General features: G+C 38.9%; 42 protein-coding genes. 9 read left to right on the top strand and 33 right to left on the bottom strand.

Translation table 11 applies throughout. The features are described 5' to 3' along the window. From H6A61_RS09300 to H6A61_RS09290, 3 genes are all read right to left on the bottom strand, one after another. The coding region (locus H6A61_RS09300) for a PD-(D/E)XK nuclease family protein (RefSeq protein ID WP_204393086.1) at positions 1-649 on the bottom strand (649 nt) is incomplete at its 3' end. A gap of 85 nt (positions 650-734) precedes the next feature. Next, complete coding sequence (locus H6A61_RS09295; RefSeq protein ID WP_204393084.1) at positions 735-1,640, bottom strand: helix-turn-helix transcriptional regulator; 906 nt, start codon at positions 1,638-1,640, stop codon at positions 735-737. 71 nt (positions 1,641-1,711) lie between these two features. Then, complete coding sequence (locus tag H6A61_RS09290; protein WP_204393082.1) at positions 1,712-3,808, bottom strand: ATP-binding protein; 2,097 nt, start codon at positions 3,806-3,808, stop codon at positions 1,712-1,714. Between the two features lie 186 nt (positions 3,809-3,994). Between H6A61_RS09290 and H6A61_RS09285 the strand changes: the two genes are divergently transcribed. The 4 genes from H6A61_RS09285 (at position 3,995) to H6A61_RS09270 (ending at position 6,648) form a co-directional block, all read left to right on the top strand. Next, entirely contained in the window at positions 3,995-5,062 is a 1,068-nt protein-coding gene (locus tag H6A61_RS09285) for a hypothetical protein (protein ID WP_204393080.1), read from the top strand. A 263-nt stretch (positions 5,063-5,325) separates the two neighbouring features. After that, entirely contained in the window at positions 5,326-6,105 is a 780-nt protein-coding gene (locus tag H6A61_RS09280; RefSeq protein WP_204393078.1) for a hypothetical protein, read from the top strand. After that, positions 6,098-6,304: a hypothetical protein gene (locus H6A61_RS09275; protein ID WP_204393076.1), complete on the top strand. Its 207-nt coding sequence runs from the start codon at positions 6,098-6,100 to the stop codon at positions 6,302-6,304. The genes H6A61_RS09280 and H6A61_RS09275 overlap by 8 nt, the downstream gene beginning before the upstream one ends. A gap of 206 nt (positions 6,305-6,510) precedes the next feature. Continuing rightward, positions 6,511-6,648 carry a hypothetical protein gene (locus tag H6A61_RS09270; RefSeq protein ID WP_204393074.1) on the top strand — a complete coding sequence of 46 codons (138 nt, stop codon included), beginning with the start codon at positions 6,511-6,513 and terminating at the stop codon, positions 6,646-6,648. A 78-nt stretch (positions 6,649-6,726) separates the two neighbouring features. Here the strand turns inward: H6A61_RS09270 and H6A61_RS09265 are convergent, their stop codons facing one another. The 12 genes from H6A61_RS09265 to H6A61_RS09210 form a co-directional block, all read right to left on the bottom strand. Next, positions 6,727-7,212, bottom strand: a complete 486-nt coding sequence (locus H6A61_RS09265) for a ferritin (RefSeq protein WP_154044794.1) — start codon at positions 7,210-7,212, stop codon at positions 6,727-6,729. 32 nt (positions 7,213-7,244) lie between these two features. After that, positions 7,245-9,449 carry a sodium-translocating pyrophosphatase gene (locus H6A61_RS09260; RefSeq protein WP_204393072.1) on the bottom strand — a complete coding sequence of 735 codons (2,205 nt, stop codon included), beginning with the start codon at positions 9,447-9,449 and terminating at the stop codon, positions 7,245-7,247. 637 nt (positions 9,450-10,086) lie between these two features. Next, on the bottom strand, positions 10,087-10,560 hold the full coding sequence (locus H6A61_RS09255) for a DUF456 domain-containing protein (RefSeq protein WP_204393069.1): 474 nt from the start codon (positions 10,558-10,560) through the stop codon (positions 10,087-10,089). A 205-nt stretch (positions 10,561-10,765) separates the two neighbouring features. Next, positions 10,766-11,800 (bottom strand): UDP-glucose 4-epimerase GalE, encoded by a 1,035-nt coding sequence (gene galE / locus H6A61_RS09250; RefSeq protein ID WP_154044791.1) that lies wholly within the window; start codon positions 11,798-11,800, stop codon positions 10,766-10,768. Positions 11,801-11,963: 163 nt separating this feature from the next. Continuing rightward, positions 11,964-12,563, bottom strand: coding sequence for an electron transport complex subunit RsxA (rsxA, locus tag H6A61_RS09245; protein ID WP_154044790.1), 600 nt, complete (start codon positions 12,561-12,563; stop codon positions 11,964-11,966). 19 nt (positions 12,564-12,582) lie between these two features. Beyond that, entirely contained in the window at positions 12,583-13,167 is a 585-nt protein-coding gene (rsxE, locus tag H6A61_RS09240; RefSeq protein WP_154044789.1) for an electron transport complex subunit RsxE, read from the bottom strand. A gap of 19 nt (positions 13,168-13,186) precedes the next feature. Further along, on the bottom strand, positions 13,187-13,828 hold the full coding sequence (locus tag H6A61_RS09235) for an RnfABCDGE type electron transport complex subunit G (RefSeq protein WP_154044788.1): 642 nt from the start codon (positions 13,826-13,828) through the stop codon (positions 13,187-13,189). Next, positions 13,825-14,814 (bottom strand): RnfABCDGE type electron transport complex subunit D, encoded by a 990-nt coding sequence (locus tag H6A61_RS09230; RefSeq protein WP_154044787.1) that lies wholly within the window; start codon positions 14,812-14,814, stop codon positions 13,825-13,827. The genes H6A61_RS09235 and H6A61_RS09230 overlap by 4 nt, the downstream gene beginning before the upstream one ends. Positions 14,815-14,838: 24 nt before the next feature. After that, positions 14,839-16,176 (bottom strand): electron transport complex subunit RsxC, encoded by a 1,338-nt coding sequence (gene rsxC, locus H6A61_RS09225; RefSeq protein ID WP_204393067.1) that lies wholly within the window; start codon positions 16,174-16,176, stop codon positions 14,839-14,841. Between the two features lie 36 nt (positions 16,177-16,212). Then, entirely contained in the window at positions 16,213-17,178 is a 966-nt protein-coding gene (locus tag H6A61_RS09220; protein ID WP_204393065.1) for a Fe-S cluster domain-containing protein, read from the bottom strand. 17 nt (positions 17,179-17,195) lie between these two features. Further along, a complete protein-coding gene (locus H6A61_RS09215) occupies positions 17,196-17,624 on the bottom strand; it encodes a SoxR reducing system RseC family protein (protein ID WP_204393063.1) in 429 nt (142 codons plus the stop codon). A 290-nt stretch (positions 17,625-17,914) separates the two neighbouring features. Further along, positions 17,915-18,994 carry a phosphotransferase enzyme family protein gene (locus H6A61_RS09210; protein WP_154044783.1) on the bottom strand — a complete coding sequence of 360 codons (1,080 nt, stop codon included), beginning with the start codon at positions 18,992-18,994 and terminating at the stop codon, positions 17,915-17,917. Positions 18,995-19,199: 205 nt separating this feature from the next. On the opposite strand from H6A61_RS09210, the gene H6A61_RS09205 reads away from it, so the two are divergent. From H6A61_RS09205 to H6A61_RS09195, 3 genes are all read left to right on the top strand, one after another. After that, entirely contained in the window at positions 19,200-19,808 is a 609-nt protein-coding gene (locus tag H6A61_RS09205) for a tetratricopeptide repeat protein (RefSeq protein ID WP_204393061.1), read from the top strand. Between the two features lie 156 nt (positions 19,809-19,964). Beyond that, positions 19,965-21,626, top strand: a complete 1,662-nt coding sequence (locus H6A61_RS09200) for a putative transporter (protein WP_204393059.1) — start codon at positions 19,965-19,967, stop codon at positions 21,624-21,626. Between the two features lie 32 nt (positions 21,627-21,658). Continuing rightward, complete coding sequence (locus H6A61_RS09195; protein WP_204393057.1) at positions 21,659-23,650, top strand: fructose-1,6-bisphosphatase; 1,992 nt, start codon at positions 21,659-21,661, stop codon at positions 23,648-23,650. Between the two features lie 96 nt (positions 23,651-23,746). Here the strand turns inward: H6A61_RS09195 and panD are convergent, their stop codons facing one another. Next, complete coding sequence (gene panD, locus H6A61_RS09190; protein ID WP_154044779.1) at positions 23,747-24,097, bottom strand: aspartate 1-decarboxylase; 351 nt, start codon at positions 24,095-24,097, stop codon at positions 23,747-23,749. 14 nt (positions 24,098-24,111) lie between these two features. Further along, positions 24,112-24,957 carry a pantoate--beta-alanine ligase gene (gene panC, locus H6A61_RS09185; RefSeq protein ID WP_204393055.1) on the bottom strand — a complete coding sequence of 282 codons (846 nt, stop codon included), beginning with the start codon at positions 24,955-24,957 and terminating at the stop codon, positions 24,112-24,114. 287 nt (positions 24,958-25,244) lie between these two features. On the opposite strand from panC, the gene H6A61_RS09180 reads away from it, so the two are divergent. After that, positions 25,245-26,066 carry a glycogen/starch synthase gene (locus H6A61_RS09180; RefSeq protein WP_154044777.1) on the top strand — a complete coding sequence of 274 codons (822 nt, stop codon included), beginning with the start codon at positions 25,245-25,247 and terminating at the stop codon, positions 26,064-26,066. 71 nt (positions 26,067-26,137) lie between these two features. Then, complete coding sequence (locus tag H6A61_RS09175) at positions 26,138-27,511, top strand: DUF4270 domain-containing protein (RefSeq protein ID WP_204393053.1); 1,374 nt, start codon at positions 26,138-26,140, stop codon at positions 27,509-27,511. A 189-nt stretch (positions 27,512-27,700) separates the two neighbouring features. Here H6A61_RS09175 and H6A61_RS09170 read toward each other — a convergent pair whose 3' ends face one another. The 16 genes from H6A61_RS09170 to H6A61_RS09095 all read right to left on the bottom strand — a co-directional run bounded on the left by H6A61_RS09170 (position 27,701) and on the right by H6A61_RS09095 (position 46,984). After that, complete coding sequence (locus H6A61_RS09170) at positions 27,701-29,098, bottom strand: glycoside hydrolase family 57 protein (RefSeq protein ID WP_204393051.1); 1,398 nt, start codon at positions 29,096-29,098, stop codon at positions 27,701-27,703. Between the two features lie 20 nt (positions 29,099-29,118). Further along, positions 29,119-30,387 (bottom strand): glycosyltransferase family 4 protein, encoded by a 1,269-nt coding sequence (locus H6A61_RS09165; protein ID WP_204393049.1) that lies wholly within the window; start codon positions 30,385-30,387, stop codon positions 29,119-29,121. Between the two features lie 15 nt (positions 30,388-30,402). Continuing rightward, positions 30,403-32,346 (bottom strand): glycogen debranching enzyme N-terminal domain-containing protein, encoded by a 1,944-nt coding sequence (locus H6A61_RS09160; protein WP_154044773.1) that lies wholly within the window; start codon positions 32,344-32,346, stop codon positions 30,403-30,405. 244 nt (positions 32,347-32,590) lie between these two features. Continuing rightward, entirely contained in the window at positions 32,591-33,865 is a 1,275-nt protein-coding gene (serS, locus tag H6A61_RS09155; RefSeq protein WP_204393047.1) for a serine--tRNA ligase, read from the bottom strand. An 89-nt stretch (positions 33,866-33,954) separates the two neighbouring features. Continuing rightward, positions 33,955-35,043, bottom strand: a complete 1,089-nt coding sequence (locus H6A61_RS09150) for an OprO/OprP family phosphate-selective porin (RefSeq protein ID WP_239469171.1) — start codon at positions 35,041-35,043, stop codon at positions 33,955-33,957. A gap of 185 nt (positions 35,044-35,228) precedes the next feature. Continuing rightward, positions 35,229-36,161 (bottom strand): diacylglycerol/lipid kinase family protein, encoded by a 933-nt coding sequence (locus tag H6A61_RS09145; protein ID WP_204393043.1) that lies wholly within the window; start codon positions 36,159-36,161, stop codon positions 35,229-35,231. Positions 36,162-36,210: 49 nt separating this feature from the next. Continuing rightward, a complete protein-coding gene (gene miaA / locus H6A61_RS09140) occupies positions 36,211-37,137 on the bottom strand; it encodes a tRNA (adenosine(37)-N6)-dimethylallyltransferase MiaA (protein ID WP_204393041.1) in 927 nt (308 codons plus the stop codon). 177 nt (positions 37,138-37,314) lie between these two features. After that, a complete protein-coding gene (gene gap / locus H6A61_RS09135; RefSeq protein ID WP_154044768.1) occupies positions 37,315-38,325 on the bottom strand; it encodes a type I glyceraldehyde-3-phosphate dehydrogenase in 1,011 nt (336 codons plus the stop codon). Positions 38,326-38,591: 266 nt separating this feature from the next. Then, positions 38,592-39,359, bottom strand: coding sequence for a TerB family tellurite resistance protein (locus H6A61_RS09130; protein ID WP_154044767.1), 768 nt, complete (start codon positions 39,357-39,359; stop codon positions 38,592-38,594). A gap of 121 nt (positions 39,360-39,480) precedes the next feature. Next, positions 39,481-39,945, bottom strand: coding sequence for a V-type ATP synthase subunit K (locus H6A61_RS09125; RefSeq protein ID WP_154044766.1), 465 nt, complete (start codon positions 39,943-39,945; stop codon positions 39,481-39,483). A gap of 53 nt (positions 39,946-39,998) precedes the next feature. Then, positions 39,999-41,798 carry a V-type ATP synthase subunit I gene (locus tag H6A61_RS09120; RefSeq protein ID WP_204393039.1) on the bottom strand — a complete coding sequence of 600 codons (1,800 nt, stop codon included), beginning with the start codon at positions 41,796-41,798 and terminating at the stop codon, positions 39,999-40,001. Beyond that, positions 41,795-42,400, bottom strand: a complete 606-nt coding sequence (locus tag H6A61_RS09115; protein ID WP_154044764.1) for a V-type ATP synthase subunit D — start codon at positions 42,398-42,400, stop codon at positions 41,795-41,797. Before H6A61_RS09115 ends, H6A61_RS09120 begins: the two co-directional genes overlap by 4 nt. A 24-nt stretch (positions 42,401-42,424) precedes the next feature. Beyond that, entirely contained in the window at positions 42,425-43,744 is a 1,320-nt protein-coding gene (locus H6A61_RS09110; protein ID WP_154044763.1) for a V-type ATP synthase subunit B, read from the bottom strand. 27 nt (positions 43,745-43,771) lie between these two features. Next, positions 43,772-45,529 (bottom strand): V-type ATP synthase subunit A, encoded by a 1,758-nt coding sequence (locus tag H6A61_RS09105; protein WP_204393037.1) that lies wholly within the window; start codon positions 45,527-45,529, stop codon positions 43,772-43,774. Between the two features lie 15 nt (positions 45,530-45,544). Beyond that, positions 45,545-46,384, bottom strand: coding sequence for a DUF2764 family protein (locus H6A61_RS09100; RefSeq protein ID WP_204393035.1), 840 nt, complete (start codon positions 46,382-46,384; stop codon positions 45,545-45,547). A 9-nt stretch (positions 46,385-46,393) separates the two neighbouring features. Next, positions 46,394-46,984 (bottom strand): hypothetical protein, encoded by a 591-nt coding sequence (locus tag H6A61_RS09095; RefSeq protein ID WP_204393033.1) that lies wholly within the window; start codon positions 46,982-46,984, stop codon positions 46,394-46,396. Between the last annotated feature and the right edge of the window lie 302 nt (positions 46,985-47,286).

Raw genomic sequence — 47,286 nt, 5'->3', positions numbered from 1 at the left:
GAATTATAGTTTCTCTTACTTTAGGTTTATCATAAGCTATAGCAGCACAATGCTCAAGCCATTTCAAAATGTCTTTATTATATGATATTAACGTATAGTCAAAAGTCGCATTTTCCCCGACTGAAGAAACAGAAGGGCTACTACCATAAAGACTCAAATATAATATTTTAAAATTATCTGTAGAACAGTATTTGTCTTTAGCAAAATTATAATATCTGAGCAACTGATTGGACTGATCACTAGCATAAATTTTATTCTCAATAATTAGCGACGGTACACCAGATGCTTGTGGCATATCAATCAGAATATCTATACGCCCACCTTCAGTTCCATCATCATTGATACGACCTATGTAATATTCCGTTGTAGTAACAGCTTTATTAAGCACATTAGCAGCATCATTTATTTCAATCTTTAAAACCTCTTCTATAAAAACCTTTAGAAAAGCTTCACCACATCCATGGCTTCCTTCTGGATTCAGTAATTCAGCAAGCATAGCAGAATGCAACTTAACTTCTTCACTCCAGAGTCCTAGGACGTTGAATACATTAAAATTCTCACCTCGCCTACTGACTTCTGTTTGCTTTATTATTTGCTTTTTTTGTATTTCACCTATCTTTTTCAGTAGGGTTTGCATGTTTTGTTCCATAATATATAAATTAAAAAAAGACTATTTTATATTAAGCATAAAATCTATTGCTATAAAATTTATATCTGATTTTCTTTTCATTTAATCATTTTCTGTAATACGATAATATATTTTCCGCAATCTGACACATTCCATCTTTAAGCCACTGGGGCTCGATTATTTCTATCTGGTCTGTCTGTTGTAGAAGCATTTGAACAAACTCATAATTGGGACGTACATTGAACTCAAACGTAATAGACTCATCATCTGATGTTATTTCCCGTTGGGACTCATGTATGGGCAATGTACATAAATATTTTCTCGCCCATCCGTATGCTTTAATAACCACACGCTCTATATCATATTCTGTATCGGTTATTATACCCACGCATCCCTCAAAATATTTATCTATATCAAAGGTTTCAGGAAGCTTGAATTCTGTATCCGTGATGACTACACTCTGTATTCTATCAAGTGCATAAGTCCTCATATCCTCTGAATAGACAGACCATCCTATCAAATACCAGCGACGGTTATAAACTTTAAGATGATATGGTTCGACGAGGAATGTTGTTGGATGTGACCTGCCAAAACCATGGTGAGTTATCTCGATTACAGAGTTCTGTCGCATAGCCTGAAGTATAGGCTGTAGGAATTTATTTCCTGACGGGATTTTCTCGAAGGAAATACGTTTTTCAAGTTTCTTGTCTGCCTGAAGTTGGTTCAGTGTGGCATAAGAATCTATCAGCCAGGAGCGAAAAGCGTCTCCTTCCAATAAATCGGCATCTTCTATATAATATCCATATCCGCGTTTGGTATCACAAGAGATGATTATATCAAAAATTGTCTGCACAGCATCTTTATGATTCATAAATGTTTTCCATGGAAGAGGTTTACCGTCTCCAAGACCACAGTTTTCCCATTTTTCGCTTATTTCCTTGAATGTGATATATGGATGACATCTGATTAAGTCCACAAGCCACACATATCGGCCAAATTTATTTGCTGCCATAGTTATTAGTTTTATATATTTTCAAAATTAGATATTAGAGATGAAACTAACAAATCTATTATTAGATTATATCATTGTCTGCCAAAACCAATCTTTCTGTAGGATTGGTTTATTTTTTCTTCACTACACAATCTCAATATACTTTCAAAAGATGGAACTCTATCGTCAATAATCTCCATCATAGTGGATTTACGCACTACATTATCAATTTCTCCTCCACTGAAATCATATAGAGATGCAAGTTTCATGGCTTCATCCTGATTTAGAGCAGGCATTTTATCAAGCCATATATTACATTTTACATCTGCCGAAGGTTTGCCGAACTGTATTTTGAAAAGAAATCTTCGTTCGAAAGCTTTGTCAAGATTATCTGCCAGATTGGTAGTAGCTATCAGAATACCATCAAGTTTCTCCATTTCCTCAAGGATAATGTTCTGAATCGTGTTCTCTGTCTGGTCAACACTGTTTCCTCCAGATATATCACGGCGTTTGGAGAATATTGCATCCGCCTCGTTGAAAAGCAATATAGGTTTGACTTTGGAACGCTTACATGCCTTTCTATAACGGTTGAAAATATCTTTTACTATTTTCTCACTTTCGCCATACCACATGCTTTTTGAAGCACTGATGTCAACATGTATGATATCGCGACCTGTTTTTCTTGCCCATTGCATTACTGACTCTGTCTTTCCTGTTCCTGGAGCTCCATATAACAGTACAGCAATACCTTTTGGCAATCCTTTTGCTTCAAGCTTGTCAACCAATGATTTATAATTACTCTCAGACAGTACCTCACAAACCATCGAGAGTTGTTCACTTTCTTTATTTGAAAAGAACAGTCTCTTTTCCTTTATAGCAGATGCTGAAATAAAATCTTTGTTGTCAGATTTCATTATGTAAAACTCTGCATCTTCCTCAAAATAAAGCTGTTTGGCCTTGTCTGTAAGTTCAAGAACTGTGTATTCTCCGAAAAGACTGCTCTTAGCAACCATCTCTACAAGTTCAAGTCGCTGGAGTTTATGCTGTTCTTCTTTGAAAAGTTTAATGTTTTCATTTCTTTCTTTTATCGGATAAAGTCTGACAAGTTCACTATTAATACTAATCACATCATTATTTACACAGGCATTACAAATCATATAGAATAATGCACGATAGTCTTCTTCCGGAACCAACTCTTTTATGTTTCTAATACATGTAAGGCTTGAATTATAATCTTCCAGTGTTTCAATCTTTGCAGACAATTTAGTGAGTACTCGTTTATTTTCTATATTATGTTCATTACTATAAATATAATCTTTAACAGTACGTACAAAAGAATATCTGTTTAGCTCCGAAAACTGTTTTCCAAATACTCTATAGTCATCTCCAAAAAAAAGATGTTTTCCGGTGTCTGTCAGAATTATATCGTCATAATCACCTAATATTTCTACCAAATCAGCCTGTATAAGGGGGTGCGTACCTTCAAGAAATAGTTTACGCTCGCGAAATTGATACCCAAACACTTCATACATTTCCGACAGAATATTGCTTAAAGACGAACGCCCATATCCGTCGTGATTAAAAAAATCATAACATATCTCATAAAACATTGTGCGAGACTGAATATCGGGAATAATAGTTCTTAAATCTTTTACTATCTGCATCTCACGATTATCATCTTCAAGTGACTCTACAAACTGAAACAATAGCTCTGCAGTGACATCTCCGTCATGAATCTGAGAATTCACCAATTTGCAGAAATCATACTTGTCGAACTCTTTATCAAGTAGATGTATCTTCCTGTATTCCGGTCTGTTATTCTCCAGTATGCAGTTTATAAAATAATTAGTAACCATATAGTTATGACGTACTATACGGCATTCGTTAAGGTTGGTCTGTAATATATACCCTTTCTTCTGCAATGATTTTAGTGATGGCAAATACTCCATTATATCCAACTGTGTACAGTTGAAATAAGATGCAAGATCCTCAATACCAGAATTTTTACCGCTACAACTGCGGTCGAACATTGCTGTAAAAATTATCGCTTCATTTCTATTGTCCAAACCTATGTTTTCTTTCAATAACTCAAGCAATAATACCATTTCCTTTCCTTCCAATCCTTTAAGCTTACTGTCATGCAGTTTTGAAGCTGCTGCCTTAATCAATTGAATCAAAGTTTTTTCCATATCATTCTGTTTTATGCCACAAAATTGCATAGGAAGATATGCCAAATCCGGGCATAGCTTAATAAAAAAGTCAAATCCATCTATAAAAATCAGATTTTACTTTTATCATAAACATCCATATTATGAACATTGTATTACTTTTGTATCAATAGCAAGCAATAATACTTAAAAGAAAGAATGCAAAGCATGGGTAAATATTTTTTTAGGCCGAGAATCGGGGAAGACTATGACAAAGGGATACACGGACTGAGAACTCTCATCTTGGGCTCGCACTTCTACTGCCCGTATAATGATTGTCCCCATTTGAAAGAAGAATGTGCTTCAAGTAAATATATATTAGGAATGGATATGAAATGTCCTTACTACACAGACAAGGAGGATAAGGATTATTACTGTCTGTCGAACAGTGATACAATAGAAATAGACTCATATCTTGAGGGTTTCCCCTATCCGGCATTCAGTGCATTTACATATATAATGCTTAAAAAACGTGACCACCTTACTGAAGAAGAGAAAAATAATTTCTGGAGCAAAGTGGCATTTACAAATTATATACAGCACTACTGGCCCAATGGGAAATCACCTGAATATTCAGACAATAAAGAACTGTACGATACGGATTACGAGGCATTCATGCAGGTGGTAGAGGAGCTGAAACCTCATATTATCATGGTATGGAACAAAGCTATTAAGGACTGCCTGGTTTCTCACGGCGACTTGAATTATTTCGGAATGATAGACATGCCGGTGATTTCGGTATATATATTCTCCAGCAATGATGATGAAACAAAACTTACAACCGCCCAGACAAAGAGACTTAAACACAGATATAAGATTATACCTGAAAATATAACAGTAGAATGGATAAAGTCATTATTCGTGCGTTACTTTAATAATCAGGAAGCACAAGATTCTTTCAAATTGAAAACAAAGAATGAACGTCTGGCAGGTATAGGAATGGCAGACACAAGAAAAATAAAGAATATAGCAACTTTATTCAAGCAACTGTCCACCCAAAAGATACTCATACGCAGAGAAAACAATATAGATTTCGGAAACAATATAACAAATGCGCATAAGGAAGTGTTTATGAAGTATATAAAACTGACCTTTGATGTTCCACTTTATACCAATGAATGCCTGTCTGATATGTTCAGGTACAATTTTAGTCATAGTCAGATAAAAAATGAATTCGAAGATAACATAACGAAAAAGATGAAAGCAATTTTCAGGATGGTAGCTACCAGAAGATAAGTGAGTGATAAAGAATATCGAAACATGATGACATTATAGCGAAAAACACGAAGAAAAGCTTTAGTAAAAAATTAGTAAAAAATCCGTCTGAAACGCCACTAATTCATTAAATATCAATCTATTACAAAGAAAGAGGTCAGAAATAAAATCAAGATAAAAGGAAAAGCTGGTAGAAATTGTAGCCATAATATACTTTTGCATTGCAGACCTCAAAAGAAAATCAGCAAACAAAAAGAATTATCAAACCTTAATAATGAATTAAAATGGAAACCGGTATCAAGAAAACTGAACAAAAGATTCTGGACGAATGGCGTAAATATGCCGAAAGCATAAATAATGCTCATGAGTTTTCGGAAAACGGACTGTTGTACAGGGGAAATATCTTCTTCGAGTATGACACGTGGCACCGCAAAGAGGGAAAGGAAGAGGAGTTATGGCTGAATGCCAGACGCAAACTGCTAATAATAACCAAAGAGCTGAATGATACTGAGGCATGGAACATAAGGGAAGAAACAGGACGGCAGAACTGCGCTGCTTTTTCCTATCATAGGGGTGTGCCTTTCATTAAAAACCTCAGAATGTGGAGTTACGGACTACTTAATTCTACTTCGGACTATTATCCTGAGTTTGACGAAGCAAGAGATATGAATGTATCGGGACCTTTCTTCGAGAATGCTCCGATAGCACATATAAACTGCAAGAAACAGTGCGGTGGTGCCCAAATAAGTCAGAAAACTTTATCGGAATATATAAACAGGTATTCCATCTTTCTAAAAAGTCAAATAGCTCTCTACGATGCTGATGTTATCCTTTGTTGCGGAAACGCAAACGGACAGAACCTGATATTTGATTTTGTAAAATCACAGTATCTGGACGACCTGCAACTTGTGGATGATACTGGTAACTGGATTTACTACTCTCCTTCCACCGGAAAAATAGTGATAGACAGCTATCATCCGAGTGCGAGAATAGGATATAAGGAAGTGTATGAAGACATGATGTCAGGATTTAGGACAACACTTAAATATATAGAAAATGCTTAGAGGGACTACAAGATTCGTATGCGATAAATGCGGAAACAAATTCATTGAAAAAGATATGGAATTTATGGCAACTACGCTGTCTATTCCAATGAAATGTCCGAAATGCGGCTCGTTTCATACCATGCCATCTGGACTTTTGAGCATAATACAAAAACCTATATACAGAAAAATCTGGGAAAATATGGATAAAAACAAGTAAAAAACGATGTATAACAATTTAAAAATCTCATTATCATGATTATCACTAAAGAAAGACTTTCTGAGGCTATCAAACCCTGATCTACTATATGGGATCAGTGTTGCACTGGCGGAATTATCAAAAGGCTATAATGTGAAATTCGATTACAAAACTGTAATCTTAGAGAAAAAATAACTTTATTACTATCAACTTTAAAAATTATATATATGAATAAGTTTTCAAAACGAGGAACATTGAAGGATGTAGATCCTGAAGACGTTGTAATAACAGTAAAAACTGTAGTTAAAATAGTGCGTGATTTATTGAAAAAAGACAAGGACAAAAACCAGAATGACAAGAAATAGACAGGGACAATAAAAAAGTGCTGCAACTTTGTCACTCTGACAAAATTGCAGCACTGAAATTATCTGCGTAGTCTCAAATTATTTGCGCTGTCCCAGTTTATCATCCAGATATAGAATACCTGAGTGATCGCCGCAACGTTTCAATTTATCAACTATACCCTGAGCTGTTGCTTCTTCTTCAACCTGCTCGCGAACATATCCCCACAAGAAATCCTGTGAAGCTTTGTCTTTCACTTCGGAAGCGATGTTTACAAGATCGTCAATGAGTTGTGAAACATGGCATTCGTGTTTGTAAACATGTTCGAATACTTCAAGTGGACTACCCCATCCCTGAGGAACAACGTCTATTTTGTCAACTTTAGCCTCACCACCACGCTTCATAAGGTAATCAGCCAAATTATATGCATGATCAAGTTCTTCCTGTGACTGTTTTCTCATCCATGAAGCAAATCCGTCGTAACCTTCTTTCTGGAGATAGAAAGACATTGAAAGATAAAGATTAGCTGACCACATTTCGGCAGTAATCTGCGCATTGATTGCGTTCTGTAGTTTTTCTGAAATCATAGTTTATAAATTTAATATATATGTTGATTATCCTATAACAAACTCCATGCCACTGTCAGCCCTGCCATGACTATGGCAACCATACTCATAAGTTTTATCAGAATATTCAGACTCGGTCCGGATGTATCTTTGAAAGGGTCGCCTACTGTATCTCCTACAACCGTGGCACGATGTACCTCACTTCCCTTTCCACCGAAATTACCTTCTTCCACATATTTCTTCGCATTGTCCCATGCTCCTCCTGCATTTGCCATGAATACCGCAAGCACGAAGCCTGATGACAATCCTCCGATAAGAAGACCTATCACTCCTGATACTCCGAATAAGAGTCCGGTAACTATTGGTGCTACTATTGCCAATACTGAAGGGAATACCATCTCACGCTGAGCTCCCTTGGTAGAAATCTGTACGCAGCGCGCATAATCAGGCTCTGCCTTACCTTCGAGTATCCCCTTTATCTCGCGGAACTGACGGCGCACTTCTTCTACCATATGGGCTGCTGCACGGCCTACGGCATTCATAGTGAGACCGCAGAACAGGAATGCCATCATACTGCCTATAAACATTCCGGAAAGTACCTTAGGATTCATGAGGGTTACATCATAGTATATCATGAAATCAGTGAAGCTGGCATCATGTATAGCTACACTTATTCCGTTTGGCAGCTCAAGAACTGTATTACCTATTCTCTCAAGACCTATTCTAATTTCTTCTATAAAAGATGCAAGAAGAGCCAGTCCAGTAAGTGCTGCTGAACCTATTGCAAAGCCTTTTCCTGTGGCTGCTGTAGTATTGCCCAAAGAATCAAGTGCATCTGTACGCTTGCGGACTTCTGCTCCAAGACCGCTCATCTCGGCATTACCTCCGGCATTGTCGGCTATAGGTCCGTATGCATCAGTGGCAAGTGTTATTCCAAGGGTTGAAAGCATTCCTACTGCGGCTATACCTATACCGTACAAGCCCATGCCAATGTTGGAAAGATCGAATCCTGAAGCAAGCCAATAGGACAATATAATACCGGCCACAACTGCTATAACAGGTATAGTAGTGGAAACCATTCCAAGACCTATACCTGAGATAATGACTGTGGCAGGGCCTGTCTTTCCACTTTCGGAAAGTTTCTGGGTTGGCTTATAAGACTGTGATGTGTAATACTCGGTGGAACGTCCGATGATTATACCTACTATCAGACCTACTACTACTGCAAACGATATGTTTACCCAATTTTTCATGTCGAGCATCCATAAGATAAAGAATGTGGCAATCACTATGAGTATTGAACTGAGGTTTGTACCCACAGAAAGAGAGTTGAGCAGATCCTTCATTCCGGCATCTTCGCGTGTACGGACTGCAAAAATTCCTATTATAGATAGTATGATGCCTACGGCTGCGATAAGCATAGGTGCAATTACTGCCTTAAACTGCATTTCAGTATCACCAGTACCGATAAAAGCTGCAGCACCAAGAGCAGCTGTAGCAAGGATTGAACCGCAGTATGATTCGTACAGATCGGCACCCATACCTGCCACGTCGCCTACATTGTCGCCCACATTATCAGCTATGGTAGCCGGGTTACGCGGATCGTCTTCCGGTATTCCCACTTCAACCTTACCCACAAGGTCGGCTCCCACATCGGCAGCCTTTGTGTATATACCTCCTCCAACTCTGGCAAACAGAGCTTGCGTAGAGGCTCCCATACCGAATGTAAGCATTGTAGTGGTAATCACACAGAGTTTAGCCGTAGGATTTGCAGAATCGGCATCTATAACTCTGTCAAGGAGGATATACCAGAAAGAAATGTCAAAGAGACCAAGGCCGACAACCACAAGCCCCATAACAGCACCGCTACGGAAAGCTACCCTAAGACCTCTGTTCAGAGAAGTACGCGCGGCATTGGCAGTACGTGCAGAAGCGTATGTGGCTGTTTTCATACCCAGATAGCCTGATAATCCAGAGAAGAAACCTCCTGTAAGAAAAGCCACGGGAACCCAGTGGTTCTGGAGATTGAAACCGTATGCCATAATGGAGAATAATATCACCAGGGCGATGAAAACTATAGTAACAACCTTATACTGCTGTTTCAGATATGACATTGCTCCCTGACGAACATGTAATGCAATTTTCTGCATCTGAGGTGTTCCTTCGCTTTCTTTCATCATCTGCCGGTAGAAATACCAGGCAAGTACCAAAGCCAGAATTGAGGCTACAGGCACTATCCAAAATAATCCTGTTTCCATAAGAATATGATTTTAAGTTTAATCGCTTTTCCCCAAATATAGTGAAAGGTGAGAACATAGACAAACGAAAAAACATGTTTTTTCAGATTTGGCTATGCCGAACCGCATCCTATATTATATAAATATAACTATTTATTTTAAAAAACGGAAATATACGGACATAAAAAAGGCGCCATCCAGTTGTCTGTGAATGCCGCCGGCCATCTAAAGAACCCCCCAATTAAGGGTTCTTTTCATCTTTTGTTTTTCAAGTCTTACGTTATCCCTTTTCTTACTTTTTACCTAAAACTAATCCTAAAACCTATTAAAACCTAACCCTAAATCCTGAAAACTAAAAATCTCTCTCTTAACCTTAATCCAAAAAACTAATTCCTTGAAAAACCTCTTTACCTTTAAACTAATAACTTTAACCTAATACCTTAAATAATTACCTTAAGTCTAATCTAATACCTTAATATTTTGTGTAACTTATAGTTTTATAAGTCTTACTGGTTTCACAACCACAATGCAAAGGTAAGGGTAAAATTGATAAAAACAATGTTGAAGAACATGTTTTTAACAAAAATGCCGTTTTTCTTGATTTATATCATTTATTGGATATAAAAACATTGTGTGCGATAACGGGAAACATATCATTTCAAATAAGCGCTCGTATCATAAGAACTATAAAATACATACATAATGCCAGCTTTAAAACTGTGCCTAAAAGAAATCCTACTAGTGCACCGGTGCCTGAACGCAATGCTGATTTCATATCGGCATCACCCATAAGTTCGCCTGCCACTGCTCCTAGAAAAGGTCCTAAAAGCAATCCCCAGGGAAGAAAAAACAATCCTACCACAGAACCAATAAAAGCGCCCCAACTCCCCCATTTGGTCCCTCCGCTGTATTTGCTTCCCAAGACAGGAATAAAATAATCGATAATCTGTGCTACTACAACCAGAAGCAACAGTACAAGAATCTGTGTAGTGCTAAACTGAACCTTATCAGTGAAATGAAGCAACAGAAAACCTATATATGAAAGCGGTGGACCGGGAAGAGCCGGAAGAATACAACCCAGAAGACCGACAATCATAAACAATACCGAAAAAACGATCAATACTATATCCATATCTGCCAGTTTATTAAATTGAATACTGAAAAAAAAGCTGCCCTCCGACTCACGTCGAAGAACAGCCACAACACAAACACAAAATAAAACACGACAAAACTACTATATCTGTGGTTTGCACAGACTTGTGTGAATATATTCGCATACATTCACACAATTCAGATAGTTTTATTTATAATTAGTTTTATTATTCTATTTGATTTAATTACATGATTCCTTTTTCACGCAAATGTACCTGCCAATTCCATGCAGAGCGTAGTGTGTCTTCGATAGAAGTTTCAGCTTTCCAGCCAAGTTCATTATTAGCATAAGAAGGATCTGCCCATACCTTAACGATATCACCTGCACGGCGAGGAGCAATCTGATAATTAAGTTTCACTCCTGTAGATGATTCAAATGCATTGATAAGCTCAAGAACTGACAAGCCACGACCTGTACCTACATTGAATACTTCTGAAGGCTGTTTCTGCTTACCTTCAAGGATACGGTTCATTGCTATTACGTGAGCCTTAGCAAGGTCAACTACATAAATGTAGTCACGGATACAAGAGCCGTCAGGAGTATCGTAGTCATCACCGAATACGCTCAATTTTTCACGGATACCCATAGCTGTCTGAGTGAGGAACGGTACAAGATTCTGTGGAACACCGTTAGGCAATTCACCGATAAGTGCAGATGGATGCGCACCAATAGGGTTGAAATAACGAAGTTTGATAGCCTTGATAGGAGAACCTGAAGCAATTGTATCGTCGATGATTTCTTCGTTGATCTGCTTTGTATTTCCGTAAGGAGATTCTGCCTTCTTGATTGGAGCTGCTTCTGTTACAGGCAATACATCAGGCTGTCCATATACTGTACATGATGATGAGAAGATAATTCCTTTTACACCATGCTTAGGCATCAGCTCAAGTATATTTATCAAAGAAACAAGATTGTTACGATAATAAAGCAAAGGTTTCTGTACAGATTCGCCTACAGCCTTGCTTGCTGCGAAGTGAATAATACCTTCTATACCAGGATATTTTGTGAAAACAGCATCCATACCTTCATAGTCAAGGCAATCTACTTTTTCGAAAGCTGGACGAATGCCTGTAATCTGTTCGATGCTGTCAACTACATCAGCTCTTGAGTTTGAAAGATTATCTACGATGATTACTTCATAACCGTTGTTCTGCAATTCAACAACTGTGTGAGAACCGATGTAGCCTGTACCACCGGCAACCAGAATTCTTTTTTTCATAATTAAAGGTTTTTATATTTTTCTGTATAATAAAGTTTTAGACTTATTTCGAGCAAATATAATAAATAATATTCAGAATGCTATCAAATTAATGGAAAATATATAAAAAAATCCGGTATCTGGGGAGATACCGGATTTTCAAAGATACAATATTGTTTCCGTATTATATTCCAAACAATGCTGCAAGACCTTTATCAACACCTGAGAAGCCCATAAATGCCATAGCCAGCAAACCTGCTGTAACAAGGGCTATAGACATTCCCTGCATACCTTTCGGTATGTTTACGAGGCTGAGTTGCTCACGGATTCCTGCAAAGACTATAAGAGCAAGTGCAAAACCTAATGCTGTAGAAAAAGCATAAACAACACCTGTAAGCAGATCGAAGTCGTTCTGGATTACGAGGATTGTAACACCAAGGATACAGCAGTTGGTTGTGATAAGCGGAAGGAATACTCCCAATGCCTGATAGAGCGATGGAGAAACCTTCTTGAGGATAATCTCAACCATCTGTACCAATGCAGCGATGACAAGGATGAAAGCTATAGTCTGAAGATATCCCAGTCCGAAAGCATCGAGGACAAACTTCTGGATGACGTAAGTAACAATAGTCGCAAGAACCAACACGAATGCTACTGCCGCACCCATACCCATAGCTGTTTCAACTTTCTTTGATACTCCCAGGAAAGGGCAGATACCAAGGAACTGTGACAACACGATGTTGTTCACAAATATAGCTGTAATAAATATCAATATATATTCCATATCAAAATTCTTTTAAGGGTTATGCTTTCTTCAAGCGGTTTACAATAGCAATCAGATAGCCCAATACGATGAAGGCACCCGGTGCAAGAACGAATATCAGCATACCGTATTCTTCCGGCATGATTGCGATATTGAAAATCTTGCCTGTTCCGAGGAATTCACGTACACCGCCGAGCAATGTCAGCGCGATAGTGAAACCAAGTCCCATACCAAGTCCGTCGAACAGTGAAGCTATAGGATTGTTCTTTGCAGCAAAAGCCTCAGCACGGCCAAGAAGGATACAGTTCACCACGATAAGCGGAATGAACAGACCCAAAGTAGCGTAGAGGGCAGGAACGTATGCCTGCATTACCATCTGCAATACTGTCACGAATGATGCTATGACCACGATGAAGATAGGAATACGAACCATGTCAGGCACAAGTTTCTTGATAGAAGAGATTACAATGTTTGAACAGATAAGCACGAACATTGTAGCGAGTCCCATACCCATACCGTTGATGGCAGAAGATGTTGTACCCAAAGTAGGACACATACCCAAAAGGAGAACGAAAGTAGGATTTTCCTTAACGATTCCGTTCATCAATACTTTAAAATTATTCATAATCTTACTCCTCTCCTGTTTATTTGTTTTCTACATTTTCAGTTTTCTCTTCGGCAGCAGCCTGCTGAGTTGCACCGCTAGTACCGTCGACATGCTGGTTCTTGTATGCTCCGTATGCGCTGTTCACTGCAGCAAGGAATGCTCTTGTAGTGATAGTAGAAGCTGTGATGGCATCTATCTGACCACCGTCCTTCGACACAACCAAAGGAGCTTCGCCAGGATTCTTGCCTGTGATGTCACCCTTTGCACCTTTCTTGAACCAGTCGGCAGCCTTAGAGCCCAATCCCGGAGTTTCAGCGTGGCTCAACAATGAATAGTCGATGATGTTTCCTTCTACATCGAAACCGACAAGGACTTTCAGTTCGCCACCGAATCCCATAGATGAAGATTCTACTGCAGCACCAATAAACTCGCCACCTTTTGTAGCCTTGTAAATCTTATATGAAACACCGTCAACATCGATTGTTTCAGGAGCTTCCGCAGGGTTATTGTCGAAACCGGGAACTACTACTGCTATAGCGTCGCTCAATGTCTTTGCATTGGCCTGTGCTATAGGTTCGGCAGTCACCTTATTCACCCAGCCCAATATTGCTCCTGCCACTACAGAGAAACCTGTCAGGGCGAGAGCCATATTCTTCAATGATGATTCTAGCTTTTTCATTTCTTTACTACCTCCCCGAATCTTTTAGGTTTGCAATAAGTATTGATTAGCGGAGTGAATGCGTTCATGATGAAGATAGCGAACGACATACCTTCCGGATAGGCACCGAAAGTACGGATAAGTACTGTTAGGAAACCTATGGCAATACCGTAGATAATCATGCCTTTGTGGTTCATAGGCGATGTAACATAGTCTGTAGCCATGAAGATGGCACCCAGCATAAGACCACCTGTGAACAGGTGAGTCAGTCCGTCGGCATATTTGGCAGGGTCAACCAAATTCAACAGTGTAGCGAATACGAATACTGTAGCGATGATTGATACCGGGATATGCCATGTGATGATTTTCTTCCACAACATATATACCAGACCCAACAGCAATGCCAATGCACTGATTTCACCGATACATCCCGGATTGTTACCGAGGAACAGGTCCATAGTAGAAGGAAGCTGTTCGAGAGCAGCAGCGTCACCGTTTACAGCCATTTTCATAAGAGCGAGTGGAGTAGCTGCTGTTTCTGCATCTGTATAAGCTGTAAGCTGACCAGCTACCGGCCATGAAGTCATCTGTACAGGGAAAGAGATAAGCAGGAAGATACGTCCAACCAATGCAGGATTGAAAGGGTTGCATCCCAATCCGCCGAAAGTCATCTTACCGATACCGATTGCTACAAGGGCACCGATGATGATAATCCACAAAGGAAGGTTTGACGGAAGGTTGAAGGCAAGAAGCAGACCAGTAAGTGCTGCCGAGCCGTCGAGTATGGTTGTACGTTCGCGTTTCAGAATGAACTTGGTAATCGCCCATTCGAAGAACAAGCACGCTGCAACAGATGTGAGCGTAACGATTACAGCCCCAAGACCGAACATATAGAATGACACGAGCAAAGCAGGTATCAAGGCTATGATTACACCGTACATGTTTTTCTGTACGCTGTCGCCGCTGTGTACATGGGGTGATAAAGATACTATTAATTTATTAGCCATAGTTATTCGATAAATTTCGATTGATTATTTTTTAGCATTGCGTGCACGGATAATCGCACCTACTTTGCCTTTACCTAAACGGATATAGTCAAGCATTGGACGGCGTGAAGGACATGTGAACTGACATGAACCACACTCTATACATGACATAATCATTTCTTTCTCTACGCGTTCCCAGTCGCCATGAGCAGAGCATGTAGCCAGAAGGAACGGTTCAAGTCCCATAGGACATGCGTTTACACATTTTGCACAACGGATACATGGCATAGCCTCTGCACGTGCAGCTTCTTTGTCGTTCATCAGGAGAACACCTGAACTACCCTTGCAGATAGGAACTTCAGTATTGGCAAGTGCCTTACCCATCATAGGACCACCACCGATTACCTTTCCTGTATCTTCAGGCAGACCTCCGGCAGCTTCGATAAGCTGGCTCATCGGTGTACCCATACGTGTCAGGAAGTTTGAAGGATTCTTCAGTGATTTACCTGTCACTGTAACCACACGTTCGAACAACGGTTTGTTCTTCTGAACAGCTTCATAAACGGCATATGCTGTACCTACGTTCTGAACTACGGCACCTACATTGATAGGAATTGCAGGAGGGGCAGGAACCTGACGGCCGATAACAGCATCGATAAGCTGTTTTTCACCTCCCTGAGGATATTTAACTTTCAGAGGAACAACTTCAATACCTTTGTACTGGGCTGCCTTTTCTGTCATCAGCTTGATAGCATCAGGCTTGTTGTTCTCAATACCGATGTAAGCCTTGTCAACTTTTACGGCTTTCATAAGGATCTGCACACCCACCATGATTTCATCAGCTTTTTCAAGCATCAGACGGTGGTCTGCAGTAAGATAAGGCTCACACTCTACTGCGTTGATGATAACGCATTCAGCCTTGCATCCTGGAGGAGGAGTAAGTTTTACATGAGTTGGGAAACATGCACCACCCATACCTACTACACCTGCGTTCTTAATCTTAGCTACTATTTCTTCCGGAGTAAGGTTGCATTCCTTAACCAGTTCTGTACTGCGGTCGATTGATTCTTCCCATTCATCGCCTTCCACGTCGATGAAGATAGCCGGTTTGCGGTAACCGCTGGCATCGATAACGCTGTCCACCTTGTTCACCTTACCTGATACTGAAGAGTAAATAGCAGCCGAAACGAAACCGCCTGCTTCGGCAATCTTAGTACCAACCTTCACTACATCACCCTTCTTTACGATGGCTGTAGCCGGTGCGCCTATATGCTGAGACAAAGGGAAAACAGCCTGTTTGGGGAGGGCAAGCGTTTCTATCGCCTTGCCTGCCGACAACTTGTTTTCTGCCGGATGGACTCCACCTATTCTAAATGTTTTCACGTTTATATCGTTTAATATTGTTACTAATCGGATTAATTATGCTTCTGCCTTTGGAGATTCCTGCGCAGGAGTTTCTGCTTTTGGCTGTTCTGTCGCAGGTTTTTCAACCTTTGGAGCTGCAGTTTCTGCTTTAGGAGCTACTGGCTCTGCCTTTGGAGCAGTTTCTTCAGCAGGTTTTGCCTTTCTAGGAGGGAAGTTCACAGCAATGATTGCATTCTGAGGACATTCCATTTCGCACTTGCGGCATGACTTACATTTTGCAGGGTCGATGTAAGCAAGATTGTTTTCAAGAGTGATAGCCTCGAACGGACATACCTTGACACACTTGCCGCAACCGATACATGCAGCAGCACAAGCCTTACGGGCAACGGCACCCTTATCCTTGTTGACGCACTGAACGTAAACACGGCGGCTGTTCTTACCCTTAGGACGGATTTCGATGATTGAACGAGGACATGCCTTGGCACAGGCACCGCAGGCAGTACACTTGCTTTCATCTACTTCAGGAAGTCCTGTCTCAGGATTCATCTTGATGGCACCGAATGTACAAGCCGACACACAGTCGCCACATCCAAGACATCCGAATGTACATCCTGTCTCACCACCGTAAGTAGAGTTAGCCACTACACATGAGCGTACACCGTCGTACTGAGTAAGTTTAGGACGGTTGGCACATGTACCGTTACATCTCACTACAGCTACCTTAGGTTCTGAAGCGGCAGCTTCAAGACCAAGAATGGCAGCTACTTTTTCCATTGTAGGCTGTCCGCCTACAGGACACAGTTTACCTTCAAGTGAACCGGCTTTAACGCAAGCTGCGGCAAAACCAGAACATCCAGGATAACCACATCCACCGCAGTTAGCCTGAGGAAGCACTTCGCTTACCTGAGCAATTCGCGGATCTTCGTACACAGCGAATTTCTTAGATGCTGCATACAGAATTACTGCTGCAACCAAGCCGATGGCTCCCAATGAAATTACTGCAATTAAAATTAAATCCATAAATTAAAGTTAGTTTATTAATTATTTATTGTTTCCAATGTAAATGAGAATGTGCGACTGATTTTGTTCCTCAACAGATATATTATTATATAATAAGGTATAAGGGTGCATAAAGAGACTAAAGCAGATGTAGCCTCATCTCCATCTGTAATTCTCATAGTAACAAACAAGGCAACAAAGAGCACGACGAAAGGCAATACGAATGCCAGTAAAACGGCTTTCATACCCATCGAGGTAGTGCCGCATACCATTACCTGCTGTCCTACCGAACAACAATCAGCACTTTCCTTATCATGTATATCGATTATCTTTTCCTTAGTCTCCGAAACATTACAGTGACCTTTCACGCTGCACGACGAACAAGCCGAGCTCTGAAGAATCTTAACTCTCACATGAGAGCCGTCTATGCTTTCCACAATACCAAGGTGTTTTATATTATTATTCATTTTGCAAACCACACTTTACAAATACGGAGCAAATGTACAACATTTTTTCAATACCCGTTATCGTTAACGGGATTTTTTTTGTGAAAAAAATCCAATTCAGAAGCACTTCTACGACATTATGATTAAAAAACACAAAAAAGAACCATATCCAATGAACAATCCGACAGCAATATCGGAATATAAAGGATAAAGTTCTTTTCATATTTCCAGTTGAAACAGAGCAAACGTATAATGAAGATTATACACACACGCAGATATAACTTTACGTAACATCTGCGCGCGATACTTAATTATATAAGAGAATTGATATAATCTTTCATTTCGCCCATTGCAGCCTTAGTTTCTTTATAAAGCTTATACTGCGCAAGCGTTCTTACATAATTATGCTCCGGATATTTAGTCTGATAGTAAGTGTCTCCATTAATATAGTCTGTAAGGAAACGTACAGCCTGCATATAAGGGAACAGTGTAACGGCATAAGGAAGCAGTTCTATCTCAAGCGGAGTGAGGAAACACTTTGCCGATTCAATATATCCTTTTGCAAATGATTTGAAGATTTCAAAATTGAACTTGACATTATCAAGATTTTCATCGTCTTCCTGGCCTGTATTTGCAGCGGAACGGAGGAAATCACCGAAATCAGAAAATACAAAGCTTGACATTACCGTATCAAGGTCGATGATACAAAGAACATTTCCCTCCTTGTCGAAGAGCATATTGCTGACTTTAGTATCACAATGGCATATACGTTTAGGGAGTTTACCTTCTCTATAATATCTTTCCGCACAACACATGTCGTAAGCATCCTTGTCTATCTCAGCTACAAGGTCGCGCACCTTGTCAAGGCGTCCGGCAGCGTTAGCCTCAACAGCATCATGAAGCTGTTTCATTCTGAACTCCATATTATGGAAATCAGGAATTGTTTCCTCGAGCTGACATGGCAGATCGGACAACATAGCTTCAAACTCACCGAATTTCAGTCCGACAAGATATGATGATTCAGGTGTAACGGCATCAAGTGTAAGAGAACCTTCAACGAACACGCATGCACGCCAGTACTTCTCACCATCAAAATAATATGTCTTACCATTATCTGTCACAGCAAAACGAAGAACTTTCCTGTCAAGATCCTTTTCACCCGCAGCTTCAAGCTTCTTGCGGATATGTCCTGTTACACATTCGATGTTATTCTGCAATAAATCGACATTCTTGAAGATATTATGATTTATACACTGAAGTATAAAGTTTGGAATACCTTCCTGTGTAGTGACAAGATAAGTCTGATTGATAAGTCCTGCAGTCAAAGGTTTGACCGACTCCACATTTTTGATTTCCGGAAATTTTTCAATGATTTGATTTAATGAATTCATGGTTATAACAAGTTTTAAAAATTTTCATTCTATATAAATTGCCATCACCGGATAGCAAAACAAGGTTTATTTTCAGTCTTAGATTTATTTAGATGCGACAAAGATAGAAGTTTTTTATATATTATCGTATTTTTTGTCCGCTTTTCTTTGTAGGTAAAATAAAACTTTATAGTTTTGCGACCAAACTTTAAAATTAAATAGCGACATGAAAACCACTGGAAAAACTATTATCACATTATTATTTATAATGTTGTTCTGCGGAACTTCATACGCAGAAAATATCAACCGTCCGGAATCTGACAATTATATCAACGGAGTGACTGCACTCAACAACGGTGATATAGAAACAGCCTATAAACTTCTAAACGAAGAAATAGAGTGTAATCCTGAAAACGGATATGCGCATTGTTATATGTCACTCATCTGCAATGCATGCAACGACATAGTATTGGCTATGCAAGCTGCAAACTCAAGCATTGAGTTAATTCCGGAGAACGACAAGGAATACCGTTCATTTGCATATTACACAAGAAGTATCCTTTGGGGAAATCTGAAAAAATGGGACAATGCAATATGCGATATCAACAAATCAATAGAACTGAATCCGAACGATGCCGAAAGTTTCAAGACCAGGGCTGAGATGTATATGAATACAAAACACTATGAAGAAGCTATCGACGACTTGAACAAGGTTCTTACTCTTGACAAGAATGCAGACGTGACAGATCTGATGATGAAACTTATAGAGTCTGTTCCAACAGATGAACTTGCTGAAAAAGTGACTAATGTAATGGGACTTATGTCGCTTAAATAATACATTTTTTTAAACCAACTAACCCTTTCATTACTGTATAACCCAGTGTGGAAGGGTTATTTTTTTACAATAAAGAGTGATATTTTTATCAATCCTTGCCAAAAATAAAATAACATAATATAAACATTCATCAAAAAAAGTGTGTAAATTTGCGGCATGGAATGGTTTACAGATTTATTTTTTGAGCATTCAGCCTTACAGGCTGTCATTATATTGTCGCTTATCACAGCCATAGGATTAGGATTTGGGAAGCTCCATCTGTTCGGAGTTTCGCTGGGAGTGACATTCGTATTTTTCATCGGGATTCTGGCCGGACATTTAGGCTTTTCCATCGATCCGCAAATGCTTATCTATGCAGAAAGTTTCGGACTGGTTTTATTCGTATATTCATTAGGACTACAGGTTGGTCCAGGCTTCTTCAGTTCCTTCCATAAAGGAGGATGCAAACTGAATATGCTGGGACTTGGAGTGATATTGATAGGTACGGCAATGGCTGTAATAATAAGCAAGACTGCATCCGTTCCACTTTCGGATATGGCAGGTATTTTGTGCGGAGCCACTACAAACACTCCGGCTCTAGGTGCGGCACAGCAAACATTGAAACAGCTGGGTGAGCCGACCAGCGGAGCTGCTCTAAGTTGCGCCATCACATATCCTTTGGGAGTTGTAGGAGTAATTCTGGCAATAGTAGTACTGAGAAAGTTGGTGGTAAGACCCAAAGACATGGAAAGTCATGACCACGATGACACCAATCACACATACATAGCTACTTTCCAGATTCACAACCCGGCAATATTCAACATGAGCATACAGGATATAGCAAAGTTGAGCTATCCTAAATTTGTCATATCACGACTCTGGAGAGACGGAAACGTAAGTATCCCAACATCAGAAAAGATTCTGAAGGAAAACGACAGGATACTGGTTATCACTACAGAGAAAGACGCCCCTACCCTGACTATACTTTTCGGAGAGCAGGAAAACAGGGATTGGAATAAGGAAGATATTGACTGGAATGCCATAGACAGCCAGCTGGTTTCAAAGCATGTTGTCATATCACGTCCGGAGATAAACGGAAAGAAACTTGGCAGTCTAAGACTGAGAAATTCTTACGGTATAAACATCAGCCGAGTGACACGAAGCGGAGTACAGCTGCTTGCCACACCGGGGCTTGTACTTCAACTGGGAGACAGACTGACAGTAGTAGGCGAAGCTGCAGCAATACAGAACGTAGAAAAAGTGCTTGGAAATACAGTAAAAACACTGAAAGACCCTAACATGGCATCTATATTCATAGGTATAGTGCTTGGCCTTATCATCGGGGCAATACCTATCAGCATACCGGGAATAAGCTCGCCTGTAAAATTAGGCCTTGCCGGTGGACCTATTATAATAGGAATACTGATTGGCGCGTACGGTCCGCGCCTGCACCTGGTGACATACACTACACGAAGCGCCAATCTCATGCTTAGAGGTATCGGACTTTCATTATATCTGGCATGTCTGGGACTCGACGCCGGAGCACATTTCTTCGAAACAGTAATGAGACCGGAAGGTGCGCTGTGGATAGGCATAGGATTTGCCATCACATTCATCCCTGTAGTGATAATGGCAATTGTATCAATGAGAATATTCCATCTTGACTTCGGAAGTACCTGCGGAATGCTTTGCGGCAGCATGGCAAACCCAATGGCACTGAATTATGCCAACGACATTATACCGAATGACAATCCTGCGGTAAGCTATGCTACGGTATATCCGCTGGGTATGTTCACCAGAGTGATAATGATACAAATCATATTGATGCTATTTTTATAGAAATAAACCAATCATAAAATAAATCTAAAGCCATGACAGTAACAAACAAGGCAAAAATAGAGGAAATCAAAAACGATTTAAGGTATCTGGAACTACTGTCGCAAAGTTTCCCGACAATAGCTGCCGCAAGTACTGAAATTATAAACCTCGAAGCCATACTCAATCTTCCAAAAGGAACAGAACACTTTCTGGCAGACCTTCATGGGGAATATGAAGCATTCAATCACGTACTGAGAAATGCTTCCGGCGCCATAAAAAGAAAAGTAAACGAGATATTCGGTAACACTCTTAGAGAGGCTGAAAAGAAAGAATTATGTACTCTGATATATTACCCGGAACAAAAACTGATCAGGGTAAAGGAAACAGAAGAAGACATGAACGACTGGTACGTGATTACGCTGAACCAACTGGTAAGCGTATGTCAGAACGTATCGTCGAAATACACACGTTCGAAAGTAAGAAAGGCATTACCTGAAGAATTCTCATACATAATACAGGAGCTTCTGCATGAAAGCAGCACTACGCAGAACAAGCAGGCATACATCAATGTAATTATCAGCACCATTATAGAAACAGACAGGGCTGATGATTTCATAATCGCCCTTTGCAATCTTATACAAAGACTTACCATCGACTCACTGCATATTCTTGGAGATATCTTCGACAGAGGTCCGGGCCCACATATCATAATGGACACACTGTGCAACTATCATAACTTCGACATACAGTGGGGAAACCACGACATACTATGGATGGGAGCTGCTGCAGGAAACAAATGCAGTATAGCAAATGTTCTGCGTCTGGCAATGAGATATGGCAATCTGCCTGCCTTAGAAGACGGATACGGCATCAACCTGCTTCCGCTCGCTACATTCGCAATGGAAGCGTACGCTGACGATCCATGCACCCAGTTCTATCCAAAAGAGTATGACGCACAGTACAGCGACAAGACACTGCGCATGATAGCACAGATGCACAAGGCTATATGTATAATACAGTTCAAGCTGGAGGCCGAAATAATAAAACGCAGACCGGAATTCGAGATGGAAGACAGAATGCTCCTCCATCATATTGATTTCGAGAAAAAAGTCTTGAAATTGGGCGACAAGGAATATGAGATGAGAGATTGCCTCATGCCTACTGTAGATCCTAATGATCCATACAAACTTACGGAAGAAGAGGCTGATGTGGTGAACAAGCTTTATGATTCATTCACAAGAAGCGAAAAGCTCCGCAAGCACATGAAATGTCTGTTCAGATACGGATGTATGTATAATGTGTGCAACTCCAACCTCCTTTTCCACGCCTCAATGCCTCTTAACGAAGACGGAAGTCTGAAAGAAATAACTATAGGCGACAAGAAATACAAAGGCAAGGAACTGCTCAATAAAGTAGGTCAGCTTATACGTACTGCCTATTTTGCCGACAAAGACAATGAAGATAAGGATTTTGCCATAGACTATGTATGGTATCTGTGGTGCGGTAAGGACTCTCCTGCATTCGACAAGAGCAAGATGGCCACTTTCGAAAGATACTTCCTGACAGACAAGGAAACCCATAAGGAGATAAAGGGATATTACTATTCGAAGAGAAATGATGAAGCCGTGTGCGACATGATTCTGGATGAGTTCAACGTAGAAGGTGAACACCGCCATATCATAAACGGACACGTTCCTGTAAAAGCCGTCCAGGGTGAAAAGCCTATAAAAGCTAACGGAAAACTTATGGTTATTGACGGAGGATTTTCTAAAGCATACCAGCCTGAAACCGGTATAGCCGGATATACATTGGTATATCACTCACGAGGTTTCCAGCTCGTACAGCACGAACCTTTCACTTCTACGCAAGCTGCCATAGAGGAAGGTAAAGACATCAAATCTACAACTCAGATAGTGGAACTAAGTACGAAGCGTATGATGGTGAAAGATACTGATAAAGGCGAGGAGCTGAAAATTCAAATTGAAGACTTGAAGAAACTTCTCATAGCATACAGAACAGGCATCCTGAAAGAGAAGGCCTTATAACAGATAAAAAAAACGATTAGGCATTTAAGAAAAAACGCTTTGACGTTTTATGTAAAACGTCAAAGCGTTTTTTCTGCATATATAGCAAGTATAAAATTACACCAACTTGTTGGTACAAGTATCAGGGAAAATCACTGAAGGTTTGAACGTCTTGGCTTCTTCAAAATCCATAAGAGCGTATGAGATTATTATCACAATATCTCCTACCTGTACCTTGCGTGCTGCAGCCCCATTCAGACATATACATCCTGAGCCACGCTCTCCCTTTATTACATAAGTCTCAAATCTTTCACCGTTATTATTGTCAACGATGTGTACTTTCTCGCCGGCAATTATATTTGCAGCATCAAGCAGATCCTCATCAATTGTGATACTGCCAACGTAATTGAGGTTGGACTGAGTGACTGTGACACGGTGTATCTTCGACTTCAATACTTCTATCATCATAGTTTTTACTGGGTTTATTCTTTATATTTAATATTATCAATCAATCTGACTTCGCCACAGAACACTGTGATGCATCCCACAATATATTTGCTGTCATCCCATGAAGAAACAGTCTGCAATGTATCACCGTCAACTACCTCAAAGTATTCCAATCGCAAACCTTCGGATGCAGCTATTCTGTCCTCCACATATTGTTTTGTCTCGGCAAGCGTATGCAGTTTTGCAAACTCCAGGCTATCAAACAGAGTCTTCGAAATCTGCAATGCTTGAACTCTCTGTTCTGCAGAAAGTCTTGCGTTTCTACTGCTCAAAGCCAAACCGTCAGCCTCGCGCACTATAGGGCAAGCTACAATCTCAAGATTAAAAGGATACTTGCGTACCATCTCACGGATTATAGCAAGCTGCTGGAAATCTTTCTCACCAAAATAAGCCCTGTCAGGCTCAACTATCATGAAAAGCTTACTTACAATCTGGCAAACTCCATTAAAGTGTCCCGGACGATACTTACCTTCCATAACAGTATCAAGCGGAGCATAACTGAACTGACGTGTATCAGGCTCAGGATAAATTTCTTCTACCGAAGGAGCAAAAACAAATGCTGCACCATGTTTCTCCAGCAAAGCACAGTCGGCTTCCAAAGTTCTTGGGTATTTCAACAAATCATTTTTGTCATTGAACTGAGTAGGATTGACAAAATCGCTGACCACTACCACGTCGTTCTCCTTTACCGCACGCTTTACCAAAGAAGCGTGTCCGTCGTGCAAAGCACCCATAGTAGGGACTAAACCTATTGACTTTCCTTGCTTACGAACTGCCTGCAACTCGCTGCGCAGTTCACTGATTGTCTGAATTAACTTCATTTCTTTCTTATAGTTTATACTATTCTATATTAAGTCTATATACAGAGCTATTATATAGTTCCTGAAATCGGGTGCAAAGTAAACCATTATTTACCACATAATGAAAGATAAATACAAAAAAGTGTCGTTTTTAACTCACTAACAAGCTGAAAAACGGTTGTAAAATGAATTATTTCGCATAAAACCAAAACATGTTAACATACTATAAGGATTTATTTGAAAATGCATTTTTTAATATACCCTTTTTTTTGTACCTTTGCAAAACATTTTGAGCATTTAATAATAACATGAGCGCTAAGAAAGTTTTATTCATTACACAAGAAATTACTCCTTACGTACCGGAAAGCGAATTGTCGCTTATCGGACAAAATCTTCCACAGGCAATTCAGGACAAAGGTCGTGAAATACGTACATTCATGCCTAAGTGGGGTATCATAAACGAACGTAGAAATCAGTTGCACGAAGTAATCCGCCTGTCTGGAATGAACTTGATAATAGACGATACAGACCATCCTCTTATAATTAAGGTGGCATCTGTTCAGGCTGCACGCAGACAGATATACTTCATTGATAACGACGATTATTTCCAGCACAGACTTATGACAACTGACGAAAACGGAAATGAATACGAAGACAATGGAGAAAGAGCTATCTTCTATGCAAGAGGAGTATTGGAGACTGTGAAAAAACTTCGCTGGTGTCCTGATGTAATACACTGCCATGGATGGATGAGTGCTGTAGTACCTTTATATATCAAGAAAGCATACTACGACGAACCTTCATTCCGCGACTCAAAAGTTGTATTCTCTATCTATGATGATGGTTTCAAATCAAATTTCGTGGAAAACTTCAACGAACAATTGAAGTTCAAAGAAATCACATCAGATGATTTGAAAATGATAAATAATCCGGTAAACTATAATGAATTGTGCAAACTTGCAATTGCATATTCTGACGGTGTTGTACAGAATGGCGAAAATGTAAACCCAGAGTTATTGGATTATGCTAGAAGCCTTAACATACCGGTTGTAGAAAATCAGCAAGGATTTGAAGCTTATGCTGACGCTTGCAACACACTGTATGATAAGGTACTGGAAGGTGTAGAATAATTAATTTACCATGAATCAATATGGATAAGTCTGTATTGATTCATTTTTATAACCAATATATTACATATAGTATGAAATTCAAGTTGTTAGCTGTATTTACATTTACAGCATTACTCTATAGCTGTGATGATTCCACTACAGGAGTCGGAGATTTTGTTTCGAATCTGGACAAGATAGAAGCTTTTTCTGATACGTATAAGGTTACTTCAAGAACACATAAACTGGATTCAGTATATTCACGTACAAACAAAGCTTATCTGGGAAAATACACAGATCCGGACTTCGGGCAGTATTCAGCCGATTTTATAACACAAATCAACTGTCCGGAAAAATTTGAACTACCTGAACATTTGGATAAAATAACAGGCGTATCACTTGAATTATACTATACAGATTTCTACGGTGACTCTCTTGCAACATTGACTGTACAGGTAGATACATTAAATAAAATCATAGAAGACAGCGATACAGGTCTGTACTATACATCATACGAGCCAAAAGATTATTATGATGAAACAAAAGCACCGCTAGCTGTCAAGACTTATGCTGCAGTGGATATGTCGGTAAGTGACTCTCTTAGAAACACCAGTGATTATTATCCTAGTATAAAAATAGATTTGGGAGAATCATTCGGTGAACATATTCAGAGTTTATATACATCAAAACCTGAATACTTCAAAGATGCATATTCTTTTATAAACAATGTATTAAAGGGCTTCTACGTACACACGACACAGGGAGACGGTTCTGTGGTATATATTAAAGATATATGGTTAAGACTAAACCTTGACTATAAGATTAAAAGCGAATCAACAGGAGAGATAGACTCACTGGTACATGGTAATACAGTACTTGCAGCCAGTAAAGAGGTATTAATGTCAACCAGACTGGAAAATTCGGATAAATTAGATGAACTGGTAAACGAGAAAGGACATACATATCTGAAAACACCTGCCGGTCTATGTACTGAAATAACATTGCCTATTAATGAAATTTACGATACACACAAGGAAGATACTCTTAACTCTGTAACCCTTTCAATAAAGAAATACAGATATGCAGGAAATGAGAATTCCAATACTTTCACAATGGGAATTCCACAAAATGTCCTGATGGTAAGAAAAGGCGATATAGATACCTTCTTCGAACAAAACAAGACATACGACAACAAGACATCATTCCTGGGAACATATAGCAGTAATACTAACTCATATACGTTCTCAAAGCTTAATAGATTGATAAGCAATATATTCAGCGAAATCAGATCCGGAGAGGAATATACCGAAGACAGAGATAAAGTATTGCTGATACCTGTAACAACTGAAACAGATGCAGAAGGAAATATCATAGGCGTTTCGCATGATATGGAAGTGAACGCAGCAAAACTGTTCGGCGGAGAAGATGGTGAAGAACTCAATATAGAAATTGTATATACTAAACCGTAAAGTTATAACCACTTTACTAATTTTAAAAAGCATGTAACATGACAATTTAAATCACGTTACATGCTTTTTTATTTCTATCAGTAAGACATTTGAAATGTCAATAATAAAAAGAATTAAATGAGCAATAATAAAAAGAAAAGGGTATGCCAGACGACATACCCTCATTACTAATTTATATTGGAAATATATTTATTCCTCTTTTGCTTTCTTGGCTGTTGCAGTTTTTGTAGCACGTTTGGCAGTAGAAGTTGTCTTCTTGGCAGGTGCCTTTTCTTCTTTTGCCAGTTTCTTTTCAGCGTCAGCCAATTTCTTTTTAAGTTTTGTAACCTCATCATTCAGCTGTACCAATTCTGCGCCCTGATTCTTGATAGTAGTAAGCAAAGAGCCAAGTTCTTCGTTCTCCATATCGACAGGATAAAGTGAATTGACACGTTTGATGAAATCGCCAAGGATATTCATATAGTTAGTGAAAGCGTCAAAAGGAGAATCATAGATTCCACGGTTAAACGCTACTCCACTATCCTTAGTTGTCATGAAGCGGAAATTATTGCTGGCCTGCAGATAATCCCAATCCTGCTTGATTCTCTTGTCCTGACACAAGTAAACTCTTTCTGCCACGCTGTACAGCTTATTGAATGCTTCACGCTGCATTACGTTACCCAACCATGGACTGATATCTCTTTCCTCGTCAACCCAAGACATTGGATAAGGAACATCCATAGCATCTACAGATTTCAGTTTTGACACAATTTCTGTAGGAGTAGAGAAAGTTATACCTTTCTGTTTAGCACAGATAGGAAGAGCCTTTATAAAGTCGAGGATATTCGAAGACAATGGCTGGAAATATCCAAGAGCAGACAATTCCATAAATATATTTATCACCTGCTCGCTTTCAGGCATAGAATCAATCCAGCCGATATATTTATCTGCAAACAGAGGATATTCGCTCCATTCACTGTTAGAGAAACGAAGACTTATATCATCAGAAAGCTTGAAGTCTCTCATCAAAAGCTTCAAATTAGGATTCTCTACGCAATGATACAGGTAGTGAGGGCTCTTCCATCCAAGAACATGTTTAGCTCCTTCTATAAGCATTCCCTTAAATCCCATATTGGCTACCATACCGCCAATCTCGTTGTCGTAAATCAAGCTTGAGTTACGGAATACTTTTGGTTCCTGGCCGAAATAGTCCTTGATTTTCTTGCGCATACGGGTAACTTCTTCTTTGAAGCAGTCTTCATTAGCCAATGAAGAAAGTCCGTGAGAATAAGGTTCGCATAAGAATTCACAACATCCGGTATTATTTAATTCATGCAACAATTCTATTACAGACGGTGCATAGATTTCCAATTGTTCAAGGGCAACGCCAGAAATGGAAAGAGCTACTTTAAATGCTCCTTCATTTTCTTTTGCCATCTGTATAAGGGTATTCAAAGCCGGAATGTAAGAACGTTCAGCTATTTCGTTAATACCCTGTTCGTTGGCAAAATCATCATAATAATAATGATCTGAGCCTATTTCAAAGAAACGGTAACGTTTCAAATGTATTATTTGATGAATCTCAAAATATAAACAGATTGTTTTCATATCAACTTAAGACTAATATTTTACTTATTATAATTTCTCAGAACATCTTCATACAAAGAACGAACTTTCAAACCAACTTTTTCCCAAGTGATTCCGTCAACTTCGGCCTTTCCTTCTTTCTGAAGATACTCAAACAGCGATTGATTTGTACATATTGAATATATGGCATCTGCCATAGCATGGATATCCCAATAGTCTGTCTTTATAACTTTACTTAGGATTTCTCCACAACCTGACTGCTTGGAAATAATAGAAGGTGTTCCACACTGCATAGCTTCCAATGGAGCAATACCGAAAGGTTCGGAAACAGAAGGCATAACAAAAACATCACTGTTCTTATAAACCTCATATACCTGTTTACCTTTCATAAATCCAGGGAAGTGGAAACGATCAGCAATACCTCGTTCTGCAACCAGATTAATCATGGCGTTCAGCATATCTCCGGAACCTGCCATCACGAAACGGATATTACGTGTACGTTTCAATACCATAGCTGCTGCTTCAACAAAATATTCCGGTCCTTTCTGCATTGTGATACGTCCAAGGAAAGTAACAATCTTTTCTTTAGAGTGATCCGGACGTGGTATATCCTGATATTCTTGAGACAATGGATAAACTGCATTATGAACGGCAAATACCTTTCTTGGATCCTGATGATACTCATTAATAACAGTACGACGAGTCAGCTCGGATACACACATGATACAGTCGGCATAATCCATACCGTTCTTTTCAATTGAATAAACAGTAGGATTGACTTTTCCGCGGGAACGGTCGAAATCTGTAGCATGAACATGAATACAGAGAGGCTTTCCGCTAACCATTTTTGCATGAACACCAGCCGGGTAAGTCAACCAGTCGTGAGCATGAATAATATCGAATTGTTGCTGTCTTGCAACAACACCTGCAATAATTGAGAAATTATTTATTTCGTCATGCAAATTTCCAGGATATCCGCCTGCAAACTCCATACATCCCAGATCGTTGACATTCATGTATGAGAAATCAGCATATATCTTATCGCGGTAGGCATAATATTCCTCAGGAGTCATTTTTGCATGCAGACGAGATTTAAGATAATCGTAATCCACATCACGCCATACTATAGGCACTTGGTTCATGCCAACTATTTTCAGGAATCCTTCCTCATCGCCAGTCGGTTTAGGCATACAAAACACTGTTTCTACATCGCCTTGTAAACTTAGCCCCTTGGTTATACCATAGGAAGCGACAGCAAGACCGCCGTATATTTTTGGAGGAAATTCCCAACCAAACATTAAAACTTTCATAAAACTCCTCCTTCTTTATTGATTCTCAAATTTATCCAACAAATACAAGCCACGAAGAATTTCCGCAACATTCATTGCAAATGATACTGCTCCCCTACCTTTGAAAGGTGGATTACCGTCAAACAACTCCGGAAGTGTTCCCAGACAGTGACATGTCATTTCATCCTCATAGCTAACAAACTGTCTCCACAAGAAAGAGATAGCGCTTCTCTTATAAATCTTCAGATAAGCTTCCATGTAGAAACCTTCAAGCCAAGGCCATGCTGTACCCTGATGGTATGCATAGTCTCTCTGCATCTGAGGTCCAACATAGTTAGGATTGTAGCCTCCACTTTTCGGGCTCAAAGAACGAAGACCTTTAGGAGTAAGCAATTCTTTTGTAACAATATCTATTACACCCTTTTTCTGTTTTGCGTCAAGTGGAGAATAATCGAATGCTGCCGCGAAAATCATGTTAGGACGAACACTCCAATCCATCATATCACCATCCACGAAATCCAACAGATAGCCATATTCATTCAAGAATGTGTCAATAAATGATTTTCCTGTTTTCTCAGCCAAAGATTTCAAACGATAAGAGAAGTCATTGTCACCGACTTCAGCCATAATATCTGCTGTGAAACACAATGCGTTATACCAAAGAGAATTGAATTCTACTATATATCCTGTTCTTCCCACTACAGGACGACCGTTAACAGTTGAGTTCATCCACGTAATAGCATTGTCTCTACCGTTTGCATATACCAATCCGTTATCTCTTACTTCAAGATTAGGATGTCTGCCATCAAGCAAATATGTCATTATATCTTTCAACAGCCCTAGATACTTTTCTTTAGCAGCATCTCTTGAAACCATCTTAGCATATTGCTGTATTGTCCAGACAGCCCATAGAAGAACATCAGGATGATAAATCTCATAAACTTTCAATGTAGATTTCTCGCCATTCATAAATGAATAGATGGCTTTTATGGCTGTCTCCATTATCATCTCAAATTTTGAGACTTCTCCAATGGACAATGTAAGACCTGGCAATGAAACAAACATATCTCTGGCACGGCACTTGAACCAAGGATAACCTGCCAATATATATGATTCACTATCCTGTTTATTCAAGAATTGGTGGGCTGCATTGATAAGACAGTTTTTGAAGTCTTTTCTAGGAGTTCTCTGTTCTGCCTCATCTGCAAACAACTGATTAAGTTTAGATGTATCTACAGAAGAAATACCACCGGAGAATGTAACACTTTCTCCCTTACTGATTTTAAATTCAAAATAGCCAGGAACATAAAGATCTTCATTGAAATCATAGCCACGTTCCTGTTCCTTTGGATATTCTATACCTCTGTACCAATCCGGCAGGAAATGGAATTCGTTTTCCTTACTGAACTGCATATACAATTCAGGATAACCAGGATACATACGTGTCTTGATTCCGTTGTCTATCACATCATATTCCCTACTAGCCTGAGAATTCTCATGAGTGTATTCTCTTACACTTCTGAAAGCCAAATAAGGACGTAATCTTAATATTGTTTCAGAATGTGCATCAACCAAAGTATATCTTATCAGAATACGGTTTTCATGATGAACGAAGACCTTTTCTTTCTTCAAGATAACTCCACCTACACGATACCATGTTGTTGGAACTTTTTCACACTCATATTCACGGATATATTTATGACCGCGCGGACTAAAATTATCTCCATGATACTTATGGAGTCCCAGGTTAAATTCAGCACCATGCTGTATTACTGTCTCATCCATTGCCGACAACAGTACATGGTTTTCGTCATCCAATTCAGGAACAGGAATAACTAACAGTCCATGATACTTGCGAGTATTACAATCTACTATTGTAGAACAATGGTAAGCCCCGGAACGATTTGTACGAAGAATCTCACGCGGTAAAGATTCTTCCAAATTCGTCATAAGAGTTTTATCAAAACGTAAATAACTCATAGATGTTATATTAAGGTTATTAAATAGTTCAATAAATATGTTATAAATCTCACCCCAAAATTAGTAATTAAAAAATCAAATCAAAACGTAAAACACGTTTTTTTTCAAAAATAGTTACTTTTTTCCAGCAAATAAAAAATCATTACTGAAATACTTGTTATAAATATGTTAACGGGCATATTTATTGCAAGTTTTACTATAAAAAAAATCCCGGATTAACCGGGATTTTATCGTGTTTTATATTTTAATCTATTATATCGAAACCGCAATACGGAACCAACGCTTTTGGTATTCTAATGCCCTCAGGAGTTTGATTGTTTTCCAGCAAGGCTGCAACGATTCTTGGTAAAGCTAGAGCCGAGCCATTCAATGTATGACAAAGTTCAGTCTTCTTGTCTGCATTTCTAAATCTACATTTCAAACGGTTTGCCTGATAAGTATCAAAATTAGATACAGAACTTACTTCCAACCATCTCTGCTGCGCTTCTGAATATACTTCGAAGTCATAACATATTGCAGCTGTAAAACTCATATCACCACCGCAAAGACGAAGTATTCTGTATGGAAGTTCCAACTTCTTTAACAATCCTTCTACGTGATCCAACATTTCCTGATGAGACTGTTTTGAATGTTCAGGTTTGTCTATTCTTACCAACTCTACTTTAGAGAATTCATGCAAACGGTTCAAACCACGAACGTCCTTACCGTATGAACCAGCTTCGCGACGGAAACATTGAGTATATGCACAATTCTTGATAGGCAACTGTTTTTCATCAAGGATTACATCTCTGTAGATATTTGTAACAGGAACTTCAGCTGTAGGTATCAGATACAAATCATCAAGATTGCAATGATACATCTGACCTTCTTTATCTGGCAACTGACCTGTACCATAACCAGAAGCAGCATTTACAACTGTAGGAGGCATGATTTCTTCATATCCTGAAGCGCGTGCTTCATCAAGGAAGAAGTTAATAAGGGCTCTCTGCAATCTGGCACCCTTTCCTTTATAAACAGGGAAACCAGCACCTGTAATCTTTACGCCTAGATCGAAATCTATCAAATCATACTTCTTGGCAAGTTCCCAATGTGGCAACGCATTCTTTGGAAGCTCAGTTTCCATACCACCATGCTTTACAACCACATTATCTTCTGCACATGAACCTTCTGGCACTTCATCGTAAGGAACATTAGGAATAGTATATAATATTTCCTGCATTTCTTCAGATGCCTTATCCATTTCAGCTTGCAATGTCTTGCTTGCTTCCTTGAACTCGGCAACCTTATTCTTTGCAGCTTCAGCTTCTTCTTTCCTGCCTTCTTTCATCAGCATTCCAATACTCTTTGAAAGAGAATTTACCTCAGCAAGATTTCTATCCAATTGATTCTGAGCGTTACGTCTTCTATCGTTGCATTCCAAAACTTTTGCTATCGCTTCTTTTGCATTTGCAAAGTGTTTCTTTTCAAGTCCACGAATTACCTTATCGGTATCTTCTGTAATTTGTTTAATAGTGAGCATATTATTTTTCTTTTATAATCGTTCCAAATAAAAAGATATGCAAAGATATATTTTTTTTATCAATTAAACAGATAGAGAAAACTTTTTAATCAGAAAACAGGCAAAGTATATACTAATCCTAAAGAAATGCGTTGCTGATTATAGCTATTTGCTCCATACTTTCTTGCAATATCTGTCAGATGAGTGTTTTTGTGAAGCAAATGGAGATATACAATCAGTTCACTGTCGGACATAGGATAATACTCAGCACAGAACTGTACATTCCATGTTCTTCTGTAGTTGCCTGCCTGAAATTCTTCTGACGACTTATAAACATTACCGAGTTCGTATGCTCCTTTTATATATAGATTAAGATGAGGAGAAACCCTATAATCCAAATTGGCAATGGTTGTAAAATATTCTACATTTTTTGCCGTAATTACATTGTTTCCATCAACATCATATGACGATGTTATTAGACCTTTGGAATCAAGTCCTTCACGTGAATACATAAAATCAATATAACCTAAGAAAGGCTTTTTATCCCATACATTACCACATGTAAAATAAAATATGTTCTTACCTTTTGCCAATTGACCATATGACAATGAATATCGCAACTGCATAGCTCTGTCAACAAAATATCCATCCCAATTTACGGTTCCCAGCATAGGTATTTTGGAATCCTCCACATCATCCGGCAAAGAATACATAAACTGGTCATTTATTGTTGAATTCCTGTTGTTGGTAAGCTGGAAATTCATAACCTGATTTTCATTTATATTATATGCCATATTCAATCCCACCTGGTAGGCTGGTATCGTATTATTAAAGTCGGAATAATGTCTCACTTTAATGGCATTAACCCAACATTCATATCCACTGAACTGTACAGGCTGTTTTCCGGCAGTCAATCCCCATTTGTCATTCAACTGCCATCCTACCATTGCCAATTCAACAGAGCCGGCAAGATTATCCAACGGAATATTCGGATTGGTGTACTTATTAAAAGATTGTCTGAAATGATAAGAAAACTTGTCTCTGAATGCTCCTAAAACCTCAAGTCGTACCCTATGTACCTTAAAGGCCATATTATCAAAGTCTCCATTATTAAATGAAGCATCTGCAGCAGTACAAAACTGAATATTCATGTTCGCCCAGTCAATATCACGCTTGCCGTCAGTAATACGTTGAAGCATTGTTTTTTCATCCGCAGGAACTAATGACAAATCCTGAGCACTAACACTAAAACCATTAAAGAATAAAATAAAAACTAAAGCTAAAACAAAAACCATCTTTGAGAATAACACTTTATATATAATTATCAATTATAACTATTTAACAATGTAACTATAATAAAAGTTCATTACTAAATGCATTATAATCAACGTGGAATGATAAGAGTGAGAGCTTCAGGCAGTACTGTCACTTCAAACGGATAATATTTTTCTGTCCACAATCTACCATCAATACTGACTTCGGCATTTCTGGCACGTAACACTTTTACAGACTTCGTTCTATATGACTTAACCGTCTTATGATTTAATATTCTTCCCTGCTGAAGCATCCACAGTCCGGAAATCAACTCCCTTAACTGCGGCCTATATATCACTGACACATCAAGCCATCCGTTATAAGGAACAGCACTTGGAGTAAGTCCATAGCCTCTGCAACTACCTATTCCGACAGCCATTATCCTTCCTCTGATATGTTCGTTGTTAAGTTTCAAATGCATTCTGTGCAGTTTGCGCTCGAAAGCAACCAAAACCAATGACGACAAATACGAAATAAAAGGTATTCCCCAAAACCTTTTTGTTTCATTTGTTATCATAACGATCTTGGCTCCAAGTCCCATATACACAGCATTAAGAAAATACCTGCAATTATGCTCATCACCATTATAGAAACTGAAAACTCCAACATCAACCTTTCTCAGACGTCTGTTGATTAACACATCAACAGCCCCTTTAAAATCATCGGAATCAAGCCCCCAATATTTGGCAAAATCGTTTCCTATTCCATTAGGTATTATACCAAAGGCTATTTCATGCTTTTCTTCTATATCCGATTGCATGATTCCGTTTACGGCATCATTTATTGCTCCATCACCTCCCACTACCACAATGGTTTTATATCCATTGTTAGCCAAAGTTCTGGCAAGCCTTTCAACCGAACCAAATCCTTCAGACTGTACATAATCATATTTTACATTCTGACTATCCATGTACTCGCGAATTTTCGCCCATCTTTTCTGCGCTTTTCTGCTTCCCGCTTTAGGATTATATATAATACCCCATCTGTTAGGTTCTACTGCCATAATACTAAAATTTTGATTACACAACAATCGAATAATATTTCCTTAGCTGTCAATAATTATCAGTTTTATTAATGAGATTCAATATTGCATCTACCTTACGCTCCAGACTCCATTCTGCATTTATCCAGTTAATAGAGAATCCCCTTCTCTCCATTCCTCTAAACCAAGTCATCTGTCGTTTGGCAAACTGATGTATTGCTATTTCAAGTTGAGAACACATATCCTCATAGCTCAACTTACCTGTGACGTATAAGGTCAGATATTTATACTCCAATCCATAATATATAAGATCATCAGCCGATATACCGGAATTCAACAAGCCCCGAACTTCATCTATCATTCCTTCTTCCAATCTTTGACGAAGGCGCTTTGAAATTTTTTCACGTCTTAATTCCCTATCTATGTCAACACCTATTATTATGCTTTTATAATCAGGAAAAGGTCTCTCATCAACTTTATTATTCAGATAATACTCTTCTATTTCTATCGCCCTAATAGCACGTTTTGCGGTATCGACATCAGTGGAATTGTGCAATTTTTTATATTTTGAAAGGATTTCCGTCAGTTCCTCAAGAGACTTGCATGACAAACTGTCCCTCAACTCTTTATTCTCAGGCACAGGTACAAGTCTGTATCCTTTTAGTACAGACTCTATATACATTCCGGTTCCTCCACATAAAATGGCTTCTTTATTCCTCGATTTTATATTTTTGTACGCATCTAGGAAATCTCTTTGAAATTCAAATACATTATATTTATAACCCGGATCAACAATATCTATCAAATGATAAGGAACATGATAACCGTCAACTACATAATCTTTGAGATCCTTTCCTGTTCCCAAATCCATTCCACGATACACCTGTCTGCTATCTCCACTTATAATTTCGGCATCAATAGCCTTCGCCAAAGATGCAGCCAAAACAGTTTTACCTGAAGCCGTAGGCCCCAATATGGTTATAAAATCATATCCCATAAAAATATTTCATCTAACGTATAACTATTATATTTACAAAGATAGTTTTTTTTAGTAAATATCAGTACAACAGTATTAAATGATTTATTAATATGCAAAATAAATTATATTATTTATAAAACGAATAAAGCCGCCTTGAAAAACAAGACGGCTTTAAATATATGGTTTTGTTACTGATTAGCAGTTTACAGAAGCCATGTGAGCGATCAAATCCAATACTTTGTTAGAGTAACCGATTTCGTTGTCATACCAAGAAACAACTTTAACGAAAGTATCAGTCAAAGCGATACCAGCTTTAGCATCGAAGATTGAAGTGTGAGTGTCACCCAAGAAGTCAGAAGAAACAACTGCATCTTCAGTGTAACCAAGGATACCCTTCAATTCGCCTTCAGAAGCTTCCTTCATTGCAGCGCAGATTTCGTCATATTTAGCTGGTTTAGCCAAGTTAACTGTCAAGTCAACTACAGATACGTCCAAAGTAGGAACACGCATTGACATACCAGTCAATTTACCGTTCAATTCAGGGATAACTTTACCTACAGCTTTAGCAGCACCAGTTGAAGAAGGGATGATGTTACCAGAAGCAGCACGACCACCTCTCCAGTCTTTCATAGAAGGACCGTCAACTGTTTTCTGAGTAGCAGTTGTAGAGTGAACTGTAGTCATCAAACCGTCAGTGATTCCCCATTTGTCGTTCAAAACCTTAGCGATAGGAGCCAAGCAGTTAGTAGTACAAGAAGCGTTAGAAACGAACTGAGTACCTTTAACATATGTTTTTTCGTTTACACCGCAAACGAACATTGGAGTATCGTCTTTAGAAGGAGCTGACATAACTACATATTTAGCACCAGCTTCGATGTGAGCCTGAGCTTTTTCTTTAGTCAAGAACAAACCAGTAGATTCTACTACGTATTCAGCACCTACTTCGTTCCATGCCAATTCTTTAGGATCTTTGCAAGCTGTTACACGGATTTCATTGCCATTAACAATCAACTTGCTGTTTTCAACGTCAGCAACGATAGTACCGTCGAACTGTCCGTGCATTGTATCATATTTCAACATGTAAGCCAAGTAATCTACTGGACACAAGTCGTTAATACCTACGATCTGGATATCGTTTCTCTTCTGAGCTGCACGGAATACGAAACGGCCGATACGACCGAAACCGTTAATACCTACTTTAATCATTTTGTTTAAATTTTTAATGGTTTTATAATAAAGTTTGAAAACTGTTCGATATAATCAATCATATCATTCGATATAATTAATCTCAAGTTTTACGATGCAAAAGTAATGATTTCTTTTAAATCTCAATACTCGCACTATTCTTTTTTCGTAAAAAAAACACTTATTCGATAAACTTCCAAGCACTTTATTTTATATATATTACATATAACACAGTTTTTGCTATCTGTACTATACAAAATAGAACTTTTATAAAGCACGATTATTTTTTATCTCATTCCCCTAGCCTTGTATATACGTTCTTTTGCATTATTGATATCCTGGAATTTTTCTTCTGCAGCTTTTCTTATGTCTTCTCCTAAAGTTGCCACCCTATCCGGATGATGCTTAAGAGCCATTTTCTTATAAGCCGCACGCACTTCTTCATCTGTTGCATCCGGAGAAATTTCCAGAACCTTGTATGCTTCGTCCAAAGACTTGCCCCTCATGTTTAACATCGACTCAACTTCCTGCTGTGACATTCCCATTGCCAGGGCGACTTCCTTGAGTGCATCTATTTCTTCTTTACATACATTTCCGTCGCTCTGGGCTATCTGAGTTAAGAAGCGTAACAACTGAAGACGTTCCTCATACGACATGTTTGACGCAATCTGCGCCCCACATTCATGAATAGTGTTTTTAAAAGCCATTGGATTTGACTTATCCATCTGCTTTCTCTGTTCAAACAAGTTCAGAAGTATCTGTTCACCTTCAGAAACGGCAATCTCACCGAAATTATTCCTTAGGAATTGTCTCACAAATTCCATTTCGCTATGCATTATTCTTCCATCGGCACGTATTATATATGATGCCATAACAAGCATAGAAAACAGGAAGCTGTTTCTCTGTCCAGCATATTCATTCTGGCTGTCTGAGCCTTCTATAGTATTTTCATTTGCATTATCAAATAATGATCCGATGGCAAAACCTGCCAAAGCACCCAAAGGACCCATGGTAACAAAACCCATAAGGCCACCTATCCATTTTCCATATCCCATATTATTCTATATTTTTACATTACGTGACAAAGTTATAAAAAAACTTCATATCCACAATAACATAAAAAAGCTGCCCCAATCAGATTGAGACAGCTTTCAGTCTAAATATTATATTTATATATTAAGCTGTGATAGCAGAACCCATCAAGAATGTAGCAGCAAGTGCAACGATAGCATACAATTCTGGGAATACGGCAAGAATCAATGTATTACCAAACACATTGTGTCCCTGACCAATAGCTGCTATACCATTAGCACAAACCTGTCCCTGACGGATTGCAGAGAAAAGGGCAACCAATCCAAGACCAATACCAGAACCAAGCACTGCACAAGCCTGAAGAGTAGTGATTTCAGGAGTAAGTACTCCGAAGATATTCTGGAACATAAAGTAGCCAGCAAAACCATAAAGTCCCTGAGTACCTGGAAGCGCTGTCAATACAAGGAAGTTACCAAAAGCACTGTCATTCTTTTTAAGTGCTCCGATAGATGCATTACCAGCTATTGTTACTCCGTATGCACTACCGATACCAGACAAACCAACCATAACAGCTATGCCAATATAGGCAATCAAAAAATTCATTTCCATAATTCTAAAGTTTTTTATTATTATTTTTTCAGTTTATATACACGAAATACATTTTATTTTTTTAATGGAGAGTATTCCTTTCCTCCACCTTCATAACCTGAGTTCTTGAAAAACTCAACGAAAGTCAAACGCATAGGGTGAACCATTGCACCAAGAACATTCATAAAGATATTGATTGAATGTCCGATGACAAATATAAGCACCATAACTATAGGGCCTGCTATTATATTGTCAGGACTCATACCTGCTGCAAGACTATTGAATACGCTTGCCAAAATACCTCCTGACAATCCCAATGCAAACAGACGAACATATGACAATATATCACCTAACAATCCGGTTGCCATATTATAACTGTCCCAAAGTCCAAGACCGATATTTACGAAAACATTCTTACCTGGACTATTGTAAAGATAAGCCATAAGTAATCCTGCTATCACAAACACCATGTGTACTGTTCCACCCATTTCCATTGCACCGGCAAATGCTATTGCAGAACTAAGAATGACAAATATCCATCCTATTGTTCCCACAGCATACTTAAATCCGAGCTGTATAGTCTGGTTAACAGCTTTCAGCATCATTCCGAAGATTATCTGAACTCCACCCAGAATAAGAGACAGATTAAACATTTGCTGATTATCGAGTGAAATAGCTTCCTTCATCTTCTGCAGGAAAGGCACCTGAATATCATAAATATTAAATCCGAAACATGTTCCTGTAAGCAGACCACAAACCATTGTAGAAGCTCCAAGGATTTGCACCAATGTAAGTATCGGTTTCATGCCCGGACTTATATTCTTAGCCATCAGCCTATATATAGTAACTGCCAACACCATAAACGCACCGTATCCTGTATCTCCAAGACACAAGCCGAAAAACAGCATGAAGAAAGGTGCAAAGAACGGAGTAAGGTCAAGTTCATTATATTTAGGCAACATATACAGCCTTATGATAGGTTCAAACAACCGTGAGAACTTATCGTTTTTAAACAATATAGGCACATTGTCTTCAGGTGCAGGGTTGGAAATCTCATAATAAGCTCCTTGATTATCCATGAAAGACTTAACATCTTCAGTTTTAACTTCAGGAACCCAACCTTCCAATAATACCAGCTTATTGTCGGCCAAGGAATCTCCGGTCAATACAACCTTTGAGAATTCTATTTCAGAATAGACCTTCCTTTGAGCTACTTCAAGGTCTGCAATAGATGTTCTTGCCAAATCCTTGATGCTTTCATCCACTTTGTTTATATCTTTTTCAAGATTCTCAACAGAAGCCTTCAAGCCACTCAAAGATTTATCCGGCAATTTTGCATATTCCACCTCAAGTTCAGGAACATCTTTTTCTGATGTTATAGTTACAAAATAAACTTTCGAACCTATTTTGTTTATAACTGTTGCATTATATGCCTGAATCCATTCATCTTTGAATTGTTTTTCAGAGCATATATAGAAATTCACTACATAACCGGCATTCCCAAGACGTTCAATATTACCAGAGTCGAAATCTCCCCATGGTTCTAACGAAACAATTTCCTTTTCAAGCGCCTGTTTCTTGTGAACCAGCTGTTGCTGATCAGCCTGCAGTTCAGACAATACCTCTAGAGTTTTTTCTCCTTTAGCAGCATCACCTTCATGCTTATCTGCCACAACATTCATTCCCTGAAGGTATTTTATCGCAGCAGCATATTTTGCAGCCAATCGGATACGATCCTGAAGTTCCTGATTTTCTGCCGCTCCCTGTGATTTCGTAAAAATATGAACTACACCAAGTTCACGCAGTTTTTCCAGAAACTGTTCGTACTCCTTATAATATATAAGGAAAGTCAGCTTTTTCATTTTAGCAATCATTCCTCAGCCTCCTTTCTCTTTTCCTGGATAGACTTCAGAATCTTCTGTGATGACTTCGACAGATTTTCCTCATCTTCCATGAAACGTTTAATTTTTCTCAATGCGTCCTGATATCCAGGGATCTGTACCTTCTCAAACAGGTTTACCTTTTGAGTAGTTTTTTTACGCGCATGTTCCAGCAAGCCCAATTTGGCGAGTGTAAATTCTCTCTCAATGGCAGTTTGCGCCAAAGTCTTCAATATATGAAGTCCGTCAGCATACCATTTAGGAGCAGAGAACATACTGAATTTACGGATATCGAAGTCCACCTCTTCAAGTAGCGGAACCCTGACACCTGCAATCTTTCTAACGCCCAAATGAACATCCTTCACTTTTATCAATGAAGCATCAAATTCATTCCAGAGTGCGAACATGGCTTCATACGCCTGAATCTGACTTTCAAGACGTTCCTCCAGTTCCACAGCTTCAGTTTTGCAACGTTTCACCTCAAGTCGCAACGCACTTTCCTTATTCTTTATTATAGGAAGCGTACGAACTCGAACCTTCAGTTGCTTTTCCAACTGCTGTAGCGAGGTTTTGTTATATTGAAATTTAATAGCCATTTCTCTGTTTTTTATTGAATTTGATTACTTCTTCCAATACTGATCAACAAATTCCTTCTTAATATTAACCTCTTCAGGCTTGAAATACTTGCTGAACAATCCCCAAGTAACATCAAGCATTTCTGTTGTATTGAGGTTGACGTCAATAGCAAGAAGCTGATTTGCATAATCCTTAGCGAAAGCCAATGTACGTTCGTCGTAGTTTGTAAGGTCAAAACCGTTTTCCATTTTTGTCTTGGCATTTGCTGCATCGGCATACAGACGTACGGCAGCGTTCATAACCTGCGGATGGTCTTTACGTGTTTTCTTACCGCTAACCAACTGTTTCAAACGTGAAAGTGAACGGAAAGGATCGACAATAACCTTACCTATATCGCTATCACGACGCAGGAACAACTGTCCTTCTGTGATATAACCAGTATTATCAGGTACTGCATGAGTGATATCTCCACCAGAAAGTGTAGTCACCGCGATAATGGTTATAGAACCACCGCTAGGGAACTGTACAGCCTTTTCGTAAATCTTGGCAAGGTCTGAGTACAAAGAACCTGGCATAGAGTCCTTCGAAGGAATCTGATCCATACGGTTTGACACGATTGCCAATGCGTCGGCATACGAAGTCATATCTGTAAGCAGAACCAAAACTTTCTGATTATGCTCTACTGCAAAATATTCCGCAGCTGTCAATGCCATATCAGGAATAAGCAATCGTTCTACAGGAGGGTTCTCGGTAGTATTCACGAAACTGATGATACGGTCCAACGCACCAGCGTTAGAGAACACATTCTTGAAGTAAAGGTAGTCATCATTAGTCATACCCATACCGCCAAGGATAATTTTATCTGTCTCGGCACGAAGAGCCACATTAGCCATCACCTGGTTAAACGGCTGGTCCGGATCGGCAAAGAACGGAATCTTCTGTCCTGACACCAATGTATTGTTCAAGTCAATACCCGCAATACCTGTAGCAATAAGTTCAGATGGCTGTTTACGGCGTACCGGGTTCACAGAAGGACCACCGATTTCCACTTCTACACCCTCAACCTCAGGACCGCCATCAATAGGATCACCGAACGCATTGAAGAAACGTCCTGCCAACTGTTCGCTAACCTTCAGTGTAGGCGATTTTCCTAAGAAAACCACTTCTGCATTTGTCGGAATACCTTCAGTACCCTCAAACACCTGCAGCGTAACATCATCTCCGGCAATCTTTACAACCTGTGCAAGTTTGCCGTTCACCATAGCCAGTTCGTCATACCCCACTCCTTTAGCTTTCAGTGAGCAGGTAGCTTTAGTTATCTGGCCTATTTTGGTATATATTTTTTGAAATGCTTTTGTTGCCATTTTATGATTCTTAGTTAATGAAATAAATTATTCAGCACGTCTTTCGGCAATAAGCTCCTGTAACTGTTTTCCAAATTCCACGTATTCGGCAGATTTATATTTGGAATAGTTCATTTGCTTGCAGATATTAATCATCTTCTTGAAGTATTCCATAACCTCTACAAAGTTATCGAATTTGAATTCTGTATGGCAAACATCTATTACCATATTTACAATTTCCTCCTGGCGTTCCATAGGAGTAACAGAATCCACTTCATCGAATGCATCCTGCTGAAGAATTACAAAGTCAATAAGTTCAGACTTCCAGAAGATAACATGATATTCTACAGGCACACCATCATCACCAAGGATATTGATCTGTTCTGCGATTTCCTTACCTCTCAGCAGTCTGGTCTTCAATTCATTGACCTTTCCTATCCATTCTCCGTTAATACGTTCTGCAATATAATTCTCGAATTCCGGATATTCCAGATATTTTGAATAAGAATCAATAGGATTAACAGCAGGATAACGTTTACGGTCGGCACGTTCCTGTTCCAACGCATAGAAACAGCGTGCAACTTTCTTAGTATTCTCTGTCACAGGTTCCTTCAGGTTACCTCCGGCAGGTGACACAGTACCGATAAATGTGATAGAACCAGTAGCACCGTTATTCAGATAAACATAACCTGCACGTCCGTAGAAGTTTGAAATAATAGCCGAGATATCCATAGGGAATGCATCAGGTCCAGGCAATTCTTCCATACGGTTAGACATTTCACGCAGTGCCTGAGCCCAACGAGAAGTAGAGTCTGCCATAAGAAGAACCTTAAGTCCCTGTGCACGATAGAATTCAGCCATAGTCATAGCTGTATATACAGAAGCTTCACGTGCAGCCACAGGCATGTTTGATGTATTAGCAACAATAATAGTACGTTCCATCAATTTTCTGCCGGTATGCGGGTCAACTAGTTCAGGGAATTCAGTAAAGATTTCCACAACCTCATTTGCACGTTCACCACAGGCTGCAATGATAACAATATCAGCTTCAGCCTGCTTTGAAATGGCATGCTGCAACACTGTCTTACCAGTACCGAAAGGACCAGGGATAAATCCTGTACCACCTTCCACTATAGGATTCACAGTATCAATAACACGTACTCCTGTTTCAAGCAAACGGAATGGACGTGGTTTTTCCTTGTAATTTGTCATAGCCTTCTTTACAGGCCATTTCTGAATCATATTTACTGGAATATCATTTCCTTCCTTATCAGTAAGAACTGCTACAGTATCTTCTATTGTATATTCACCCTCCGAAACTATAGATTTTACTTTATATGTTCCTGTCAACTGGAAAGGAACCATGATTTTCAATGGTTGATGGTTTTCCTCTACTTCTCCAAGCCAAGCCGAAGGTCCAACTTCATCTCCAGCCTTAACTATTGGTTTGAAAAGCCATTTAGCTTCTTTGTCCAAAGGATAAGTATATTGTCCGCGTTTCAGGAAAACGCCATCCATCTTATCTAGGTCATTCTGTAAGCCATCATAGTTTTTCGACAGCATACCAGGTCCTAAAGTTACCTCAAGCATATGGCCGGTAAATTCAGCTTCAGCACCAACCTTCAATCCACGTGTACTTTCGAATACCTGTACATAAACATTGGTTCCTACCACTTTAATAACCTCGGCCATAAGACGGTCACCACCTGTAGAAATGTAACAGATTTCATTCTGTGCCACCGGACCATCTACAGTTAGAGTCACCATATTGGCAATAACTCCAATAACACTACCTTTTGTTGCCATTTTATTATATTTAAACTAATTTCTAAACTCCTCAGGTATCTGAACATCATCCTTCAAAGCCTTGATCATAGCTCTGAATAATTCATTACCTTTATCTTTATCCAATGATATCCATCTTTCTATCATTTCAAGCTGTAATAAAAAGACAAATAAACGTTCTACAGTGAAATAATTAAAAAAAGACTCAGTTTCCAACCAATCCCATTTCAGTTGGTCTGTTTTCTTTTCCCTTTCTACCAAATCATCTATTTCAGCTATCCTCTGAATATTTTCCAAATATGTCAAAGTTTCTCCCAATCCAAAATCTCTGGCATTGGATACACGCAAAAGCTCACACACTTCTGTATCACCAACTATGGCCGAAGCTACATCCAACTTATATTTACGTGCGGAAATTGCAGTTTGGATATTATTCAGATTAAGATTAAACTCAAACCATGAAGAAACAAATCTATTCCTACTTTTCATTGCATAGGAATAATATTCAGATGCCAATATATCACCGGCTCTATACTCATCTTCTGGAGAAAGAGTCAAATATTCAGAAATGAATTTACCAAAATAAGATGGGAACTTTTTATCGGGAATATCTCCCTCTTTTACTGTATCTATCAATGTAAGAAGTTCCTCAGTACTAAAAATTCCAGATGTACTTACAGTATATTCCTTGTCTTTCAATAGATGTAAAAGGTTATCATTATCAAATTTAAGATAAAACAGATCTATTACTTTTTTATCTTTATCCGACAAATCAGGGTATATTTCCGACTTAAAACTATCAACCGTATAACTCAGCTTGCCATCTTCCAATGATATATCAGGCAATCCGGCTACTAGATAATAATAAGCATCCATAATCCTATTTTAAAACAACATTTGTACTAGCTGTGGACGTAAGAAATCCTTAAAGTAGTTTTCAAACTCTTCCTCACCAAAATTAACCTTATATGAACCGTCAGCAGGAGAAATTGTAAAAAGAACTTTCGAACCATTTACATTTTCTATCTTAACTCCCTTATCAAGCAGATCCTTAGCATTTTTTGAAAAATACTTCTTTAAGTTCTCTGCATCAGCCACTGATATAACAACAGGTTCATTTTCCACCCATTGTTTGGCCAGATTTACAATAAACATGTTAAGATAATCCTTTTCTGCTGTGAAATTTTTCACTGCTTCAGATACTGTTTGGTTAGTAAGCAGATTAGTCACTTCAGTTTTCAAAGCATTTAATGCCTGACCGGCAAAGAGTTTTAATTCCGACTTTGTGTTTTCCTTTAGTTCCTCAGCCGATTTTTTAGCCATACTAATAATCTCATCAGCCTGCTTCTGGGCTTCTTCAATCATCTTCTCAGCTTTTTTCTGAGCCTCACTGATAAGTCGCTGTGCTTCTTCGTTTCCTTTTTCCACACCTTCGCGATATATCTTATCGGTAAGTTCTTGAATTTTATTTTCCATAATTATATTAGTAAATAAATTGTTTTTATTTATAACCAAGGTATAAATAAGATTTCTAAGGTCAGAATCTTATTTCGCTGCTCAAATATAAGAAATAAGGATGAAGAAAACGAATTTAAAATCGATGATTTTATACAAGATTATCAATATTAAACATTAGATTAACATCAGGTCTGTAAATACATTACATAATAGTGTATAAACGCAAAAAATCCCCGAAGTATCTCTACCTCGAGGATCTCTCATATAAGACGGCGACTACCTACTCTCCCACAATATGCAGTACCATCGGCGTGACGAAG

Origin of the sequence: Bacteroides caecigallinarum, assembly GCF_016901995.1 — a bacterium.
GTDB classification, from domain to species: domain Bacteria; phylum Bacteroidota; class Bacteroidia; order Bacteroidales; family Bacteroidaceae; genus Phocaeicola; species Phocaeicola cellulolyticus.
Note: the sequence above shows the minus strand (reverse complement) of the source record. Positions and strands in the feature narration are given on the sequence as shown.

What these genes read in the sequence shown, in the direction of transcription:
- H6A61_RS09295 (WP_204393084.1), bottom strand. Translation starts at nt 1,640, where the DNA reads ATGGCAGCAAATAAATTTGGCCGATATGTGTGGCTTGTGGACTTAATC.
- H6A61_RS09290 (WP_204393082.1), bottom strand. Translation starts at nt 3,808, where the DNA reads ATGGAAAAAACTTTGATTCAATTGATTAAGGCAGCAGCTTCAAAACTG.
- H6A61_RS09285 (WP_204393080.1), top strand. Translation starts at nt 3,995, where the DNA reads ATGGGTAAATATTTTTTTAGGCCGAGAATCGGGGAAGACTATGACAAA.
- H6A61_RS09280 (WP_204393078.1), top strand. Translation starts at nt 5,326, where the DNA reads ATGGAAACCGGTATCAAGAAAACTGAACAAAAGATTCTGGACGAATGG.
- H6A61_RS09275 (WP_204393076.1), top strand. Translation starts at nt 6,098, where the DNA reads ATGCTTAGAGGGACTACAAGATTCGTATGCGATAAATGCGGAAACAAA.
- H6A61_RS09270 (WP_204393074.1), top strand. Translation starts at nt 6,511, where the DNA reads ATGAATAAGTTTTCAAAACGAGGAACATTGAAGGATGTAGATCCTGAA.
- H6A61_RS09265 (WP_154044794.1), bottom strand. Translation starts at nt 7,212, where the DNA reads ATGATTTCAGAAAAACTACAGAACGCAATCAATGCGCAGATTACTGCC.
- H6A61_RS09260 (WP_204393072.1), bottom strand. Translation starts at nt 9,449, where the DNA reads ATGGAAACAGGATTATTTTGGATAGTGCCTGTAGCCTCAATTCTGGCT.
- H6A61_RS09255 (WP_204393069.1), bottom strand. Translation starts at nt 10,560, where the DNA reads ATGGATATAGTATTGATCGTTTTTTCGGTATTGTTTATGATTGTCGGT.
- galE (WP_154044791.1), bottom strand. Translation starts at nt 11,800, where the DNA reads ATGAAAAAAAGAATTCTGGTTGCCGGTGGTACAGGCTACATCGGTTCT.
- rsxA (WP_154044790.1), bottom strand. Translation starts at nt 12,563, where the DNA reads ATGGAATATATATTGATATTTATTACAGCTATATTTGTGAACAACATC.
- rsxE (WP_154044789.1), bottom strand. Translation starts at nt 13,167, where the DNA reads ATGAATAATTTTAAAGTATTGATGAACGGAATCGTTAAGGAAAATCCT.
- H6A61_RS09235 (WP_154044788.1), bottom strand. Translation starts at nt 13,828, where the DNA reads ATGAAAAAGCTAGAATCATCATTGAAGAATATGGCTCTCGCCCTGACA.
- H6A61_RS09230 (WP_154044787.1), bottom strand. Translation starts at nt 14,814, where the DNA reads ATGGCTAATAAATTAATAGTATCTTTATCACCCCATGTACACAGCGGC.
- H6A61_RS09220 (WP_204393065.1), bottom strand. Translation starts at nt 17,178, where the DNA reads ATGGATTTAATTTTAATTGCAGTAATTTCATTGGGAGCCATCGGCTTG.
- H6A61_RS09215 (WP_204393063.1), bottom strand. Translation starts at nt 17,624, where the DNA reads ATGAATAATAATATAAAACACCTTGGTATTGTGGAAAGCATAGACGGC.
- H6A61_RS09210 (WP_154044783.1), bottom strand. Translation starts at nt 18,994, where the DNA reads ATGAATTCATTAAATCAAATCATTGAAAAATTTCCGGAAATCAAAAAT.
- H6A61_RS09205 (WP_204393061.1), top strand. Translation starts at nt 19,200, where the DNA reads ATGAAAACCACTGGAAAAACTATTATCACATTATTATTTATAATGTTG.
- H6A61_RS09200 (WP_204393059.1), top strand. Translation starts at nt 19,965, where the DNA reads ATGGAATGGTTTACAGATTTATTTTTTGAGCATTCAGCCTTACAGGCT.
- H6A61_RS09195 (WP_204393057.1), top strand. Translation starts at nt 21,659, where the DNA reads ATGACAGTAACAAACAAGGCAAAAATAGAGGAAATCAAAAACGATTTA.
- panD (WP_154044779.1), bottom strand. Translation starts at nt 24,097, where the DNA reads ATGATGATAGAAGTATTGAAGTCGAAGATACACCGTGTCACAGTCACT.
- panC (WP_204393055.1), bottom strand. Translation starts at nt 24,957, where the DNA reads ATGAAGTTAATTCAGACAATCAGTGAACTGCGCAGCGAGTTGCAGGCA.
- H6A61_RS09180 (WP_154044777.1), top strand. Translation starts at nt 25,245, where the DNA reads ATGAGCGCTAAGAAAGTTTTATTCATTACACAAGAAATTACTCCTTAC.
- H6A61_RS09175 (WP_204393053.1), top strand. Translation starts at nt 26,138, where the DNA reads ATGAAATTCAAGTTGTTAGCTGTATTTACATTTACAGCATTACTCTAT.
- H6A61_RS09170 (WP_204393051.1), bottom strand. Translation starts at nt 29,098, where the DNA reads ATGAAAACAATCTGTTTATATTTTGAGATTCATCAAATAATACATTTG.
- H6A61_RS09165 (WP_204393049.1), bottom strand. Translation starts at nt 30,387, where the DNA reads ATGAAAGTTTTAATGTTTGGTTGGGAATTTCCTCCAAAAATATACGGC.
- H6A61_RS09160 (WP_154044773.1), bottom strand. Translation starts at nt 32,346, where the DNA reads ATGAGTTATTTACGTTTTGATAAAACTCTTATGACGAATTTGGAAGAA.
- serS (WP_204393047.1), bottom strand. Translation starts at nt 33,865, where the DNA reads ATGCTCACTATTAAACAAATTACAGAAGATACCGATAAGGTAATTCGT.
- H6A61_RS09150 (WP_239469171.1), bottom strand. Translation starts at nt 35,043, where the DNA reads ATGCTTCAACGTATTACTGACGGCAAGCGTGATATTGACTGGGCGAAC.
- H6A61_RS09145 (WP_204393043.1), bottom strand. Translation starts at nt 36,161, where the DNA reads ATGGCAGTAGAACCTAACAGATGGGGTATTATATATAATCCTAAAGCG.
- miaA (WP_204393041.1), bottom strand. Translation starts at nt 37,137, where the DNA reads ATGGGATATGATTTTATAACCATATTGGGGCCTACGGCTTCAGGTAAA.
- gap (WP_154044768.1), bottom strand. Translation starts at nt 38,325, where the DNA reads ATGATTAAAGTAGGTATTAACGGTTTCGGTCGTATCGGCCGTTTCGTA.
- H6A61_RS09130 (WP_154044767.1), bottom strand. Translation starts at nt 39,359, where the DNA reads ATGGGATATGGAAAATGGATAGGTGGCCTTATGGGTTTTGTTACCATG.
- H6A61_RS09125 (WP_154044766.1), bottom strand. Translation starts at nt 39,945, where the DNA reads ATGGAAATGAATTTTTTGATTGCCTATATTGGCATAGCTGTTATGGTT.
- H6A61_RS09120 (WP_204393039.1), bottom strand. Translation starts at nt 41,798, where the DNA reads ATGATTGCTAAAATGAAAAAGCTGACTTTCCTTATATATTATAAGGAG.
- H6A61_RS09115 (WP_154044764.1), bottom strand. Translation starts at nt 42,400, where the DNA reads ATGGCTATTAAATTTCAATATAACAAAACCTCGCTACAGCAGTTGGAA.
- H6A61_RS09110 (WP_154044763.1), bottom strand. Translation starts at nt 43,744, where the DNA reads ATGGCAACAAAAGCATTTCAAAAAATATATACCAAAATAGGCCAGATA.
- H6A61_RS09105 (WP_204393037.1), bottom strand. Translation starts at nt 45,529, where the DNA reads ATGGCAACAAAAGGTAGTGTTATTGGAGTTATTGCCAATATGGTGACT.
- H6A61_RS09100 (WP_204393035.1), bottom strand. Translation starts at nt 46,384, where the DNA reads ATGGATGCTTATTATTATCTAGTAGCCGGATTGCCTGATATATCATTG.
- H6A61_RS09095 (WP_204393033.1), bottom strand. Translation starts at nt 46,984, where the DNA reads ATGGAAAATAAAATTCAAGAACTTACCGATAAGATATATCGCGAAGGT.